52 protein-coding genes (2 of these 52 only partly in view) are annotated in these 56,830 nt (G+C 71.3%); 34 read left to right on the top strand and 18 right to left on the bottom strand.

All coding sequences use genetic code 11. From position 1 onward, the window contains the following. On the bottom strand, nucleotides 1-1,878 hold the 5' portion of the coding sequence (gene tkt, locus AC507J_RS18470; protein WP_496290407.1) for a transketolase. The gene continues 261 nt to the left of window position 1, outside the view; the window shows 1,878 of its 2,139 coding nt (coding positions 1-1,878); its start codon is at nucleotides 1,876-1,878; its stop codon lies off the left edge, out of view. Nucleotides 1,879-2,145: 267 nt separating this feature from the next. Between tkt and AC507J_RS18475 the strand changes: the two genes are divergently transcribed. The 3 genes from AC507J_RS18475 (at nucleotide 2,146) to AC507J_RS18485 (ending at nucleotide 4,871) form a co-directional block, all read left to right on the top strand. Then, nucleotides 2,146-3,102, top strand: a complete 957-nt coding sequence (locus AC507J_RS18475) for a heme o synthase (RefSeq protein WP_496290408.1) — start codon at nucleotides 2,146-2,148, stop codon at nucleotides 3,100-3,102. Between the two features lie 364 nt (nucleotides 3,103-3,466). Beyond that, nucleotides 3,467-3,802 (top strand): hypothetical protein, encoded by a 336-nt coding sequence (locus tag AC507J_RS18480; RefSeq protein ID WP_341716762.1) that lies wholly within the window; start codon nucleotides 3,467-3,469, stop codon nucleotides 3,800-3,802. Nucleotides 3,803-3,923: 121 nt separating this feature from the next. After that, nucleotides 3,924-4,871, top strand: coding sequence for an ATP-grasp domain-containing protein (locus AC507J_RS18485; RefSeq protein ID WP_496290409.1), 948 nt, complete (start codon nucleotides 3,924-3,926; stop codon nucleotides 4,869-4,871). 90 nt (nucleotides 4,872-4,961) lie between these two features. On the opposite strand, the gene AC507J_RS18490 is transcribed toward AC507J_RS18485, so the two are convergent. Continuing rightward, nucleotides 4,962-5,924: a COX15/CtaA family protein gene (locus AC507J_RS18490; RefSeq protein ID WP_496290410.1), complete on the bottom strand. Its 963-nt coding sequence runs from the start codon at nucleotides 5,922-5,924 to the stop codon at nucleotides 4,962-4,964. A gap of 99 nt (nucleotides 5,925-6,023) precedes the next feature. Here AC507J_RS18490 and AC507J_RS18495 point away from each other — a divergent pair, with 99 nt between their 5' ends. The 8 genes from AC507J_RS18495 to AC507J_RS18530 all read left to right on the top strand — a co-directional run bounded on the left by AC507J_RS18495 (nucleotide 6,024) and on the right by AC507J_RS18530 (nucleotide 12,762). Next, nucleotides 6,024-6,809, top strand: a complete 786-nt coding sequence (locus AC507J_RS18495) for a helix-turn-helix transcriptional regulator (RefSeq protein ID WP_496290411.1) — start codon at nucleotides 6,024-6,026, stop codon at nucleotides 6,807-6,809. Further along, on the top strand, nucleotides 6,806-8,236 hold the full coding sequence (sufB, locus tag AC507J_RS18500) for a Fe-S cluster assembly protein SufB (protein WP_496290412.1): 1,431 nt from the start codon (nucleotides 6,806-6,808) through the stop codon (nucleotides 8,234-8,236). Before AC507J_RS18495 ends, sufB begins: the two co-directional genes overlap by 4 nt. Nucleotides 8,237-8,318: 82 nt before the next feature. After that, nucleotides 8,319-9,461, top strand: coding sequence for a Fe-S cluster assembly protein SufD (sufD, locus tag AC507J_RS18505; protein WP_496290413.1), 1,143 nt, complete (start codon nucleotides 8,319-8,321; stop codon nucleotides 9,459-9,461). Continuing rightward, nucleotides 9,461-9,787: a non-heme iron oxygenase ferredoxin subunit gene (locus AC507J_RS18510; RefSeq protein ID WP_496290414.1), complete on the top strand. Its 327-nt coding sequence runs from the start codon at nucleotides 9,461-9,463 to the stop codon at nucleotides 9,785-9,787. The genes sufD and AC507J_RS18510 overlap by 1 nt, the downstream gene beginning before the upstream one ends. After that, nucleotides 9,787-10,560, top strand: a complete 774-nt coding sequence (gene sufC, locus AC507J_RS18515) for a Fe-S cluster assembly ATPase SufC (RefSeq protein ID WP_496290415.1) — start codon at nucleotides 9,787-9,789, stop codon at nucleotides 10,558-10,560. Before AC507J_RS18510 ends, sufC begins: the two co-directional genes overlap by 1 nt. 26 nt (nucleotides 10,561-10,586) lie before the next feature. Beyond that, the gene (locus AC507J_RS18520) at nucleotides 10,587-11,891 is read left to right on the top strand and encodes a cysteine desulfurase (protein WP_496290416.1); all 1,305 of its coding nucleotides are present in this window, start codon (nucleotides 10,587-10,589) and stop codon (nucleotides 11,889-11,891) included. Then, nucleotides 11,891-12,367 (top strand): Fe-S cluster assembly sulfur transfer protein SufU, encoded by a 477-nt coding sequence (gene sufU / locus AC507J_RS18525; protein ID WP_496290417.1) that lies wholly within the window; start codon nucleotides 11,891-11,893, stop codon nucleotides 12,365-12,367. The genes AC507J_RS18520 and sufU overlap by 1 nt, the downstream gene beginning before the upstream one ends. Then, nucleotides 12,364-12,762: a metal-sulfur cluster assembly factor gene (locus AC507J_RS18530; RefSeq protein WP_496290418.1), complete on the top strand. Its 399-nt coding sequence runs from the start codon at nucleotides 12,364-12,366 to the stop codon at nucleotides 12,760-12,762. The genes sufU and AC507J_RS18530 overlap by 4 nt, the downstream gene beginning before the upstream one ends. Before the next feature lie 89 nt (nucleotides 12,763-12,851). On the opposite strand, the gene AC507J_RS18535 is transcribed toward AC507J_RS18530, so the two are convergent. Further along, a complete protein-coding gene (locus AC507J_RS18535; RefSeq protein WP_496290419.1) occupies nucleotides 12,852-14,720 on the bottom strand; it encodes a S8 family peptidase in 1,869 nt (622 codons plus the stop codon). Nucleotides 14,721-15,275: 555 nt separating this feature from the next. Between AC507J_RS18535 and AC507J_RS18540 the strand changes: the two genes are divergently transcribed. From AC507J_RS18540 to AC507J_RS18550, 3 genes are all read left to right on the top strand, one after another. Beyond that, complete coding sequence (locus AC507J_RS18540; RefSeq protein WP_496290420.1) at nucleotides 15,276-16,004, top strand: LysE family transporter; 729 nt, start codon at nucleotides 15,276-15,278, stop codon at nucleotides 16,002-16,004. Between the two features lie 260 nt (nucleotides 16,005-16,264). Next, a complete protein-coding gene (locus AC507J_RS18545; protein ID WP_496290421.1) occupies nucleotides 16,265-19,960 on the top strand; it encodes a reprolysin-like metallopeptidase in 3,696 nt (1,231 codons plus the stop codon). 127 nt (nucleotides 19,961-20,087) lie between these two features. Beyond that, nucleotides 20,088-20,744, top strand: coding sequence for an acVLRF1 family peptidyl-tRNA hydrolase (locus AC507J_RS18550; RefSeq protein WP_496290422.1), 657 nt, complete (start codon nucleotides 20,088-20,090; stop codon nucleotides 20,742-20,744). Between the two features lie 37 nt (nucleotides 20,745-20,781). Here AC507J_RS18550 and AC507J_RS18555 read toward each other — a convergent pair whose 3' ends face one another. The 3 genes from AC507J_RS18555 to AC507J_RS18565 form a co-directional block, all read right to left on the bottom strand. After that, on the bottom strand, nucleotides 20,782-21,810 hold the full coding sequence (locus AC507J_RS18555; RefSeq protein WP_496290423.1) for a hypothetical protein: 1,029 nt from the start codon (nucleotides 21,808-21,810) through the stop codon (nucleotides 20,782-20,784). 73 nt (nucleotides 21,811-21,883) lie between these two features. Beyond that, complete coding sequence (locus AC507J_RS18560) at nucleotides 21,884-22,330, bottom strand: hypothetical protein (RefSeq protein WP_496290424.1); 447 nt, start codon at nucleotides 22,328-22,330, stop codon at nucleotides 21,884-21,886. A gap of 79 nt (nucleotides 22,331-22,409) precedes the next feature. Beyond that, nucleotides 22,410-23,630 carry an NHL domain-containing protein gene (locus AC507J_RS18565; RefSeq protein ID WP_496290425.1) on the bottom strand — a complete coding sequence of 407 codons (1,221 nt, stop codon included), beginning with the start codon at nucleotides 23,628-23,630 and terminating at the stop codon, nucleotides 22,410-22,412. 134 nt (nucleotides 23,631-23,764) lie between these two features. Here AC507J_RS18565 and AC507J_RS18570 point away from each other — a divergent pair, with 134 nt between their 5' ends. Next, the gene (locus tag AC507J_RS18570) at nucleotides 23,765-24,322 is read left to right on the top strand and encodes a hypothetical protein (protein ID WP_496290426.1); all 558 of its coding nucleotides are present in this window, start codon (nucleotides 23,765-23,767) and stop codon (nucleotides 24,320-24,322) included. Nucleotides 24,323-24,357: 35 nt separating this feature from the next. Here AC507J_RS18570 and ypfJ read toward each other — a convergent pair whose 3' ends face one another. After that, complete coding sequence (gene ypfJ / locus AC507J_RS18575) at nucleotides 24,358-25,269, bottom strand: KPN_02809 family neutral zinc metallopeptidase (RefSeq protein ID WP_496290427.1); 912 nt, start codon at nucleotides 25,267-25,269, stop codon at nucleotides 24,358-24,360. Nucleotides 25,270-25,501: 232 nt separating this feature from the next. Between ypfJ and AC507J_RS18580 the strand changes: the two genes are divergently transcribed. Then, entirely contained in the window at nucleotides 25,502-27,106 is a 1,605-nt protein-coding gene (locus AC507J_RS18580) for an ABC-F family ATP-binding cassette domain-containing protein (RefSeq protein WP_496290428.1), read from the top strand. A 67-nt stretch (nucleotides 27,107-27,173) separates the two neighbouring features. On the opposite strand, the gene AC507J_RS18585 is transcribed toward AC507J_RS18580, so the two are convergent. Beyond that, complete coding sequence (locus AC507J_RS18585) at nucleotides 27,174-27,773, bottom strand: cadmium resistance transporter (protein WP_496290429.1); 600 nt, start codon at nucleotides 27,771-27,773, stop codon at nucleotides 27,174-27,176. Between the two features lie 271 nt (nucleotides 27,774-28,044). Between AC507J_RS18585 and AC507J_RS18590 the strand changes: the two genes are divergently transcribed. From AC507J_RS18590 to AC507J_RS18610, 5 genes are all read left to right on the top strand, one after another. Beyond that, on the top strand, nucleotides 28,045-28,272 hold the full coding sequence (locus tag AC507J_RS18590) for a helix-turn-helix domain-containing protein (protein WP_007072022.1): 228 nt from the start codon (nucleotides 28,045-28,047) through the stop codon (nucleotides 28,270-28,272). A gap of 46 nt (nucleotides 28,273-28,318) precedes the next feature. After that, entirely contained in the window at nucleotides 28,319-29,086 is a 768-nt protein-coding gene (locus AC507J_RS18595; RefSeq protein WP_496290430.1) for an enoyl-CoA hydratase/isomerase family protein, read from the top strand. A 219-nt stretch (nucleotides 29,087-29,305) separates the two neighbouring features. Beyond that, the gene (locus AC507J_RS18600; protein ID WP_496290467.1) at nucleotides 29,306-31,282 is read left to right on the top strand and encodes an ABC transporter ATP-binding protein; all 1,977 of its coding nucleotides are present in this window, start codon (nucleotides 29,306-29,308) and stop codon (nucleotides 31,280-31,282) included. A 221-nt stretch (nucleotides 31,283-31,503) separates the two neighbouring features. After that, nucleotides 31,504-32,358: a PadR family transcriptional regulator gene (locus AC507J_RS18605; protein ID WP_496290431.1), complete on the top strand. Its 855-nt coding sequence runs from the start codon at nucleotides 31,504-31,506 to the stop codon at nucleotides 32,356-32,358. 161 nt (nucleotides 32,359-32,519) lie between these two features. Beyond that, complete coding sequence (locus AC507J_RS18610) at nucleotides 32,520-33,725, top strand: FAD-dependent oxidoreductase (RefSeq protein WP_496290432.1); 1,206 nt, start codon at nucleotides 32,520-32,522, stop codon at nucleotides 33,723-33,725. A 22-nt stretch (nucleotides 33,726-33,747) separates the two neighbouring features. Here AC507J_RS18610 and mug read toward each other — a convergent pair whose 3' ends face one another. The 6 genes from mug to AC507J_RS18640 all read right to left on the bottom strand — a co-directional run bounded on the left by mug (nucleotide 33,748) and on the right by AC507J_RS18640 (nucleotide 38,060). Next, complete coding sequence (mug, locus tag AC507J_RS18615; protein WP_496290433.1) at nucleotides 33,748-34,398, bottom strand: G/U mismatch-specific DNA glycosylase; 651 nt, start codon at nucleotides 34,396-34,398, stop codon at nucleotides 33,748-33,750. Further along, the gene (locus AC507J_RS18620; RefSeq protein ID WP_496290434.1) at nucleotides 34,395-35,156 is read right to left on the bottom strand and encodes an SDR family oxidoreductase; all 762 of its coding nucleotides are present in this window, start codon (nucleotides 35,154-35,156) and stop codon (nucleotides 34,395-34,397) included. Before AC507J_RS18620 ends, mug begins: the two co-directional genes overlap by 4 nt. A 99-nt stretch (nucleotides 35,157-35,255) precedes the next feature. Continuing rightward, entirely contained in the window at nucleotides 35,256-35,660 is a 405-nt protein-coding gene (locus AC507J_RS18625) for an SCO6045 C-terminal-like domain-containing protein (protein WP_496290435.1), read from the bottom strand. After that, on the bottom strand, nucleotides 35,657-36,475 hold the full coding sequence (locus AC507J_RS18630) for an MbnB/TglH/ChrH family RiPP precursor modification enzyme (RefSeq protein WP_496290468.1): 819 nt from the start codon (nucleotides 36,473-36,475) through the stop codon (nucleotides 35,657-35,659). The genes AC507J_RS18625 and AC507J_RS18630 overlap by 4 nt, the downstream gene beginning before the upstream one ends. Continuing rightward, nucleotides 36,472-37,395, bottom strand: coding sequence for a TIGR04222 domain-containing membrane protein (locus AC507J_RS18635; protein WP_496290436.1), 924 nt, complete (start codon nucleotides 37,393-37,395; stop codon nucleotides 36,472-36,474). The genes AC507J_RS18630 and AC507J_RS18635 overlap by 4 nt, the downstream gene beginning before the upstream one ends. Nucleotides 37,396-37,487: 92 nt before the next feature. Continuing rightward, nucleotides 37,488-38,060: a TetR/AcrR family transcriptional regulator gene (locus AC507J_RS18640; RefSeq protein WP_496290437.1), complete on the bottom strand. Its 573-nt coding sequence runs from the start codon at nucleotides 38,058-38,060 to the stop codon at nucleotides 37,488-37,490. A 158-nt stretch (nucleotides 38,061-38,218) separates the two neighbouring features. On the opposite strand from AC507J_RS18640, the gene AC507J_RS18645 reads away from it, so the two are divergent. Together AC507J_RS18645 and AC507J_RS18650 are read left to right on the top strand one after the other, a co-directional pair. Beyond that, the gene (locus tag AC507J_RS18645) at nucleotides 38,219-38,863 is read left to right on the top strand and encodes an HAD family hydrolase (protein ID WP_496290438.1); all 645 of its coding nucleotides are present in this window, start codon (nucleotides 38,219-38,221) and stop codon (nucleotides 38,861-38,863) included. 234 nt (nucleotides 38,864-39,097) lie between these two features. After that, nucleotides 39,098-40,033, top strand: a complete 936-nt coding sequence (locus AC507J_RS18650; RefSeq protein WP_496290439.1) for a serine protein kinase RIO — start codon at nucleotides 39,098-39,100, stop codon at nucleotides 40,031-40,033. A 51-nt stretch (nucleotides 40,034-40,084) separates the two neighbouring features. Here the strand turns inward: AC507J_RS18650 and AC507J_RS18655 are convergent, their stop codons facing one another. Continuing rightward, nucleotides 40,085-40,333: a DUF2630 family protein gene (locus AC507J_RS18655; RefSeq protein ID WP_496290440.1), complete on the bottom strand. Its 249-nt coding sequence runs from the start codon at nucleotides 40,331-40,333 to the stop codon at nucleotides 40,085-40,087. Between the two features lie 503 nt (nucleotides 40,334-40,836). Here AC507J_RS18655 and AC507J_RS18660 point away from each other — a divergent pair. The 7 genes from AC507J_RS18660 to AC507J_RS18690 all read left to right on the top strand — a co-directional run bounded on the left by AC507J_RS18660 (nucleotide 40,837) and on the right by AC507J_RS18690 (nucleotide 48,899). Continuing rightward, nucleotides 40,837-42,174, top strand: coding sequence for a cytochrome P450 (locus tag AC507J_RS18660; protein ID WP_496290469.1), 1,338 nt, complete (start codon nucleotides 40,837-40,839; stop codon nucleotides 42,172-42,174). A 38-nt stretch (nucleotides 42,175-42,212) separates the two neighbouring features. Continuing rightward, nucleotides 42,213-43,070 carry a terpene synthase family protein gene (locus tag AC507J_RS18665; protein WP_496290470.1) on the top strand — a complete coding sequence of 286 codons (858 nt, stop codon included), beginning with the start codon at nucleotides 42,213-42,215 and terminating at the stop codon, nucleotides 43,068-43,070. Further along, a complete protein-coding gene (locus AC507J_RS18670; RefSeq protein WP_496290441.1) occupies nucleotides 43,067-44,671 on the top strand; it encodes a prenyltransferase/squalene oxidase repeat-containing protein in 1,605 nt (534 codons plus the stop codon). The genes AC507J_RS18665 and AC507J_RS18670 overlap by 4 nt, the downstream gene beginning before the upstream one ends. 95 nt (nucleotides 44,672-44,766) lie before the next feature. Further along, nucleotides 44,767-47,418, top strand: coding sequence for a nitrate- and nitrite sensing domain-containing protein (locus AC507J_RS18675; protein ID WP_496290442.1), 2,652 nt, complete (start codon nucleotides 44,767-44,769; stop codon nucleotides 47,416-47,418). An 83-nt stretch (nucleotides 47,419-47,501) separates the two neighbouring features. Beyond that, complete coding sequence (locus AC507J_RS18680; protein ID WP_496290443.1) at nucleotides 47,502-47,924, top strand: roadblock/LC7 domain-containing protein; 423 nt, start codon at nucleotides 47,502-47,504, stop codon at nucleotides 47,922-47,924. 5 nt (nucleotides 47,925-47,929) lie between these two features. Then, nucleotides 47,930-48,316, top strand: coding sequence for a DUF742 domain-containing protein (locus tag AC507J_RS18685; protein ID WP_496290444.1), 387 nt, complete (start codon nucleotides 47,930-47,932; stop codon nucleotides 48,314-48,316). Then, the gene (locus AC507J_RS18690; protein ID WP_496290445.1) at nucleotides 48,297-48,899 is read left to right on the top strand and encodes a GTP-binding protein; all 603 of its coding nucleotides are present in this window, start codon (nucleotides 48,297-48,299) and stop codon (nucleotides 48,897-48,899) included. Before AC507J_RS18685 ends, AC507J_RS18690 begins: the two co-directional genes overlap by 20 nt. 149 nt (nucleotides 48,900-49,048) lie before the next feature. Here AC507J_RS18690 and AC507J_RS18695 read toward each other — a convergent pair whose 3' ends face one another. Both AC507J_RS18695 and AC507J_RS18700 read right to left on the bottom strand, forming a co-directional pair. Continuing rightward, nucleotides 49,049-51,904: an aconitate hydratase gene (locus tag AC507J_RS18695; protein ID WP_496290446.1), complete on the bottom strand. Its 2,856-nt coding sequence runs from the start codon at nucleotides 51,902-51,904 to the stop codon at nucleotides 49,049-49,051. A gap of 262 nt (nucleotides 51,905-52,166) precedes the next feature. After that, nucleotides 52,167-52,823 (bottom strand): C39 family peptidase, encoded by a 657-nt coding sequence (locus AC507J_RS18700; protein WP_496290447.1) that lies wholly within the window; start codon nucleotides 52,821-52,823, stop codon nucleotides 52,167-52,169. A 452-nt stretch (nucleotides 52,824-53,275) separates the two neighbouring features. On the opposite strand from AC507J_RS18700, the gene AC507J_RS18705 reads away from it, so the two are divergent. Further along, nucleotides 53,276-54,949, top strand: coding sequence for a right-handed parallel beta-helix repeat-containing protein (locus tag AC507J_RS18705; RefSeq protein WP_496290448.1), 1,674 nt, complete (start codon nucleotides 53,276-53,278; stop codon nucleotides 54,947-54,949). On the opposite strand, the gene AC507J_RS18710 is transcribed toward AC507J_RS18705, so the two are convergent. Beyond that, a complete protein-coding gene (locus tag AC507J_RS18710) occupies nucleotides 54,946-55,137 on the bottom strand; it encodes a hypothetical protein (protein ID WP_496290449.1) in 192 nt (63 codons plus the stop codon). The genes AC507J_RS18705 and AC507J_RS18710 overlap by 4 nt on opposite strands. 19 nt (nucleotides 55,138-55,156) lie before the next feature. On the opposite strand from AC507J_RS18710, the gene AC507J_RS18715 reads away from it, so the two are divergent. The 3 genes from AC507J_RS18715 to AC507J_RS18725 form a co-directional block, all read left to right on the top strand. Beyond that, complete coding sequence (locus tag AC507J_RS18715) at nucleotides 55,157-55,837, top strand: hypothetical protein (RefSeq protein ID WP_496290450.1); 681 nt, start codon at nucleotides 55,157-55,159, stop codon at nucleotides 55,835-55,837. A gap of 37 nt (nucleotides 55,838-55,874) precedes the next feature. Next, on the top strand, nucleotides 55,875-56,264 hold the full coding sequence (locus AC507J_RS18720) for a DUF6841 family protein (protein WP_496290451.1): 390 nt from the start codon (nucleotides 55,875-55,877) through the stop codon (nucleotides 56,262-56,264). Nucleotides 56,265-56,356: 92 nt separating this feature from the next. Beyond that, nucleotides 56,357-56,830 carry the 5' portion of a hypothetical protein gene (locus tag AC507J_RS18725; RefSeq protein ID WP_496290452.1) on the top strand. The gene runs 285 nt beyond the window's last position, so the window shows 474 of its 759 coding nt (coding positions 1-474); the start codon lies at nucleotides 56,357-56,359; its stop codon lies beyond the right edge, outside the window.

Here is a 56,830-nt window from a genome sequence, read left to right on the forward strand (position 1 = left end):
GAAGAACCACTCCTGGCACGGCATCGATACCACCCGGGTGGGCGTGCCCTCGGCCTCCAGCCGCTCCCGGGCGGTCAGGCAGAGCTGCACCTCGGAACCGGTGCCGACGATGATCACCTGGGGCTTGCCGTTGGACGCCTCGGCGAGCACGTAGCCGCCCTTGGCGACCCCGTCGGCCCCGGCCAGCTCGGACCGGTCCAGGGTGGGCAGCGCCTGCCGGCTCAACGCCATCGCGGTCGGCCGGTCGGTGTGCTCAAGCGCCTGCCGCCAGGCCCAGGCCGTCTCGTTGGCGTCGGCGGGGCGGACCACGTCCAGGCCGGGGATGGCCCGCAGCGCGGTGAGGTGCTCGATCGGCTGGTGGGTCGGGCCGTCCTCGCCGAGCCCGATCGAGTCGTGCGTCCAGACGTAGACCACCGGCAGCTTCATCAGCGCGGCCAGCCGCACCGAGGGACGCATGTAGTCGCTGAAGACCAGGAAGGTGCCGCCGTAGGGGCGGGTGCCGCCGTGCAGGGCGATGCCGTTGAGGATCGCGCCCATGGCGTGTTCCCGGATGCCGAAGTGCAGCGTGCGGCCGTACTCGTGGCCGGGGAACTCCTTGGTCGCGTACTGGCTTGGGACGAAGGAGGGCTCGCCCTTCATCGTGGTGTTGTTGCTCTCGGCCAGGTCGGCCGAGCCGCCCCAGAGCTCGGGCAGCACCGGGGCGAGCGCGGCCAGCACCTTGCCGGAGGCGGCCCGGGTGGCGACGCCCTTGGCGTCGGCGGGGAACTCCGGCAGCGCCTCGGTCCACCCCTCGGGCAGTACCCGACCGGCGAGCCGGTCGTAGAGCGCGCGCTGCTGCGGGTTGGCCTTCGCCCAGGCGTCGAAGGCGGTCGTCCACTCCTGCTGCGCGGCCTCACCCCGGCTCAGCGCCGCCCGGGTGTGGCCGAGCACCTCCTCGGTGACCTCGAAGGAACCCGCCGGGTCGAAGCCGAGGATCTCCTTGGTGGCGGCCACCTCGTCGGCGCCCAGCGCCGAACCGTGGATCTTGCCAGTGTTCTGCTTGTTCGGTGCCGGCCAGCCGATGATGGTGCGCAGCGCGATGAACGATGGGCGGCCGGTCTCCGCCTTGGCGGCCAGCAGCGCCTGGTACAGCTCCTCGACGTTCTCGTGGTAGTCGCCCTGGTCGGCGTCGCCGCGCCGCCAGTCGACGGTCTGCACGTGCCAGCCGTACGCCGCGTAGCGGGCCGCCACGTCCTCGCTCATCGCGATCCGGGTGTCGTCCTCGATCGAGATCTCATTGTCGTCGTAGATCAGGCAGAGGTTGCCCAGCTGCTGGTGCCCGGCCAGGGCGCTGGCCTCGTGGCTGATGCCCTCCTCGATGTCGCCGTCCGAGGCGATGCACCAGATGTGGTGGTCGAAGACGGACTCGCCGGGCTCGGCGTCCGGGTCGAAGAGGCCGCGCTCGCGGCGGGCCGCCATGGCCATGCCGACGGCGTTGCCCAGGCCCTGCCCGAGCGGGCCGGTGGTGGTCTCCACACCCGGGGTGTGCCCGTGCTCGGGGTGACCCGGGGTGAGCGAGCCCCACTGTCGCAGCGACTTCAGGTCGTCCAGGCTCAGCGGGTAGCCGGCGAGGAAGAGCTGGATGTAGAGGGTCAGGCTGGAGTGCCCGGCGGAGAGCACGAAGCGGTCCCGGCCGGCCCAGTTCGGGTCGGCCGGATTGTGCCGCATCACCCGGTTGAACAGCAGGTACGCCGCGGGGGCGAGACTCATCGCGGTGCCCGGATGGCCGTTGCCGGATTTCTCCACGGCATCCATGGCCAGTACGCGGACGGTGTCCACGGCACGGCGATCGAGGTCGGACCAGTCAAGTGCGGGGGGCGCAGGTCGTTTGGCAGCCACGGTGGTTAGTGCTCCTCGGCGAGATGGGCGGAACCCTCACTGCTGACCCTATCGAGCGACGCTAAACGTGTGCCCGAGGATCTCAGCATGCTGGTCTGTACGTTTTTCGTCGGCGCGGCGGTTCAGTCGCCGGTGTGACGGTCCGCACCGTTACCGGGTCGCCCGGGCAGCCAAAACGACAGCGCGTAGTGTGTGGGGCGGTGTGCCGGCCCGAGCCGGGTCCGGCCGCCGAAAAACTCCCCTGCCGACGCCGGAAGGTGGCAATCCGTGAGCATGATCACCGAGCGCCCGGTCAGTACCCCTGCCGGACAGTCGCCGGTGCGCTCGGCGGAGGAGACCCCGGTCCGCTCCCGCGACCTGCGGGTGGTGGTGGCGGCGTACGTGACGCTGACCAAGCCCCGGATCGTCGAGCTGCTGCTGGTGACGACGGTGCCGGCGATGATGCTCGCGCACGGTGGGATGCCGTCGCTCTGGCTGGTCGCCGTGGTGCTGGTCGGTGGCTCGCTCGCGGCCGGCGCGGCCAGCGTGCTCAACTGCTACATCGACCGGGACATCGACCAGTTGATGCGGCGGACCAAGCGTCGCCCCCTGCCGGCACACACCGTGACCCCCCGCAACGCCCTGATCTTCGGTCTGGTGCTGGCGGCGGTCTCGCTGGCCCTCATGGCGGTCTTCACCAACCTGCTCGCCGCCGGGCTCACCCTGGCCGCCATCGTCTACTACGACGTGATCTACACGCTCTGGCTCAAGCGCACCACGGCGGCGAACACCTTCTGGGGTGGGGCCTGCGGGGCCGCTCCGGTGCTGATCGGCTGGGCGGCGGTGACCGGGTCGCTGTCGCCGGTGGCCTGGGCGCTCTTCGCGGTGGTCTTCTTCTGGCAGATGCCGCACTTCTACCCGCTGGCGATGAAGTACAAGGACGACTACGCCCGCGCCGGCATCCCGATGCTGCCGGTGGTGGCCTCGGTGCGGCGGGTGAACGCCGAGATCCTGCTCTTCGCCTGGCTGACCGTGCTCACCTCGCTGGCCGTCTGGGCACTGGGCCTGAGCCCGGTCTACGGCGTACCGACCCTGGTGGTCGGCGCGATCTTCCTCGTCGAGGCGCACAAGCTCGCCGGCCGGGCCAGCCGGGGCGAGGCGGTCAAGCCGATGCGGTTGTTCCACTGGTCGACGACGTACCTGACCATCGTCTTCGCCGCCGCCGCCCTCGACGCCCTGCTCTGAGCGGTAAGGAAGGGCCCCCTCTTAACGCCTCGTGTATAGGAAGGGCCCCTTCTTAACAGGAGCAGCCTTCTTAACAGCAGCAGCCCGCTGACCACCGGCCGCAGGTCCCGGCGGTGGAGCCCGATAGATGAGGTGCGATGCGCCTTTGTCGGCACAATTCGCCCTAGCGGGGGATGAGCCCCGGATGAGCCGATCGGCCAGCATGATCCGATTGCTGGCCATCTAGGACGGCGGTTAGGGCGGTTGTGCCCGGAAAAATACGGGCGAAACACCTTCCTGCCTGCTTAAACCAAGGCGTAATCGGTATCACAAAAGGTTCATGGTTCTCGCCCGTTAGGGTGCCGCTCTGCATAGGCTTCGGGTTATGGCAGATGGTTCCGATACGACGCTGACGGCCGATCAGACCGCCTCCGGTCAGGCCCCCAGCGGCGTGGTGGCGGGTATCAAGTCGTTCGCCGCCGAGCACGGCGGGGCGAAGGCGGTCATCGAGTACGTCGGCAAGCGCGGCGCACGGATCGTCCTGGTGGGCTCCGACGGCGCGTGGGGTGACCAGTTCGCGGAGGACACGGTCGTGGCCCGGGAGGCCTGCGCGCAGGCCGGGGTCGCCGTGGAGAACGCCTGGGAACGGGAACTGATGGACCAGATGCGTCCGAGCAACGACCTCTGGCGTTCGATGGCCCGACGCACGATGGCACGCTGACATAACCCGACAGTTCGTCGAAATAGTGATAACTGACCTGTGTCCGATCGGTCGCAGTGGCCCACCCCGGCCGCTGCGGCCGTACTAGTTGGCGGCCACGTCCCGCCGAGGTAGCGATGCCATGAGCGCACCACCGCCCGCCCCGTCCGCACCACCGCATCGCCCGCCGGCCCGGGGGGAACCTCGGGTCGCTCTCGTGACCTGCGCCGACTTCGCCGACCTGGAGCCGGACGACCGGCTGGTCCGTGCGCCGCTGGCCGCCCGCGGCATCTCGGTCACCCCGGCCGTGTGGGACGACCCGACGGTCGACTGGGCCGGGTACGACCTCGTGGTGCTCCGCTCTCCGTGGGACTACGCGCTGCGCCGGGACGAGTTCGTCGCCTGGGCCGAGCGGGTGCCCCGGCTGGTCAACCCGGCCGACGTGGTCCGCTGGAACACCGACAAGCGCTACCTCGACGAACTCTCGGCCGCGGGGGTGCCCACCGTGCCGACCGAGTGGGTCGCACCCGGGCAGCCCTGGCGCCCCGGCACCGGGCACGGCGAGTACGTCGTCAAGCCGACGGTCAGCGCGGGCGCCGCGGACACCGGCCGCTACGACTTCGCCGACCCGGAGCACCGTACGCTGGCCGAGGCGCACGTGCGCCGGCTCACCGAGGCGGGCCGGACGGCCATGCTCCAGCCGTACCTCCGGGCGGTCGACACCGCCGGTGAGACGGCCCTGCTCTTCCTCGCCGGCCCGGACGGGCTCAGGTTCAGCCACGCGATCCGCAAGGGTGCCCTGCTGACCGGCCCCGATCGCGGCCTGGACGGGATGTACCGGCCGGAGACGATCAGCCCGCACACCGCCACCGCCCAGCAGTTGGCGGTGGCCGAGAAGGTGCTTGCGGCCGTGTCCGGTGCGGCGCAGCGGCTGCTCTACGCCCGGGTGGACCTGCTGCCCGGCGACGACGGTGCGCCGGTACTCGTCGAGTTGGAGCTGACCGAGCCGTCGCTGTTCCTCGGCTACGCCGACGGTGCCCCCGACCGGCTGGCCGAGGCGATCGTCACCCACCTGCGCCGAGCCGGCTGAGGGCGCCTGCGCCTTGAGCCGGTTGAGGGCGCCCTGCGCCTGAGTCGGTTGAGGGCGCCCTGCGCCTGAGCCGGCTGAGAGGGCGTCGGCTCAGGCGGGGACCGGAACCTCGACGGGGCTGGGTTCGGACGGTTCGGGAACGGCGGTCGGGCGGCGTTCCCGGGTCGACCAGAGCATGCCCAGGGTGGCCAGCAGCACCAGGCAGGAGCCGACCATGTGCGCGCCGACCAGCAGCGCGGGCAGGTCGGTGAAGTACTGCACGAAGCCGATCACGCCTTGGCCCAGCTCCACCCCGACCAGCACGGTGGCGGCGCGGGCGGCCCGGGTGGCGCCGACGGCGCGGAAGGCGAAGACCAGCGCCACCGAGAGGCCGAGCAGCAGGAAGACCCCGTCGGCGTGGACCTGGGAGATGTTCTCCGGGTCGAGTCCGTTGCGGGCCGCGCCGTGGTCACCGGCGTGCGGTCCGCTGCCGGTCACCCAGGTCCCGACCACCAGGACGGAGGCGCTCACCACGACGGTGAGCCGGGCCAGGGTGCGCAGCGGTGCGGGCACGGTCGGCACCACCGGGCCGTCCGGGTCCTTGATCCGCCGCCAGAGGGCGTACGCCACGGCGATGACCACCATCGAGGCGAGGAAGTGCAGCCCGACCACCCACGGGTTGAGGTCGGTCAGCACGGTGATCCCGCCGATCACGGCCTGGGCCGGGATGCCGAAGAGCACCCCGAGGGCCAGCGGCAGCAGTCCTCGCCGTCGGGGCCGGTGCAGCAGCACCGCCACCACCACGGCGAGCGCGATGGCCCCGACCGCGAAGGTGAGCAGCCGGTTGCCGAACTCGATCACCCCGTGGACGCCCATCTCCGGGGTGGAGACGTACGAGTCGTCGGTGCACCGGGGCCAGGTGGGGCAGCCCAGGCCGGAGGCGGTCAGTCGGACCAGCCCGCCGGTGCCGACGATTGCGACGTTCGCGACGATCGACGCGAACGCGAGCCGACGCAGCAGAGTGGCGGAGACCGGAGACCGGGTAGCGGGCGTCACGGCGCAAATCCTACGCACCGTAGTGATCGAGGCGTGTCGGGATCCGCTCCACCGGTGGTTCGGATCACCCCTACCCCGAGTTTGCGAGGCCCCCGGGAAATACGTAACGTTGGCGTTGTGAAAAACGCGGCGGCGCTGCCTGGGCACCGACCGACGGCCGTTCCGGCCGCCGGTGCGGCCCAGTCCGCCCGGGTGTCGGGGGAGGCCCGTGCCGCGTCGGCGGATGTCTCGACCCGGGACCGGGTCACCCAGTTGCTGCTGGAGCGCCGGGCCGCCACCGCCGCCCAGCTGGGTGCCGCGCTGGGGCTCAGTCCGGCGGCGATCCGCCGGCATCTCGACGCGATGCTCGCCGACGGCGACGTGATCGCCAGCGAGCAGGTGGTCCGCGGGCACCGGGGGCGGGGTCGCCCGGCCAAGGTGTTCCTGCTTACCGACGCCGCCCGCAGCCGCTGTGGCACCCACCATTACGACAACATGGCCACCGCCGCGCTGCGCTGGATCGCCCGTACGGGCGGCGCGCGGGCGGTGGAGGAGTTCGCCGCCGAGCAGGTGGCCGCCCTGGAGGCCCGCTGCCGGGCCGCCCTGGCCGACGCCGGGGACGATCCGATGGCCCGGGCCGAGGCACTCGCCGCGGCGCTGACCGCCGAGGGATACGCTGCCAGTGCGTCCACGATCGCTTCCGGCGGCCAGCTCTGTCAGCACCACTGCCCGGTGGCGCACGTGGCCGCCGAGTTTCCCCAGCTGTGCGAGGCCGAGACCACGGTGATCTCCCGCCTGGTCGGCACGCACGTGCAGCGCCTGGCCACCATCGCGCACGGCGACGGGGTGTGCACCACGCACATTCCCGGCTCGCCGCCTGCCCAGTCCGGTAAGACCGTCACCACTGTGAGGACAGATAGATGACCGAGCAGATCGTCCAGCCCCTGACCCAGGAGGAGCAGCTCGCCGCCCTGGGCAACTACGAGTACGGCTGGGCCGACCCGGACGTCGCCGGTGCCTCCGCCCAGCGTGGCCTCAACGAGGCGGTGGTGCGGGACATCTCGGCCAAGAAGAACGAGCCGGCCTGGATGCTCGACCTGCGCCTGAAGGGCCTGCGGCTGTTCGAGCGCAAGCCGATGCCGGCCTGGGGCGCGGACCTCACCGGGATCAACTTCGACAACATCAAGTACTTCGTGCGCTCCACCGAGAAGCAGGCCGCCAGCTGGGAGGACCTGCCCGAGGACATCAAGAACACCTACGACAAGCTGGGCATCCCGGAGGCGGAGAAGCAGCGGCTGGTCGCCGGGGTCGCGGCGCAGTACGAGTCCGAGGTGGTCTACCACAAGATCCGTGAGGACCTGGAGGAGCAGGGGGTCGTCTTCCTCGACACCGACACCGCCCTCAAGGAGCACGAGGACATCTTCAAGGAGTACTTCGGCACGGTGATCCCGGTCGGCGACAACAAGTTCGCCGCACTGAACACCTCCGTGTGGTCCGGTGGCTCGTTCATCTACGTGCCGAAGGGCGTGCACGTGGAGATCCCGCTGCAGGCGTACTTCCGGATCAACACCGAGAACATGGGCCAGTTCGAGCGGACGCTGATCATCGTCGACGAGGGCGCGTACGTGCACTACGTCGAGGGCTGCACCGCGCCCATCTACTCCTCCGACTCGCTGCACAGCGCGGTGGTGGAGATCGTGGTCAAGAAGAACGCCAGGTGCCGCTACACGACCATCCAGAACTGGTCGAACAACGTCTACAACCTGGTCACCAAGCGTGCCGTGTGTCACGAGGGCGCGACCATGGAGTGGATCGACGGCAACATCGGCTCCAAGGTCACCATGAAGTACCCGGCGGTCTACATGACCGGCGAGCACGCCAAGGGCGAGGTGCTCTCGGTGGCCATGGCCGGCGAGGGCCAGCACCAGGACGCCGGGGCCAAGATGGTACACGCGGCGCCGCACACCAGCAGCACCATTGTGTCGAAGTCGATCGCCCGGGGCGGCGGCCGGACCTCGTACCGGGGCCTGGTGCAGGTGCTGGAGGGCTCGCACAGCAGCGCCAGCACGGTCAAGTGCGACGCCCTGCTGGTCGACACGATCTCCCGCTCCGACACCTACCCGTACGTCGACATCCGCGAGGACGACGTGTCGATGGGGCACGAGGCGACCGTCTCCAAGGTCAGCGAGGACCAGCTCTTCTACCTGATGAGCCGGGGCCTGAGCGAGGACGAGGCGATGGCGATGATCGTGCGCGGGTTCATCGAGCCGATCGCCAAGGAACTGCCGATGGAGTACGCCCTGGAGCTCAACCGCCTGATCGAGCTTCAGATGGAGGGCGCGGTCGGCTGACCGCCCCGCCCGGCGGGCCGGCATGGGCCGGCCCGCCACCGAAGCACCTACACCGTCGTCGCAAGAACAGACCAAGGACGAGATGACTACCCAGGCTTCCGCGCCGCCCAGCACCAAGTCGCAGGCGCTGCGCTCGTACGACGTCGCCGACTTCCCGGCCCTCACCGGCCTGGAGGAGGAGTGGCGCTTCACCCCGCTCAAGCGGCTGCGCGGGCTGGTCGGCGACGATCGCACCGCGGCCGGCACGCTCCGGCACGAATACACCGAGCTGCCCGAGGGCGTTTCCGTTGAGCGGGTCGGCACCGACGACCCGCGGGTGGGGAGCGTGCTCACCCCCGTTGACCGGGTCAGCGCGCTGGCCTACGGCGGCGCCACTGAGGCGCTGCTGGTGCGGGTGGCGCAGGACGCCGTGGTGAGCGGTCCGACCATCCTGCGGGCGGTCGGCGAGGGTAGCCAGGGCCTGGCCTTCGGGCACACCTTCGTCGAGGTGGGCCGGTTCGCCGAGGCGATCCTGGTGCTGGAGCACGTCGGTTCGACGACGCTTGCCGACAACGTCGAGGTGACGGTGGCCGAAGGGGCGAAGCTGACCCTGGTCACGGTGGCCGACTGGGCCGACGACGCGGTGCAGGCGCAGCACCTGAAGGTGCGGCTGGGCCGGGACGCGCGGGTGCTGCACGTCCAGGTCACCCTCGGTGGCGACCTGGTCCGCCAGTACACCAGCGTGGAGTACACCGACCGGGGCGGCGAGGCCGAGCTGTACGGCGTCTACTTCGCCGACTCCGGCCAGCACCTGGAGCACCGCCAGCTGGTCGATCACACCGTGCCGGACTGCCGCAGCCATGTCGGCTACCGGGGCGCGTTGCAGGGCGAGAGCGCCCGTACGGTCTGGGTCGGCGACGTGCTGATCCGCGCCGAGGCGACCGGCACCGACACGTACGAGATCAACCGGAACCTGCTGCTCACCGACGGCGCGCGGGCCGACTCCGTACCGAATCTGGAGATCGAGACCGGCGAGATCGCCGGTGCCGGCCACGCGAGCGCCACCGGCCGCTTCGACGACGAGCAGCTCTTCTACCTGATGGCCCGGGGCATCCCGGAGGCCGAGGCGCGCCGGCTGGTGGTGCGCGGCTTCTTCGCCGAGCTGCTGAACAAGATCCCGGTCGAGGAGCTGCGCGAGCGGCTCGGCGAGACGATCGAGGCCCGGCTGACGAAGGCCGGCGCCTGATGATCCGCATCTGCGCCGTCGAGGACGTGCCGAAGGGCACCGTGATCAGCGCCGACGTCGACGGCACCCAGATCGCCGTCGTGCACGGCGAGGACGACCGGTTCTACGCGGTGTACGACGAGTGCTCGCACGCCGCCGTGGCGCTCTCCGAGGGTGAGGTGGAGGGCTGCACGCTTGAGTGCTGGCTGCACGGCTCCCGCTTCGACCTGCGTACCGGCGAGCCGACCGGGCTGCCCGCCACCGAACCCGTACCCGTCTATCCCGTCGACGTACGCGACGGCGACATCTACGTCAGTCTGACGCCGAGTAATGGAGTGACCCGATAATGAGCACCCTGGAGATCCGTGACCTGCAGGTGTCGGTCAAGCTGCCCGAGGGTGAGCTCAAGCCGATCCTGCACGGTGTCGACCTGACCGTGCGCTCCGGCGAGACGCACGCCATCATGGGCCCGAACGGCTCCGGCAAGTCGACCCTGGCGTACTCGATCGCCGGCCACCCGAAGTACGAGATCACCGGCGGCTCGGTGACGCTTGACGGCGCCGACGTGCTGGAGCTCTCCGTCGACGAGCGGGCCCGCGCCGGCCTCTTCCTGGCCATGCAGTACCCGGTCGAGGTGCCGGGCGTTTCGGTGGCGAACTTCCTGCGTACCGCCAAGACCGCGATCGACGGCGAGGCGCCGAAGCTGCGTACCTGGGGCGGCGAGCTGCGCGGTGCGATGGAGCGCCTGCACATGGACCCGGCCTTCGCCCAGCGCAACGTCAACGAGGGCTTCTCCGGCGGTGAGAAGAAGCGGCACGAGATCGTGCAGCTGGAGCTGCTCAAGCCGAAGATGGCCATCCTCGACGAGACCGACTCCGGTCTCGACGTGGACGCGCTGCGCGTGGTCAGCGAGGGCGTCAACCGGGTCCGCGACACCGGTGACACCGGGCTGCTGCTGATCACCCACTACACCCGGATCCTGCGCTACATCAAGCCGGACTTCGTGCACGTCTTCGTCGCCGGCCGGATCGTCGAGCAGGGCGGCCCGGAGCTGGCCGACAAGCTCGAAGAAGAGGGTTACGAGCGGTACGTGGCCGGGGCCGGTTCGGCGCGGGTCTGAATTCCGAGGAAAGGTCGGTCACGACGATGACCACCATCGCGATCCCGTCAGGGATGCCGCAGTACGACGACGTGCCGCGCTTCGACGTGGCGGCGGTACGCGCCGACTTCCCGATCCTGGACCGGGAGATCAACGGCCATCCGCTGGTCTACCTCGACAGCGCCAACACCTCGCACAAGCCGCGCCAGGTGCTCGACGTGCTGCGCGAGCATTACGAGCGGCACAACGCGAACGTGTCCCGCTCGGTGCACACGCTGGGCACCGAGGCCACCGAGGCGTACGAGGCGGCCCGGGGCAGGATCGCGGCCTTCGTCAACGCGCCGAGCGTGGACGAGGTGGTGTTCACCAAGAACTCCACCGAGGCGATCAACCTGGTGGCGTACGCCTTCTCGAACGCCTCGCTGCGTCCCGACGCCGATCCTCGGTTCCGGCTCGGCCCCGGTGACGAGATCGTCATCTCCGAGATGGAGCACCACTCGAACATCGTCCCGTGGCAGCTGCTGGCCGAGCGGACCGGCGCGACGCTGCGCTGGTTCCCGGTCACCGACGGCGGCCGGCTGGACGAGTCGGGGCTGACGGACCTGGTCAACGAGCGGACGAAGATCGTCTCGTTGGTGCACATGTCGAACATCCTCGGCACGGTCAACGCCACCTCGCGGATCACCGCCCGGGTCCGCGAGGTGGGTGCACTGCTGCTGCTCGACTGCTCGCAGTCGGTGCCGCACATGCCGATCGACGTGGTCGACCTGGACGCCGACTTCATCGTCTTCACCGGGCACAAGATGTGCGGTCCGACCGGCATCGGGGTGCTCTGGGGACGGGCCGAGCTGCTGGCGGCGATGCCCCCGGTGCTCGGCGGCGGCTCGATGATCGAGACGGTGGCGATGGGCGGCTCCACGTTCGCCGCGCCGCCGGCCCGCTTCGAGGCCGGCACCCCGCCGATCGCCGAGGCGGTCGCGCTCGGCGCGGCGGTGGACTACCTCACCGCCCTCGGCATGCCGGCGATCCAGTGGCACGAGAAGCAGCTGACCGCGTACGCCCTGGATGCCCTGGGCAGCGTGCCCGGCCTGCGGATCTTCGGGCCGGAGGTGCCGGTCGGTCGGGGCGGCACCATCTCGTTCGCGCTCGGCGACGTGCACCCGCACGACGTGGGGCAGGTGCTGGACGCCCTCGGCGTGCAGGTCCGGGTGGGTCACCACTGCGCCCGGCCGGTCTGCACCCGGTTCGGGGTGCCGGCGATGACCCGGGCCTCGTTCTACCTCTACACCACCACAGAGGAGATCGACGCCCTGGTGGCGGGCCTGGAACAGGTGCGGAAGGTGTTCGGCTGATGCAACTTGAGTCTCTCTACCAGGAGATCATCCTGGACCACTACAAGCACCCGCACGGTCGCGGGCTGCGCGACGCCGCCGACCCGGCCGACCAGGTGGGCGAGGCGCACCACGTCAACCCGACCTGCGGCGACGAGGTGACCGTCCGGGTCGCCACCGACGGCGACGTCCTGCACGACGTGTCGTACGACGGGTTGGGCTGTTCGATCAGCCAGGCGTCCGCGAGCGTGCTGCACGAGCTGCTGACCGGCCGGGGCGCGGCCGAGGCGTTCGAGGTGCACGCGGCGTTCCTGGCGTTGATGTCCGGCCGTGGCCAGGTCACGCCGGACGAGGAGGTGCTCGGCGACGGGGTGGCGTTCGAGGGAGTCGCCCGCTATCCCGCCCGGGTCAAGTGCGCGCTGTTGCCGTGGATGGCGTTCAAGGACGCCGCGGCACGCGCCGGGGTGGGCGTGAGCCCGACGGAGGTGAAGGCATGACCGAGGAAACCACCACGCCTGAGACGGGCGCCGTGGCGACCGACGGCACGACGTCGCCGGCTGGCGGCGGCAAGGCCGCCGTGGCCGACGTCGAGGAGGCGATGAAGGACGTCGTCGACCCGGAGCTGGGCATCAACGTGGTCGACCTCGGCCTGGTGTACGGCGTGCACGTCGACGACGAGAACGTGGCCACCCTGGACATGACGCTCACCTCGGCGGCGTGTCCGCTCACCGACGTGATCGAGGACCAGGCCCGCCAGGCGCTGACCACCGGCCCCGGCGGCGGACTTGTCAACGACATCCGGATCAACTGGGTCTGGCTGCCGCCGTGGGGTCCCGACAAGATCACTGACGAGGGCCGCGACCAGCTCCGTTCCCTCGGCTTCAACGTCTGATCCCTACCGGACGTGGCGCCCGGAGCACCGGCGATGGCCGGCTCTCCGGGCGCTGTTTCGTCTCCGGTCGGGTTGCTTGCCTGGTCAGCTCAGAGGCTCAACGTCCAGCTGTCGAGGTAGCCGGTGTCGCCGCCGGCGGAGTCCTGGACGCGGAGCTTCCAGGCACCGTCGGCGGCCTTGCCGGACAGGTTCTGGGTGTAGGTCTGGAAGATGTTGTCGGCGCTGCCGCCGGTGCGGTTGTGCAGCACGTACGCGGTGCCGTCCGGGGCGATCAGCGAGACGGTGAGGTCACCGATCCAGGTGTGGTGGATGCGCACGTCGATGGTGCTGGTGGCACTGGCGTTGCCGGCGCAGCCGTGGATCACGATCGTGCTCTCGATGGTGCTGTTGTCGTTGATCGGGTAGTCGGTGGCGTTGGTCTGTGTGCAGCCGGGGGGACCGTTCACGGTGAGGATGAACGACGTGCTCTGGGTGGTCTCCGGTCCGGTGCCGAGCACGGTCAGCGGGTACTGACCCGAAGGGGTGCTGGCGGTGCTGGTCAGGGTCAGCGTGGCGGGGTCGCCGGAGGTGACCGTGGCGGGGCTGAAGTTGGCGGTCACCCCGGTCGGTAGGCCGGTGATGCTCAGCTCGACGCTGTGCGGCGTGCCGACCGTGGTGGTGGTGCCGACCGTGGCGGTGGTCGAGCCGCCGGGGTCGACGGTGCCGGCACCGGGGGTGACGGTGAGGCCGAAGTCCTGGGTGGGCGGCACGATGTTGCCGGTGTAGAGCAGCTTGTTCGGCGAGCCGGTGCCCGGACTGGTCACCACGTTGTTGGTGGCGTCGTTGACCAGCAGATCGCGGATCTGCTGCGGGGTGTAGCCGGGGTTGGCGGCCAGAGCGAGGGCGGCGGCACCGGCGACGTGCGGTGCCGCCATCGAGGTGCCGTCGATGGTGTTGGTGGCGGTGTCGCTGCCGATCCAGGCCGAGGTGATGCGGCTGCCCGGAGCGAAGATGTCCAGGCAGGTGCCGAAGTTGGAGTAGCTGGCCCGGACATCGGCGCTGGTGGTGGCGCCGACGGTGATCGCCTCCGGGGTACTGGCCGGAGTGAAGCTACAGGCGTTGGCGCCGCTGTTGCCGGCGGCGATGGAGTACACCACGCCGTCGGCGATGGAGCGGCTGACCGCGTCGTTTGTGGCCTGGTCGAAGCCGCCGCCCAGGCTCATGTTCGCCACCGCAGGCGCACCCGGCTGATGGTCCGCGGTGACCCAGTCGATACCCGCGATGACCTGCGCGTAGGTGCCGCCACCGCTGTTGTTCAGCACGCGTACCCCGACCAGGGTGACCCCCTTGGCCACGCCGTATGCGGTGCCGCCGACCGTGCCGGCGACGTGGGTGCCGTGGCCGTTGCCGTCGTCGGCGCTGCCGCCGTCGATGGCGTCGAAGCCGGAGATGGCCCGCCCGCCGAAGTCGGCGTGGGAGAACCGGATGCCGGTGTCGATGATGTATGCGGTGACGCCGCTCCCGTCGTTCGGATAGGTGTAGACGTCGTTCAATGGCAGTGCCCGCTGGTCGACGCGGTCCAGACCCCAGGACGGAGTCGGGGACTGGGCGTCGAAGATGGAGACGGTGCGGTTCTGCTGGACGTAGTCGACGGCCGGGTTGGCGGCCAGCCGCTTGGCCGCCCGCTCGGACAGTTGCACCTCGAAGCCGCGCAGCGCGTCGCGGTAGGTGCGGGCGACGGTTCCGCCGTGCCTGTCGGCGAGCGTCTTTGCCGTGGCCCCGACCTGCGCCCGGCTCACCTTGCTCTCCTTCAGCACCACGATGTACGAGTCGGTGACGGCGGTCCGGTCGCCGACGTGCAGGACCTGTCCTGCCGCGGGTTCGGCGCTGGCCGGGGCGGCGAAGGCCACAGTGGTGAGCGCCGCAGTGGCGGTGAGTCCGAGGCGCCCGAGGCGTCGCGGTGGCCGGGAGAAGATCATCTCCCGCCTCCTTTCCATGCTCGGCCACCCGGCTTGTGGCCGGGTAACCGTCGGTCCGGTGATTGACTGACACAGATGCTAGGCGCAAAAGAGATCGATGTAGAGGGATATGATCTACCTTTTTAATCCCGTACTCTGATGGGTTTGCAATCCAGATACGTGGATTTGTTGTTGCCTGGACCGGGTGGCGTTCATGGCGGCGATGGCCGCCGCATGTTGCCCGTTGTTGCGGGTCAGTTTCGAATTCGTGTCGTGGTCGCGACCGATTTCTCCGCCCTCAATGGTGGGGATGGCGGTTTCCGTGGAGCAACCATTCAAAATTGTCGCTGGCAGCGCTTCCTGCGGTGCCCCACCGGCGAGCAACGCAGAACCCCGCGCTGTCCAGCGGAGCCAGGTCGGGTCGGCGGAATATGCGTGGCGGCGGGTGGCGTCACCGTCGCAGGATGACGGCGTGAGTGAGACGTACCCGATGCAGCCGTTCCCTGTCGCCGTGGCCACCGCCGTGCGCCGACAGCAGCCGGCTGCGGGAACGCTCTCGCGGCACCGCGTACGGTCGTGACCGGCGCCCTCCTGGCTGGCCTGATAGCCGGCTACGGTGTCGCCGTCCCGGTCGGTGCGATCGCCGTGCTCATCCTCGGACTCGCCGCGCGCACCTCGTTCCGGGTGGGCGCGTCCGCCGCGCTCGGAGTGGCCACCGCGGACGGGATCTACGCCGGGCTGGCCGCGTTCGGCGGTGCCATCGTCGCTGGCTGGCTGGCCCCGCTGGCTACCCCGTTGCGGCTGGTCGCGGCGGCCGTCCTCTTCGCCCTCGCCGGGCACGGGGCATGGCGGGCCCTGCGGCCCCGCGGCCCAGCCCACCCGAACTCGGGCACCGCGGACCAGCCGGGCGTCGAGGGCCGGGCGGACACCGGGGGCCGGCCGGGCGTCGAGGTCCGGGTGGGCGTCGAGGGTGGGGCGGACGGCCGGGCCGGGCGACGCGGCCTGGAGACGCCGGTACGGGCGTTCGTCGGGGTCCTCGCGCTGACCCTGCTCAACCCGGCCACCGTCGTCTACTTCACGGCGCTGGTGCTCGGCCGGGCGGACCTGGGCGGTTCCGGTACCGCCATCGCGACGCTCTTCACCCTCGGTGTGTTCATCGCCTCGGCCAGTTGGCAACTGCTGATCGCCGCGGGCGGCACGGTGGTCGGCCGGGTGCTCACCAGCGACCGTGGCCGGCTCGTCACCGCCCTGCTGTCGAGCACCATCATCGCGGCACTCGCCATCGCCACCCTCCTCAGTCACTGACGACGTTGACATTGGTCTCCGGTCGACTGCTGCGCAGCAGCCCCCGGTCCACTGTCGGCGATCCACCCGTTAAGAACTCGCGACGGTCCTGTTGCGATTCGCTCACCCGGCGGTCGTGCCAGAGGTTCTTCCGCTGATCGGTGGATGTTCGGCATCGGCCGTCCGCCTAGGGTGCAGTCAGATCCGTAGATCATCCGGGTCCGTCCCGCCGACCCGGGGCGGCGCGGTTCGGTCTCACCCTTCACGATCAGGGAGCTGACTTGAGGATCCCCCGTACCCACCGATCAGGTGGCCGGTCCCGGCGTGGGCGACTGGCCGGAGTCCTGGTTGCCGCGTTGACCGCGGCGATGCTGCCGGTCCTGGCGGCACCGTCGCCGGTCGGCGCCGCACCCTCGGCCGACGGGCCGTGGCGCAAAGTGGACGGCAAGCCCGCCGCGACCAAGTCCGGCCGGGCGGCCGCCATCAAGGCGAAGCGACTGAGCGCCTACACCCTGGACCGGGCCGGTATCAAGGGCGTGCTGGACAAGGCGCCGACGGAGAACCGCCGGGCTTCGCGTCAGGCGAGCCAGGTCGTCTCGTTGCCCGCGCCGGACGGCAGCTTTCAGCGCTTCGAACTGGTGAAGTCGCCGGTGATGGAAGCCGCCCTGGCCGCGAAGCATCCGGAGATCAACACGTACGCGGGCCGGGGCCTGGACGATCCGACCGCGACGATCCGGGCCGACCTGACCCCGCTCGGCTTCCACGCCTCGGTCCGCTCGGCGGACGGCGCCTGGTACATCGACCCCTACTACCAGCGCGACCAGAGCCTGTACGCGAGCTACTTCGCCCGGGACCTGGAGAACCGCAACGGTGACTTCGTCGAGCGGGAGGACGTCGAGTCAGCGGCCCACGCGCTGCACGACGAGATCCACGAGGCGCACGACGAGCCGGTGGTGGGTCCGCTCGTGACGCTGCGCACCTACCGCCTCGCCTTCGTCACCGACCCGTCGTACGCCAGCTACTTCGGCGCGGAGAACGTGACCGCGGCGAAGGTGACGCTGATCAACCGGGTGAACCAGATCTACGAGGATGAGACCGCGATCCGGCTCGTACTGGTAAACGAGACCGACAAGACGAACCTGAACACCCCGGCGCTGGCCACCGAGCCGAACGGCCCGTGCGGTGGCGCGGCCTGCTACACCCCGGCCCAGCTCAGCGGCTGCACCGGTGGCCTGCTGAACCGCAACCGGATCGTGCTCGGTCAGCTCATCGGCGCCGGTAACTACGACGTCGGCCACATCGGTCTGGGCCTCAGCGGTGGCGGCGTCGCCGGCCTCGGCGTGGTCGGCGGCGACGGCAAGGCGCGCGGCTGCACCGGCCTGCCGAACCCGGTCGGGGACTACTTCGCAGTGGACTACGTGGCACACGAGATCGGCCACCAGTTCGCCGGCAACCACACCTTCAACGGCAACCAGTGGAACTGCTCGGGCGGCAACCGCAGCGCGGCCAACTCGTACGAGCCGGGCAGCGGTTCGTCGATCATGGCGTACGCCGGCATCTGCCAGCAGGACAACCTCCAGCCGCACACCGATCCGTACTGGTCGCACCGCACCTACACCGAGATCACGAACTTCGTGACCTCGACCCGGCCGGCGATCAACGAGGTGCAGACGGTGTCGCTTCGCGACTTCGACACCGACGGTGACTCGTTCACCGTCAACTACGGTGGCGCGGACTCGACGCCGATCGTGCGCGGGGTCAACTACACCACCGCCGGGATCAAGGCGGCGATCGAGGCGATTCCGGGTTGGCCGGCGGGTGCCACGGTGACCGTGGCCGCCTTCGGTGGCAGTGGCGCGCTCAACGACACCGGTTTCCAGGTCACCTTCGGTGGTGCCCTGGCCGCCACCAACGTCGCAGCGTTCGCCCTTACCAACGTCACCGGTGTCACCGGTTTTGTCGGCGAGACCGCCAAGGGCGGCGCCGTCGACAACGGCGGCCACCTGGTCGAGCAGACCACCAACCACGCCCCCGTGGTCACCGTGCCGGAGAACGTCACAATTCCGGTGCGTACGCCGTTCGCGCTCACCGGCAGCGCCATCGACGCCGACCGCGACGTGCTCACGTACCTGTGGGAGCAGAACGACCGGGGCGGCACCGCCGGTACCGCGCTGATGAACAACACCAAGACCAACGGCCCACTGTTCCGGGTCTTCGGCGAGCCGGCGTGGGTGTCGCCGGAGGACGCCCTGAAGTACCACTCGCCGGGCCAGAACGCGGTCACCACCAATTCGACCCGGGTATTCCCGGACCTGAAGCAGGTCCTGGCGGGCAACACCAACGCCGCGACCGGCACCTGCCCGGCCGCGCCGGCGCCGCCGGCCAGCGGTAGCGCCTCGAACGTCCCGCCGGAGATCCTGGACTGCTACTCGGAGTTCCTGCCCACCCGGGACTGGGTCGGCGTCAACAACGACCGGACCCTCAACTTCAAGCTCACCGCCCGCGACGGTCGGCTTGGTGGCGGCGGCGTCGGCAGCGCCAACATCGCGTTGACGCTTGCCCCGGACGCCGGGCCGTTCCTGGTCACCTCGCAGGCCAGCGCCGCCGTCCTGGACGGTGCCTCGGCGCAGACCGTGACCTGGGACGTGGCCGGCACCGACGCGGCGCCGGTGAACGTCAGCAACGTGAAGATCACGCTTTCCGTCAACGGTGGCGAGACCTTCCCGTACGTGCTGGCCGAGAGCACCCCGAACACCGGTAGCGCCACGGTGCACCTGCCGAACGTGGCGACCGGGCAGGCTCGGCTCAAGATCGAAGCGGTCGGGAACGTCTTCTTCGCCGTCAACGACGCCGAGTTCACCATCCGGTCCGCTCCCGAGGTGTCCCACGACGCCCCGGCGGGCGGGGCCGGCGTCCAGTACAGCGACGCGCTCTCACCGGCGGTCACGATCACCGCGTCCGACGCCGACGGCACCGGGGCGGCGCTTACCGCGTCCGCCACCGGTCTGCCGGCCGGGCTGGCACTGACCCTGGCGGACACCTCCGGGACGGACACCCGGCCCGGCACCCGGAACTGGACGGTCACCGGCACCACCGCGGCGGCCCCGGGCGACTACCCGGTCACCGTCACCGTCTCCGACGGCACCGGCCTGACCGGCAGCACCTCGTTCACCATCCGGGTCACCCCGGAAGACGCGGCGGTCAGCTGGGCCGGTGACACGCTGGTGAGCACCGCGAAGCGCGGCGACGCCGGCAAGACCCTGCTCCGGGCGGTGCTTCGGGACAGCTCCGTGCCGCCCTCGGCGACTGACACCACCGGTGGTGACCTGCGCAACGCCACGGTGACCTTCACCGCGGGCGGTGCGACGCTCTGCACCGCACCGGTGGAACTACTGCTCGCCACCGCCACCACCACCGGTTCGGCCGCCTGCGAGGCCACCCTGCCGGCGGGCACGCACCCGGTCACCGCGACGGTCGGTGGCCACTACACCGGCAGCACCACCGCCACGGTGCGGGTGGCCGGCTCCGACGGCGGGTTCCTCACCGGTGGTGGGCACCTCAGCGTCGACCGGTCCGCCGGGGCGTACCCGGCCGACCGGAACTCGAAGGTCGAGGTGGAGCTGAACGCGAAGCCGGCCACGGGCAAGAAGGCCGCCTCGGGCAAGGCCGAGATCGAGTTCCGCTCCGGCGGCAAGACCTATCAGGTCAGGGCCACGACCGTCGACGGCCTCGGGGTGACCTCCGCCGGCAAGGCCGCCCAGGTGCGCTACCGGGCCAGCCTGCACGACAGCAAGGGCAAGCTGGTGGCGAGCGGTCTGACGCTTGCGGTAACGGTGACCGACCGGGGTGCCCCCGGCCGCAACGACGGCGTCGGGCTCACCCTCTGGCAGGGCGGTCGGCTGCTCCTCTCGTCCGACTGGACGGGTGCGGGAACCGGCGAGGTGAAGCTGACCGGCGGCAACCTCACCGTGCACTGACCGGCGGCAGCCGCACCGTGCACTGACCGACGAGGAGTACACGCGGCAGGACACCCGGGCGGGTGTCCTGCCGCGTCACCCGTTTCCCGCCCGGCGGCGGTGCCGGCCCGTACCGTACGGTCGTGGCATGAGCAGCAGGCCGGCGGCCGGGGGCGGTCGATGGGTGGAGGTCGAGCCGGCCCGCGTCGCGCGCTGGGTGGCCGGCTTCACCGACCGGCACGGCGCACCCACCGCCACCGTCGAGGGGTACGGCCTGCTGCTGACCGCCCCGGACGGTGCCACCGCCGAGCTGCACACCCCACCGGGCGCGCCGCCCACCTCGGATCTGGCCACCTTCGTGGCCGCCGCGACGACACCGCGCCGGATCGGCCTGCTGCTGGCCCGCAAGGGTGCGGTGGCGGTGGGGGTGGCCGAGGGGGAGCGGCTGCCGGTGCACAAGGTGGACACCCGCCACGTGCAGGGACGTACCGCTGCGGGTGGCTGGTCGCAGCAGCGGTTCGCCCGGCGGCGGGACAACCAGGCCAAGGCGGCGTTGGCCGACGCGGTGGAGCTGGCGGTCCGGCTGCTGCTGCCGCAGGTCGACCGGCTGGACGCGGTGGTGGCCGGCGGGGACCGGCGGGCCGTGGACAGCGTGCTGGCCGACCGTCGGCTCGCGTCGCTGGCCGCGCTGCGCGCCGACCGGCTGCTGGACGTGCCGGAACCCCGACACGCGGTGCTGCTGGCCGCCGTCGCCGCCGCCCGGGCGGTCCGCATCCTGGTACGCGAACCGCAGCCGGACGGTTAGCGGAACCGGCGACCGTCTCGCTCAGTAGAGGTCTCGCTCAGGAGGGGCGCAGCGAGCCGTCGGTGATGTCGGAGGGTTTGGCGCTGCTCACGGCGGGCGTGGCGACCGCCAGTGGGCCGGAGGTGTTGCTCCGGATCGAGGCGGCCCGCGAGGTGGCGATGGTCTCGCAGATGTTCGTGAAGGCGTCGCGGACCTTGCGTTCCTCCTCGAACACGTCGCCGCTGAGCTTGCTCAGCGCGTCGCTGACGTTCACCGCCACCTCCTGGGCGGTCGGCGCGCTCAGGTCGTTGGTCTTGGGCGGATCCGGCGCCAGCCCCTGCGCCATGGTGCTGCCGATGATCAGGACGGCTCCGGCGACGGCCACGCCGCCGGTGGCGATGGTGAGCCCGGTGCCGACGGCGATGCCGACCAGGGTGCCCCAGGTGTAGCTCTTCGGATCCTTGCTGTTGTTCAGCTCCTTGACCGCGGCGATGGACTGGTCGAGCAGCTGCACGACCGCCTTGCGGTAGCGGATGTACATGATCTTGCTGCACTCGAGCTGTTCCCGGGCCACCTTGGCCACCGCCGCCTGGTTGACCGAGACGTTCTGCAACGGCGTCAGGAAATTGTCGATGAAGTTCACCTGGAGGTCGCCCTCCCAGTGGTTCATGTCCGACCGGACATCGTTTATCCGGGAGAGGGCGGCGCTGGCCGGGACGAAGTTCCCCGCGCCGTCCTGGCTGCCCTGGAACGAACTCTCGATGGTGCGCAGACCGTCGATCATCGGGTTGATGGCGTCCGGGTCCGGCATCAGGTGCCGCTCGAACGCGGGCACCACCCACTCGTAGTACTCGTTCCGTACGGTCTGGCGATATCCCTCGATCTCCTCCGGGGGGATCGGCGACATCGGCACCGCGTCGGGGCCGTTCTGCTGCTGCCACTGCACGTCGACGGCCTTGCGCCACGACTCCACGTCGTCGAGGGTCTGCCGGATCAGTTCCTGCTTCAACTGCTCGGCCTTGGTCCGTACGGTGCTCTCGTAGCTGCCGCCCGCGAGGTCGGCCGGGGTGGTCACGGTGTCGGTCATCGGCGGGGTGTCCTTCTGGCTGCCGGATAGGGGTCGGTGGCGCTGCCGGTCAGGGCAGCGGTGCGGATGCCGGTCAGGGCAGCGGCGGCGGGGTACCGGGGTGCTCGTCGTCGCCCTCGGCCGGCGGGTTAGATGCCGGATCGTCCAGGTTGTGGTTCCGCGGGTCGTTGATGTACAGCCGCAGCGCGTCGGAGTTGACCTGGTCGGTGTCGAGGTAGGCCTGAGTCGCGTCCCGGATGCCGTCCCCGGCGAGCTGGATGGTGTCGCCGATCTGCGTGAACATGTGTTGCAGCTCGTTGCGCAGCTGGGCCCAGGCGGCACCCACCGGGCTCGACAACTCGGTGGACCCCGGGTAGACGGGCGTGCTGTCCCGGAACGCGTCGGCGTCGCTGGACGAGCCGGATCCGCGCGCTCCCGCGACCGTACGGGCCGCGTCGTAGTAGACGTCGGCGATCCGGGGCAGGTGCACCTCCGAGACCCGCCAAAGGCGGTAGAGGTCGCCACCAACAACTTCAGCCATCATCCCGTCCCTGTGTCGTTAGCTGTCGATTCCGCCGGCCCCAGCCGACGGAGGCGGTCGTAGCGGGCGGATGCCCGGGTCAGGACCGGCGACGCCGGGTGAGCGCCCAGCCGGCCACCAGGAGGAGCAGCACGCCGGCCCCGGCGGCCAGCAGCCACCAGCGGGTGCCGTCGCCGGTCTCGTCGTCCGATGCCGACGCCGCGCCGCCGTCGTCGTGCACCGCGTACACCCGGTGCTCGCTGGTGGCCAGCAGGTAGACCGTGTCCGAGCCGTCCGTCGCGAGTTGGGGCACCACGGTGCCGACGGTCTGCGCGTCGAGCGTGGCGACGGTACGCAGCACCCCGTCCGGGCCCAGCCGCAGGATCTTCCGCTCGCCCTGATCGTAGAGGTGTACGCCCCGGGCGCTGGCGTTGATCGCGGCGACGTTGTTAAGCGGCGGCTCGGCCGGCGGCCAGGTCGCCGAGGTGGAGAGCGTCCACGGCCCGTCGCCGGTCGCCGCGTCGCCGGGTCTGCTCACGGTGGCGATCTCGCCGTCGCGGAGGCGGTGCAGCACCAGCGCGTCGGCCAGCCACACGTCGCCGTCGGGCCCGACCGAGATGCTGTTCACGGCCGGCAGCGGCAGTTCGGTCGCCGGGCCGCCCGCCGCGGTGAGCTGGCTGGCCCCGTTGCCCGCGACGGTGTCGATGGTGCCGGACGGCGCGATGGCGCGTACCCGCCGGTGGGCCAGATCCCCGAGGTAGAGCGTGCCGTCGGCGGCCACGGCCAGGCCACCGGGCTGGCCGATCGCGGCGCCCGTGGCCGGGCCGCCGTCGCCGGTCGAGCCGGGCCGGCCGGTGCCGGCGACCACCGAGATTCCGCCGTCCGGCGCGAGCGCGAAGATCCGCAGCAGCGTGCTGTCGGCCAGGTAGAGCGTCCCGTCCGGACCGAGCGCCAGGCTGCCGGGGCTGCCCAGGTCCACCTCGGTGCCGCGCGTCCCGGCCGGGATGCCGTCGTCCGGGTTGCCCGCCCGGCCGCTGCCGGCCACCGTGGTGATCGTGCCGTCGGGTGAGACCGCCCGGACGGTACGGTTGCCGGTGTCGCTGATGTACACCGTGCCGTCCGGGGCCACCGCGATCCCGGCGGGGCTGCTCAGCTCGGCCGCTGCGGCGGGCCCGCCGTCACCGGAGTTGCCGGCGGTGCCGACGCCCGCGACCAGCACCGGTGATCCGGTATCCGGCCCGGATCCCGCAGGGGAGAACAGGGTCGCGGTGCCCGCGACGAGGGCGGTGAGCGTCGTGGCGATTCCCCGGATCGTCAACACCGGGCATGTCTACCACACGATATTGCCCGTACGAGCCTGCGGTCCGGAGCCCTTCACCGGATCCGGACGGTGGGTGCATCGCGCTGCAAGCCCTTGCGGACAATGCACCGGAAGCCCTTGAGTGAAGGAGAGTCATGCCCTTCGACAGTCAGCAGCGGACGGCGACGGCCGTCTCACCCGACCACAACATCGAGGCCCGGGTGTCGCCCGACGGCCAGGTGGAGGTGCGGTTCCAGCCCGGCACCTTCGAGACCTACAACGAGAACCAACTCAGCTATCAGCTGTCCCGGTTGGGCATGCTGGCCTGGGTGGCCGCGCAGCGGGCCCGGACCGAGGCGTACCGCGTCGAGCAGGGCCTGACCCAGCAGGAGGTCGTCCAGTTGGGGCAGGAGAAGCCGCGCGATCCCCGGCGCGAGCAGTACGCCGAGGATCTGGCCACGGTGGAGGGTGAGGGGGTCTCCGCCTCGGGGGCGGTCCGGATCCGGACCACCGGTATGGCGGGCTGGTCCGTCCAGCTGGAGAGTGGGTCGCTGCGCCGGCTCGGCGAGCACGGCTTCCTGGCCGAGCTGCACTCGGCGGTACGGGCCCTGTTCGCCGACCGGGAACAGAAGATCATCCTGATCAAGGCCAGATACTTCGACCTCGGCATCCCGCGCCGGTGGCGGGAACTCACCGACCACCTCCTGCGGTAGCGGGCGCCGGCCGGTAGCGGGCGCCCGCCGCCGGGTCAGAGCGCGCCGCTGAACGTGTCGCAGGAGGCCGGGTCGCCGGTGGAGTAGCCCTGGTTGAACCAGCGCTTGCGGTCGGCGGAGGAGCCGTGGGTGAACTCGTCGGGGTTCACCGGCCGGTTCGCCCGCTTGGAGATCGCGTCGTCACCGATCGCCTCGGCGGTGTCGATCGCCTCGGCGATGTCCCGCTCGGTGATGCTGGTGAAGATCTTCTGGCCGCTCTCGTCGGCGGTGCCGGTGGCGTTCTTCGCCCAGGCGCCCGCGTAGCAGTCGGCCTGTAGCTCCAGGCGTACCGACAGCTGGTTGGCGGCGCCCGGGTCGCGCTGCTGCTGGCGGCGGACCTGCTCGTTGGTGCCGAGCAGGTTCTGCACGTGGTGGCCGTACTCGTGGGCCAGCACGTACGGCTGGGCGAACTCGCCGCTGGCACCGAGCTGCTCGGCCAGCACCTGGTAGAACGACAGGTCGATGTAGACAAGCGAGTCGGCCGGGCAGTAGAACGGGCCGACGCCCGAGTCGGCCTGACCGCAGGCGGTGTTGACGGCCTGGCTGAAGAAGACGGTCCGGGTCGGCCGGTACTGCTCGCCGAGGGCCTCGGGCAGGGCGGTGCGCCAGTACGCCTGGATCGAGTTGACGTAGAGGGTGTTGCGGCAGTCCAGCTGCTCCAGCGCGTCCGGTTCCGCGCAGCGCTGTTCCAGGGCGGTGTTGTCGGCCTGCTCCTCGCCGCCGGTCATCACGTTGAGCCCGAGGCCGCCGCCGACGAGGGCCACCAGCACGGCGATGACGATGCCGACGATCCCGCCGCGCCCGCCGCCGCCGATCGGGATCGGAATGCCCAGTCCACCGCCACCACCACCGCCTCGTCGGTCCTGCACCTGGCTGGTGTCGATGCGGGCGTTCTCGTTCAGCTCCATGATGACCCCGATCAGTACGTGGCGCTCGTGGCCGCAACCGCTCCGGATGGCGGATCCGGTACCCGTCGATCTTGATTGGTAATCCCCGGTGGGTGTCAGCCGGACCCCGGTACAATTGCCGGGTGCTGCGCTGCGAAGGCTGAACGCCCCGCGCCGACGGGTCGACCGGGACCCGCCGGCGCTTTCGTGTGCCCTGAGTCAGCCCTTCGGACCCCGAGAGCGAGTACCCGACATGATCACTGCCACCGGCCTGGAGCTGCGCGCCGGCTCCCGGATCCTGCTCTCCGACACCACGCTGCGGGTGCAGCCGGGTGACCGGATCGGCCTGGTCGGCCGCAACGGCGCCGGCAAGACCACCACCCTGAAGGTGCTCGCCGGGGAGGGGCAGCCGTACGCCGGGCAGATCGACCGGCGCAGCGCCGTCGGCTACCTGCCGCAGGACCCGCGTACCGGCGATCTGGACGTGACCGGCCGGGACCGGGTGCTCTCCGCCCGCGGCCTGGACGTGCTGATGGCGCAGATGAAGGAGCTGGAGCAGCGGCTCGCCGACGGCGGCGACGAGAAGCTGGTCCGCCGCTACGGCGCGCTGGAGGACCAGTTCGCCGCGCTCGGCGGGTACGCGGCCGAGGCCGAGGCCGCCCGGATCTGCGCCAACCTGGGGTTGCCCGACCGGGCCCTGGCCCAGACCATCGGCACCCTCTCCGGCGGCCAGCGCCGGCGCATCGAACTGGCCCGGATCCTGTTCCGTGACGCCGGTGAGAACGGCGGCGGCATCCTGCTGCTCGACGAGCCCACGAACCACCTCGACGCCGACTCGATCAACTGGCTGCGCGGCTTCCTCGCCAACCACAAGGGTGGGCTGGTGGTGATCTCCCACGACGGCGACCTGTTGCAGTCGGTGGTCAACAAGGTCTGGTTCCTCGACGCCACCCGGTCCGTGGTCGACATGTACAACCTGGGCTGGAAGGCGTACCTGGAGGCGCGGGAGACCGACGAGCGGCGCCGCCGCCGGGAGCGGGCCAACGCCGAGAAGAAGGCCGGCGCGCTGATGGCCCAAGCCGACAAGATGCGGGCAAAGGCCACCAAGACGGTCGCCGCGCAGAACATGGCCCGCCGCGCCGAGCGGCTGATGTCCGGCCTGGAGGAGGTACGCGTCGCCGACAAGGTGGCCAAGGTGCGCTTCCCCGCACCGGCCCCGTGCGGCAAGACCCCGCTGACCGCGAGCGGCCTGTCGAAGTCGTACGGCTCGTTGGAGATCTTCACCGACGTCAGCGTGGCGGTGGACCGCGGCTCCCGGGTGGCCATCCTCGGCCTCAACGGCGCCGGCAAGACCACCCTGCTGCGGATGCTCGGCGGCCTGCTGAAGCCGGACACCGGCGAGGTGCACCCCGGTCACGGGCTGCGGTTGGGCTACTACGCCCAGGAGCACGAGACGCTTGACGTGGAGCGGACCGTGCTGGACAACATGCGGGCCGCCGCGATCGAGCAGACCGACACCGAGCTGCGCAAGATCCTCGGTGCCTTCCTCTTCTCCGGCGAGGACGTCGACAAACCCGCCGGGGTGCTCTCCGGTGGGGAGAAGACCCGGCTGGCGCTGGCCACCCTGGTCTGCTCCGGCGCCAACGTGCTGCTGCTCGACGAGCCGACAAACAACCTCGACCCGGTCAGCCGGGAACAGGTGCTCGACGCCATCGCCCGGTATCCCGGCGCGATCGTGCTGGTCACCCACGACCCCGGCGCGGTGCTCGCGCTCAAGCCCGACCGCGCCATCCTCCTGCCCGACGGCGACGAGGACGCCTGGAGCGACGACCTCCTCGAACTCGTCGAACTCGCCTGACCGGAAAGGAAGGGCCCCCTTTTAACGCCTGCGGTAGAGGAAGGGCCCCCTCTTAACAGTTGGTGGATCAGCGCGTCAGGTCGAGAAGGGCGCCGACGACGCCGGAGGTGGCCAGGATGACCATGCCGATGGCGATGAAGACCGTCGGCACCAGCCAGCGGCCCGCCCGTTCGACCAGCCGGGTCACCCTCGGGTGCCCGCCGAGCCGGCGGCCGGCCGCGCACCACACCGCGATGAGCACCACGAAGACCAGCACGAAGACGGCGGTGTCGGCCGCGCCGAGCGTACGGAACACCGGCACGTAGACGGCCACGTTGTCGGCGCCGTTGGCCACCGTCACGCCGGCCACACCGAGCGTCCCGGCCACCACCGGTGGTGCCTCCTCGGCGTCGTGTCGCCGCAGCGCGCGTACGCCGAGGGCGATCGGTAGCAGCCCGAGCAGGCCGGTCCACGCGTCCGGCACGACAAGCAGCCCGGCCGCGACCACGGCACTGAGCAGCACCAGGGCGCCGATGCCGAGGTACTGGCCGGCGACGATCTGCCAGCTGCCGGGTCGACCGGTGGTGCGGGCGGTGATGAAGAGCAGCGTCAGGATGACAATGTCGTCGATGTCGGTGGCGATGAAGACTGCGGCAGCCGCGGCAACGGTGCCGATCAGGTCGAGCACGGCAGCAGGTTACCGGGGGTACGCCGGTCGATGCGCCGCGCGGCCGCCCGCCACCGGGGGCGGCGGGCGCTGTCGCGCACCGTGGTTGCTGGGAGCGCTGCCCGGCCCGGCCAAATTGGGGCGGACCGGTCGGCGGGATCACCTATCGGGAACCTGACATTGCATAGCGTGTCGGTTGGCGAATAGTTGATATCTGGCGCATGATCGTTCGAGGCGGTCTAATAGGTGGGACCGTATCCGAACCGCACAGTCTGGGACGTGAGGACACAGTATGGCAGCCACGGGCACAGCCACCAGCACTGAGAAGGGTCGCCGGATCGTCGGAGCCGAGCGCCAGACGCTCGCCAAGGACCTGGTCAAGCGGTACACCGGGGGAGAGAGCATCCGTGCGCTCGCGGCTTCGACCGGCCGCTCCTACGGTTTTATCCACCGGGTGCTCACCGAATCCGGAGTGCAACTACGGCAGCGCGGCGGCGCCCGGCGTCGCAAGAAGGCGTGACGCGCCCGCCAGCGTTGCCCACCACACCCGTGACCCGGGCCGCCCGGTGACCGCCGAGGCGACCGGGGTCCGGCTGGAATGCGACGGGCCGGTAGCCACCGTCACCCTGTGCCGGCCCGACGTGCTCAATGCGCAGACACCGGCGATGTGGCGCGCAATGAGCGACTTTTCCCGCCGCCTGCCCGGAGACGTACGCGTCGTGATCGTCAAGGGCGAGGGGCGGGCCTTCTCCGCCGGCCTGGACCTGTCGGTCGCGGGCGCCACCGGCCCGGGTTCCTTCGCCGAGCTCGCCGCGCTGCCCGAAGCGGAGTGCGCCGACCTGATCGCCGAACTTCAGGGCGGGTTCACCTGGCTGCACCGGCCGGACGTCATCTCGATCGCCGCCGTGCGGGGGCACGCCATCGGCGCCGGTTTTCAGCTGGCGCTCGCCTGTGACCTGCGGGTGCTGGCCCAGGACGCGAAGCTCGCCATGGCCGAGGTGACCCTCGGCCTGGTGCCGGACCTGGCCGGCACCAAGCGCCTGGTGGAGCTGGTCGGCTACGCCCGGGCGCTGGAGATCTGCGCCACCGGCCGGCGGATGGACGCCGCCGAGGCGGACCGCATCGGCCTGGCCACCCTGGTCGTACCGGAAAGTGAGCTGGACGACGCGGTGCGCGATCTCGCTGCGGGGCTGCTCGCCAACAACCGGGACGCCGTCGTGGAGATCAAGGCGCTGCTGGCGGGCGCTTCCGGGCGTACCCATGCCGAGCAGCAGCGGGCCGAGCGGGAGGCGCAGACGCGCCGCCTGCGCGATCTCGCCGGGCGCGGGGAGTAGGGCGGCAGCGACGCGGCCCGGTTCGGCGCCGGAGGCCGGGCGCCGATCGGCGTGACGCAAGAGATCGGCGTGGCGCAAGAGATCGGCGTGGCGCGGGAAGATTTGTAAGGACCGTTCGGGAAGATTTCGGTTACTCGCGAGGTTGTCGTAGCCATCGGGAGAATTGACCCGAGGGCCGGTCCATGGCCTCGTGACCCGGAGGTGACAGTGTCCAACCACATGACCGCCGGCGGCATGGGCGGTTGGAGCATGCTCCGGTCGATGCGCAGCAGCGACGAGGTCTCCAGCTACCGGTTGAAGCGCGGTGTCGGCCGCCGCATCGTGGCGTTCGCCCGGCCCTACCGCCGCGACATCGTCATCTTCCTGATCACGGTGGTCGTCGCCGCGGTGATCGGCGTGGCCACCCCGCTGCTCGCCGGTGACGTCATCGACGCGATCACCCGCGGCGGCCCCGAGGCCGGCGCGCTGGTGATCCGGCTGGCCCTGTTCATCGCCGCGCTCGCGGTCGCCGACGCCCTGCTCTCGCTCGCCCAACGGTGGTATTCGGCGCGCATCGGCGAGGGCATCATCCTCGATCTGCGTACCCGGGTCTACGACCACGTGCAGCGGATGCCGCTGCAGTTCTTCACCCGTACCCAGACCGGTGCGCTTGTCAGCCGGCTCAACAACGACGTGCTGGGCGCCCAGCGGGCGTTCACCTCGACGCTCTCCGGCGTGGTCAGCAACGTGATCCAACTGGTGCTCACCGCCGCGGTGATGCTCACCCTCTCCTGGCAGATCACCGCGCTGTCGCTGGTGCTGCTGCCGGTGTTCATCATCCCGGCCCGGCGGGTGGGCCGGCGGCTGGCCGAGATCACCCGCGAGTCGTACAACCTCGACGCCAAGATGAACGCGACAATGACCGAGCGGTTCGGGGTCGCCGGTGCGTTGCTGGTGAAACTCTTCGGCCGACCGGACGCGGAGGCCGCCCGGTTCGCCGCCCGCGCCGAGCGGGTACGCGACATCGGCATCACCTCCGCGATGTACTCGCGGACGTTCTTCGTGGCGATGCTGCTGGTGGCCTCGTTGGCGCAGGCGCTCACCTATGGGCTGGGCGGCTGGCTGGCGGTGACCGGCGACGTCAGCGCCGGGACCGTGGTCACCCTGGCCCTGCTGCTCACCCGGCTCTACGGTCCGCTCACCGCGTTGAGCAACGTACGGGTCGACGTGATGAGCGCGCTTGTCTCGTTCGACCGGGTCTTCGAGGTGCTCGACCTGGAGCCGGCGATCAAGGAGCGGCCCGACGCGGTGCCGGTGCCCCGGAACGCCGGCACGGTGGAGTTCCGCGACGTCCGCTTCCGCTACCCCAGCGCCGCCGAGATCTCGCTCGCGTCGCTGGAGGAGGTCGCCGCCCTGGACCGTACGGTGAACGAACCGGTGCTCAAGGGCGTCTCCTTCAAGGTCGAGTCGGGGCAGATGGTGGCGCTTGTCGGCCCCTCAGGTGCCGGCAAGTCGACGCTGTCCATGCTGATCTCGCGCATCTACGACGTGACCGACGGCCAGGTGCTTGTCGGCGGGGTGGACGTGCGGGACGCCACCCTGGAGTCGCTGCGCGACGAGATCGGCGTGGTCACCCAGGACTCCCACCTGTTCCACGAGAGCATCGCGGAGAACCTGCGCTACGCCAAGCCGGACGCCACCGACGACGAGTTGTGGGCGGCGCTCGCCGGTGCGCAGGTCGCCGACCTGGTCCGGTCGCTGCCCGACGGGCTGGAGACCGCCGTCGGCGAGCGCGGCTACCGCTTCTCCGGCGGCGAGAAACAGCGCATCGCCATCGCCCGGCTGCTGCTCAAGGCGCCGTCGATCGTCATCCTCGACGAGGCGACCGCGCACCTCGACTCGGAGAGTGAGGCGGCGGTGCAGCGGGCGCTGGCGGTGGCGCTGACCGGGCGTACCGCACTGGTGATCGCGCACCGGTTGTCCACCGTCCGGGACGCCGACCAGATCCTCGTCCTCGACGAGGGGCGGATCGTCGAGCGGGGCCGCCACGAGGAACTGGTCGCCGTCGGCGGCCTCTACGCCGAGCTGTACCGCACCCAGTTCGCGGTGGCCGACTCGCCGTCGCCGTACGCCGACGCGACCATGCCGGAACCGGTGATCATCCCGACCCGCGAGTACGTCGCCGACGAGGCGCTGCCGCCCGCCGCCGCCAACTGAGGCTGCTGCCCGCCGCCGTTAGCTGAGGCTGCTGCCCGCTGCCGTTAGCTGAGGCTGCTGCCCGCCGCCGTTAGCTGAGGCTGCCGCCCGCCGATCGTGTTGAGCCCGAGGTCGTCAACATCGGCGGCGCCGCCTGCCGCGACCCGGTCGAGCGGGCCGCCACGAGTTGTTCGCACGCCGTATACTCGTTCGCGAGTAATCGGAGGCGAGGATGGTGTCGGGTGGCCAGGCGACGCAAGGTCAACAATCTGATGGCGCTGGCCGTGCTCTCCGTGCTGGCGCATCGCCCGATGCACCCCTACGAGATCGCCACAGCGCTGCGCGGCTGGGGCAAGGATCAGGACATGCCGATCAAGTGGGGCTCGCTCTACACGGTGGTCGGCAACCTGGACCGGCACGGTTTCATCGCGGCGGTGCAGAGCGTGCGCGCCGGCCGTCGCCCGGAACGCACGGTGTACCGGATCACCGACGCCGGTCGGGCCGAGCTGGTCGACTGGGCTCGTGAGCTGCTCGCCACCCCGATGGCCGAGTACCCACGGTTCCGCGCCGGGCTGTCGGTCCTGGCCGCGCTGCACCCGGACGAGGCCGTCGAGTTGCTGCGGCAGCGGCTGGAGCAGGTGGACGGCAACGTCGCCGCGGCCCGTGCCGCGCTGGCCGAGCACGCCCGCGACGTGCCCCGGCTCTTCCTCATCGAGTCCGAGTACGACCTGGCGCTGCGCGAGGCCGAGGCGACCTGGATCCGCACCGTCCTCGCCGAGTTCGACTCGGGTACCTTCCCCGGCCTCGACCAGTGGCGGGCATTCCACGACACCGGCGAACTCCCGGCCGAACTGGCCGCCCTCGCGGACCGCACCAGCACCGCGGAGGCGGCCGATCCGCAGCCGGTCAGCGCGTCGGGACTGACGGCCCGCCCGCAGCCGGCCAGCGCACCGGAAGAGAGCAGCGCGCCGGCGAGGAGCAGCACACCGGAAGAGAGCAGCACGCCGGAAGAGAGCAGCGCGCCGGAAGAGAGCAGCGCGCCGGCGAGGAGCAGCACACCGGAAAGGAGCGGCGGCAGCGGCGAACCATCCGAATGACGACCCGGCCCCGGCGCGGTGGGCCAACACCACGCCGGGGCCACTTCCTCAGCACCGCACCTGGGCAGGCGCTCGGCACGAGGCGGCAACCAACGAGCATAGCCGGGTTCCCTCCCAGGGCGGTTCGTCATGCATTGAACTGATTCCCTGGGAGGGAAGCAATGACCGACGTACGCACAGCGATCATCATCGGTGGGGGCATCGCCGGCCCGGTCGCGGCGCTCGCGCTGCACCGGGCGGGCATCGCGGCGACCGTGTACGAGGCGTATCCGAGCATCGCCGACGGCATCGGCGGCACGCTGGCGCTGGCGCCCAACGGGGTGGCGGCCCTGCGGATCGTGGGCGCCGACCAACCGGTGACCGAGATCGCCACGCCGATCGACCGTACCGTGCTGGCGATCGGCGCCAACCGCATCGCGCTACCCGCCCTGACCGATGTCCCGCCGCTGCGGGTGGTGCACCGCAACGCCCTGCACCGGGTCCTGCACCAGCGGGCGGTCGCCGAGGGCGTCTCCATCGCGTACGGCAAGCGGTTGGTCGCCGCGCGGCAGACCGGCGGCGGGGTGACCGCTGAGTTCAGCGACGGCAGCACGGCCCACGCCGACATCCTCATCGGTGCCGACGGGGTGCACTCCACCGTGCGCGCGCTGATCGACCCGGACGCGCCGGGGCCGCGCTACACCGGCGTGCTCGGGATCGAGTCGGTCGCGCAGCACGCGGTCGAGGTGGCCCCGGGCACGATGACCTTCAGCTTCGGTCGGCGCGGCTACTACCTGTACTGGCCGGAGCCGGGCGGCGGCACCCGGTGGGGCGCCAACCTGCCGCAGGACCGGCCGATGAGCCTGGCCGAGGCGAGGACGGTACGCCCCGACGAATGGCTGCACCGGCTGCGGGCCGTCTACGGCGACGACGATCCCGGGGCCGCGCTGATCCGGACCAGCGATCCGGACGAGTTGCGGGTCTCCGGATCGCTGCACATCATGCCCCCGGTGCCGCGCTGGCACCGGGGCCGGATGGTGCTGGTCGGCGACGCGGTGCACGCACCGTCCAACAGCTCCGGGCAGGGCGCGTCGCTGGCCGTGGAGAGCGCCGTGCAACTCGCCCGCTGCCTGCGCGACCTGCCGGACGTACCGGCGGCCTTCGCCGCGTACGAGCGGCTGCGCCGGAGCCGGGTGGAGGGCGTCGCCGCCCGCGCGGCCCGGATCAACCAGGCCAAGGCACCGGGACCGATCGGACGGGTGGTCATGCCGGTGATGATGCGGATGCTGATGAAGATCGCGATGCGCCCGGAGAAGATGCTCGGCCCCGAGCAGCGCTACACGATCGACTGGGCGACGTCGGCCGCGACGGAGCGACCACCCGCCTGACCCGGTCGCGACGGATCGACCGTCACTCCCGCAGGGTCGCCTCGCGCAGCTCGGCGAAGGCTGCGCCGAGGCTCTGCGGCGTGTAGTGCGCGTTCAGGCCGCTGGGGTTGGGCAACACCCAGAGCCGGGCGTCGGCCAGCAACTCCGGCTGCGGGCCGAAGGCCGCCTTCGGCCGGGCGAACCCGATCCGGTACGCGGTCACCCCGACCACCGCCACCCAGCGCGGCCGGTACCGGGCCACCTTGGCGGTAAGCGCCTGCGCACCGGTGACCAGTTCGGCGGCGGTCAGCTCGTCGGCGCGGGCGCTGGCCCGGGCGACCAGGTTGGTGATGCCGAGCCCGAGCGCGGGCAACTCGTCCTGCTCGCTGGGGTGCAGCACGCGTGCGGTGAACCCGCCCCGGTGCAGGGCCGGCCAGAACCGGTTGCCGGGGCGGGCGAAGTGCCAGCCGGTGGCGGCCGACCAGAGGCCCGGGTTGATCCCGACGAAGAGCACGTCCAGCCCGGTGGCGATGACGTCGGGCAGGGTCCGGTCAGCAGCTGCGGCCAGCTCCTCGCGGCTGGGGCGGGGGTTTGGCCGGCGGGGCGTGGCGGGGTTGCCGGGCCGGGGGTTCGGCCGGTGGGGCGTACCGGGGCGGCTGCCCCGCCGGTCGCCGCCGCCCGGGCCGGTCGTCACAGGCCGCGCAGCGCGCCGCCGTCGACCGGGATGGTCACCCCGGTGAGGTAGCTCGCCGCAGGGGAGAGGACGAAGGCTGCCACCCGTCCGAACTCGGCCGGATCGCCGATGCGGCGCAGCGGGATGCCCGTCTCCGCCTCGGCCTGAGCCCGTGCGGGGTCGCCGCTGGCCGCGAAGAGTTCCCGGTTGCGGTCGGTCATGATCCGTCCCGGTAGCAGCCCGACCACCCGTACGCCACGGGGGCCGTACTCGTCGGCGACGTCCTTCGCGACGCCTGCCAGGCCGGGACGCAGCCCGTTGGAGATGCCCAGCCCGGGCACCGGGCTGCGCGTCGAGGTGGAGAGCACAAGTGCGATCGCGCCGCCGTCGGGCAGCGCGGTGGCCACCGTGCGGACCGCGCGTACGCTGCCCAGGAAGACGGTCTCGAAGGACCGCCGCCACTGTTCGTCGTCGACCGAGGCGGCGCTGCCCGGCGGTGGCCCGCCCACCGAGACCAGCGCGCCGTCGAGCCGGCCGAAATGGCGTCGGGCGGCGGCGACCAGCAGTTCCGGTGTGGCCGGGTCGGCCAGGTCGGCGGTGAGGCCGATCGCCCGTTCCGGCCCGCCGAGACCGGCCACGGCGGCGGCAACCGCGTCGTCCCGCCGGGCGGAGAGGACCACCCGGGCCCCGTCGGCCACCAGGCACTTCGCGGTGGCGTAACCGAGGCCGCGGGAGGCGCCGGTGAGTACGTACACCCGGTCGGTCAGTCCGAGATCCATGCCATCGATCTTGCCGCACCGGTTCCGTCGCGGCATCCTCGCACCTTGGCGGCTGACCGGCGGTCTTGTTAAGAAGGGGCCCTTGCTCTACCGCAGGCGTTAAAAGGGGGCCCTTCCTTGCCACCAGCGGCGGCGGCGTGGCGGGTTCGTACCGTCGTAGCGGAGGTCCGCCTCCCGGGCGGCCAGTTCCCGGGCGCCCAGCGGCGGTAGCGTGCCGCGGTCGCGCAGCGTGCGGGCCAGGTCCCAGCCGTCGCGCAGCCCGCCACGGGTGGGCCGGTCCGCCGCCCACTCGGCGAAGGTCGCGGACCAGCGGGGCCCGAGGCCGGCGGCGAGTAGCGGCCAGTGCCGGGCTACCTCGCTGGCGCGTTTGCGCAGCAGGGCGGCGCGGGCAGCGGCGAGCGGGGCGGGCGCGAAACCTGGTGGGGGTGGTGCGCCGGTCACCAACGCCGCCACCAGCTGGGCCTGCCGCTCGGCCAGTCCGTCGGGCGCGTCGGCGGCGGTCATGTCACCACCGGGAAGCCGGCGGCGTGGGCCACGGCGTCCAACTCGGCGCGCAGGTCGGCGGCGGGCGGGTAGTGCCCGTCCCGCTCCAGCAGCACCGCCGGAGGCTGGTGCCGGGAGCAGAGTTCGGCGAGCAGGTCCAGCACCTGCTGCGGGACCTGATCGGTGTGCGTGTCGTGGTAGAAGCCGTCGCGTTCGGCACCCCCGGCGACGTGCAGGTACGCGATCCGCTCCAACGGCAGGGCGGCCAGCAGCGCGAGCGGGTCGGTGCCCCGGTTGCGGGCGTTGGCGTGCACGTTGGCGATGTCGAGCAGCAGCAGCGCGCCGGTGCGGTCCAGGATCTCGCCGAGGAACGCGGCCTCGTCGAGTTCGTCGTCCGGCCAGTCGAAGAGCGCCGCGATCGGCTCAAGCGCGATCGGTACCGGCAGCTCCGCCTGCGCCCGCGCGACGTTGGCGCAGATCACGTCGACGGCCTCCCGGGTGCGCGGCAGCGGCAGCAGGTGTCCCGCCTCCAGGCCACCGGCGCGGACGAAGGCGATGTGCTCGCTGACCAGCGGGGCCGCGACGAGTTCGGCGACGGCCGCCAGGTGGGCCACCCGGGCCGGTTCGACCGGCTCCGCGCCACCGAGGGAGAGCCGCACGCCGTGCGGTACGACGGCCACGCCGCGCTCCCGCAGCTCGGTCAGCCCGTCCGGCGGCGGACCGGCCGCCGGCACCGCTTCGGCGATCACCTCGACGAAGCGCAGCCCGGGCAGCTCGGCGATGAACCCGGCGATCTCCGGCCGCCAGCCGATGCCCACCCCGTCCAGGCCGGTCAGCCGCCGCATCCGCCACCCCCGCAGCCGCCACCTCCGCCACCGCCACAGCCACCACCTCCGCCATCGCCACCGCTGCTTCCGCAGCCACCGGTGGTGCCGCCGGAGGAGCCTCCGGCGTCCTTCGCCCGGAGCTGGATGTCGGCCTGCTCGGCGAAGGCGGGATCCATCGTCCAGAACGACGCGGTGCCGTAGAGCGCCATCGCGGTGGCCACCCCGGTGGCACCGTAGACGGCGTACGCCGGGTTCGACGCCGGGGCCAGGTGGCGGTGGCGGGTGCGCAGCGTGCGGAGTGCGGTGTTGGCGGCCGAGGTCCGCCAGGGCACCCGGACGAGCAGCACCGTGGTGAGCACCGCGAGCCCGCAGACGACGAGCACCAGGTACCCGACCGGGCGGCCGTTGGCCAGCCCCGCGCCGATCCGGACGATGCCGAGCAGCAGCAACGCGCCCAGCAGCAGCGGGCCGATTCGCAGAGCCGCCCGCCGGGTCGGGCCGACCAGCAGGCCGTGCCGGTCCAGCCCGTCGCGCAGCTCGGTCAGGGCGCGCTCGACCCACTCGGTACGCCGCAGGTCGCGGCCGTGGACGCCCTGCGCCGCCGCGTAGTGGATGGCCCGGTCGAGCTGGCTGGCGGCGGGCGGAAGCGGCCCGTCGACGGTCAGCCGGCGGTCCGCGCCCACCCCGATCACGCCCTGGCTGCGCAGGGTCCCGAGCGAGGTCCAGACCGCGAGCTCCGCCCGGCCGTTGAGGTAGGCGACCTGCTGCGGGTTGAGCTGGTCGGGCGGGGGTGCCGCCCGGCCCGCCAGCAGGGCCCGGCGGTGGATCAGTACGCCGGCCGTGAGCACCACGGCCACCGTCAGGTAGAACGTGAGGAAGATGCTGCTGGGGATGCCCCAGGTGTCGAAGTCTGCCGCGAGCCCCGTCATGGCCTGCTCCTGTCGCGCGGAGGGGAAACGCGGCTTCATTGTGGAGCGCGGACGCCACGGAAGCTCGTCCCGGTGGCCCAGTTATCGCGCCGTTACCTCCGTCGCACGGCCTCCTCGACCAGATCGAGCACCGGGCCCAGGTCGCCGGCCGGGCGGCCCATGGCCAGGTGCAGCACCAGGCCGTCGTAGGCGAGTTCGAGGAAGCGGGCCAGCACGTCGATCGGTACGTCCTCGCGCAGCACCCCGGCCTCGCGCTGGCGGGCCAGCCGATCCCGGGTCGCCTCGGCGATGGCCGCCGAGCGTTCGGCCCAGCGCTTGGCGAAGGCCGGGTCGGTACGCAGCCGCCGCGACACCTCCAGTTGGCTGCCGAGCCAGCCGGTGGTGTCCGGGGAGACCGCCCGGGCGAGCAGGTCGCGCATCACCTGGACCAGACCGTTGCGGGCGACGGTCTCCACCATCACCGCCGCGTCGTCCTCGGCCACCGCCAGGAAGAGCGAGTCCTTGTCCCGGAAGTGGTGGAAGATCGCCCCCCGGGACAATCCGGTCGCCTCCTCCAGGCGCCGTACGGTGGCGCCCTCGTAACCGTGCCGGGCGAAGCAGGCCCGGGCGGCGGCGAGGATTTCCTGCCGGCGGGCGTCGAGCTGGTCCTGACTTACTCTGGGCACGTCACGATCGTCTCAGCTCACCCGGGGTGACGCAAACCGTACGTACGGCTTGGAAATGTGGGCGGGTCGGGACTCCTCGGCCGCCCGGTGACGGATCGAACCGAACGCGTAACACCCGGACCTGTCGGGCGGGTACCCGATTCCCGTAAGGTGCCCGAGTGCCGCTGCTCCTGCTGGATCTGGACAACACCCTGCTCGACCGGGCCGGGCCGTTCCGTACCTGGGCAGTGCGCTTCCTCGACAGCATCGGCGCACCGCCGGACGACATCGACTGGTTGCTCTCGATCGACGCCGACGGGCTGACCGACCGCTGGGACGTCGCGGACGCCATCCGGGACCGGTACCGGCTCCGGATCCCCTCCATCGACCTGGTCGAGGAGCTGCACGACGGGGTGGCCGAGTTCACCCGGCTGGACCCGCTGGTCGCCTGCGCGTTGCGGATCGCCGACGACGCCGGTTGGATGCCGGTGGTGGTGACCAACGGCGCGGTGCGCCAGCAGGACACCAAGATCCGTCGCACCGGGTTGGACCGGTACGTCGCCGACTGGGTGATCTCCGAGGAGGCCGGGGTCAGTAAGCCAAATCCCCGAATCTTCGCCCTGGCGGCCCAGCGGGCCCGGATGCCGCTGCGCGGCGCCTGGGTGATCGGCGACGGGCCGGAGGCCGACATCGGCGGCGCGACCGCGGTCGGCCTGCCAAGCATCTGGCTGCACCGGGGTCGGCCGTGGACCGACGCCCGGTTCGCACCCACCGCGACGGTGGACACGGTGATCGCCGCTATCGCCACGATCATGGGCGCCTGACCGGGCGACCGCGCCGCACCACAACCGGAGCGGGGCCGGCGGCGGGGAAGCGTCGGCGCAGGTCGGGGTGCCGCAAAACCGGTTGACCCGGGTTCCCGAGCACGACGAGCATGGTCCGCACGCACCGTGCGTTCCGGGCGTGCGCCCGGTCGGGGAGAGGGGGTCGGTCATGGCCGTCTTCGCAGGTCAACTCCTGCCTTCAACCACCTTCTCGACCAAGGGACGACCAGCGCGATGCGCGATCAAGATTCTCCGGCGTGGGAACGCCGGGGCCGCGGCCGACGCCGCTTCGACGACGACGAACCACACTTCCTGAAGCGGGGGCGGCCGGCCGACGCCGCTGCGGCGCACCCCGACGACGAACCCGACCCTGATCCGGGCCCGGCCTGGTCCTCCTGGGACGACGCCGTGCACGGCCCGCAGCCGCATCCGGACTGGCTGGTCACCGAGCTGGCCGCGCGGGACACCGAACTCGGGGTGCTCAAGACCGGCAAGGAAGCGGACGTGCACCTGGTCCGCCGGGCCGTCCCCGATACGGACCGGTCCTGCCTGCTTGCGGCGAAGCGCTACCGCGATCCCCGGCACCGGCTCTTCCATCGTGATGCCGGCTACCTGGAGGGGCGGCGGGTCCGCCGGTCCCGGGAGATGCGGGCGATGACCGGCCGGACCGCGTTCGGCCGGCAGATGATCGCCGGCCAGTGGGCGGCGGCGGAGTTCGGTGCGTTGGCCCGGCTCTGGGAGATCGGCGAGCGGTACGGCACGATCAGCGTCCCGTATCCGGTGCAGTTGCGGGGCACCGAGCTGATGCTGGAGTTCCTCGGCGATCCCGACGAGGGACACGCCGCGCCCCGACTGGCCGAACTGCGGCCGGATCCGGACGAGCTACGCGGGCTCTGGGGGCAGCTGGTCGACGCCCTGGTGGTGCTGGCCCGGGCGGGCTACGCGCACGGTGACCTGTCGCCGTACAACCTGCTGGTGCCCGCCGGACGACTGGTGCTGATCGACCTGCCGCAGGTGGTCGACGTGGTGGCGAACCCGCAGGGGCGCGACTTCCTGGCCCGGGACGTCCGGATCGTGGCCAACTGGTTCACAGCTCGCGGCCTGCCGCCGAGCCTCGCGGACCCGACCGCGCTGACCGAGCTGCTCTCTCGGGAGGCGGGCCTGCGCTGATGGCGGGCTCCGGGCGGGGGTGAACCCGGCCCGGAGCCCGCTCGGGCGTACTCACTGGAGGTAGCGCTCGACCTCCGGCACCGGTCGAGCGCCCTGCGCGTCGGGATCGCCGTGGGCCTGGCGGGCGGCGCGGCGGCGACGCAGCAGGTCCCAGCACTGATCCAGGGATTCCTCCAGCTCGCGCAACCGGGTACGGGCCTCGTCGTCGGTGCCGGACTCGTTGGCCTGGGCCGTCGCACGCAGCTGGTGTTCCTCGTCGACCAGATCAGAGATCCGGCTCAGGATGGTCTTGTCGTCCATGCCTCTGAGCCTGGCACAGCGAGGCAGGGCGCGCCCGGAATCCTCGCGGCGAACCTGTCCGGGCTGCCTGGGCGCTGCCTGGTGGGGCCGCCCGGGCGCTTCGCCGACCGGTCTCGCCACCGGCGAATGGCGAAGATCACCAACGCCGTACAGCCTGTCGTGCCGGCTGCGGGGCGGTACCCGGTGGGCCGGCTCACCGCCCACCGGCCGGCCTCCGGCACTCGGCGCTTGACCAGGAGAAACACGGCATTGGCCGGTGATTCCGGCCGGCTGTGGCGGGCCTGGTGTGGTGCGGATGGGTTAACTGAGTAGGTCAGCTCCGTTGTCGACAGTGGGAATGTCGACCATGAAGATTTCTCGCCACGCGACTAGTTTGGACTGCCATCGCAATGTCATGCTCATTGCGACCATAGCAATTCAAAGAGTGAGGTCCCCTACCCCTGGGACCCCGGTAGGTGGGAGTCGGCCACGACATGTCCGTCCAAACCAGACGAGTGGGATCGATACCTCTGCGACATGTGGTGCCGAGTCTGCTGCGCGAGCCGGCGCGGGCCCTGGTCGGGTTCGGTGAGCGAAGCGGCGGCGACGTTGTCCGGCTGAACCTCGGCTCGTTCCGCCCCTACCTCATCACCCACCCCGAGCATCTCCAGCGCGTGCTCCGCGAGAAGTCGAACAACTACGTCCGGGCCGGCGACGGTCTACAGTGGCGCCCGCTGAAGCGGTTGTTCGGCGACGGCATCCTCAGCGACGGCGAGCACTGGACGAACAGCCGGCACATCCTCCAGCCGCTGTTCACGGCCCGACGCATCGACGGGCTGGTCGACCGCCTCGCCGTGGCGATCGAGGAGGCCATCGACGAGTTGGAGGAGCCGGCGCGGACCGGCCAGCCGGTGGACATGGGCAACGTGCAGGCCCAGATCGTCTGCTCCGCGATCATGCGGGTCTTCTTCGCCAACAAGATCACTGTGCCGGACGCGATGCGGATCATGGAGGCGCAGGACGCCATCGCCTGGTCGGTGATGCCCCGGATCATCGTGCCGTGGGCGCCGACCGCCGCACCGATGCCCGGCGACCGGGCGTTCCGGCGCGCCGTACAGCTCATCGACGACCTGCTGTTGCCGACGATCCGGGCGGCGCGCGACACCGCCCACGACGGCGCCGACGACATCATCTCCACGCTGTGGCGCGGGCGCACCGAGGACGGCGGCCGGCTGGACGAGCGCCAGGTCCGCAACGACACGGTGGCGATGGTCGCCACCACCACCGAAACCACGATCAGCGTGCTCACCTGGCTCTGGCCGCACCTCGACCGGGATCCGGCGATCGCCGCCCGGTTGTACGAGGAACTCGACCGCGTGGTCGGCGACCAGCCGGTACGCCACCAGCACCTGCGCGAGCTGCGCTACACCCGGCAGGTGCTCGACGAACTGCTGCGGCTCTACCCGATCGGCTGGCTCTTTCCCCGGATGGCGGTCGAAGAGGACGTCATCGGCGGGGTTCGCATCCCGGCGGGCGCCACCCTGGTGGTCAGCCCGCTGATCACCCAGCGGATGTCGATGTTCTGGGACCGGCCCGAGGTCTTCGACCCCGACCGGTTCAGCCCGGAGCTGGTCCGCACCCGCCCCCGGTACGCGCACTTCCCGTTCGGTGGTGGCCCGCACCAGTGCCTCGGGATGCACCTGTTCTACCTGGAGGCGACGCTGATCGTGGCCACCCTGCTGAGCCGGTTCCGGTTCCGGCTACGTCGACCGAGCGTTCCGGGCATCAAGGTGGCGGCTGCGTTGCGCCCACTCGAACGGGTCGAGGCGACCCTGCACCGGGCGCCGGGTGCCGCCGCGTGACCGCCCGGACCGAGACGCCGGACGCCGGCGTCGATCAGATGCTGGTGGCCGCCGAGCAGGGGCGCATCTGCGCCCTAGCCGCCCAGGGGCAGCGTGACCTGGCAAAGGTCGCCGCGTCCCACCCGGACCTGTTCCCTGCCAAGCCGTTCGACGCGGCGCTCTTCGGCAACGTGGCGATGGCCATCGCGTTCGGTGCCCCCTGGTGCGATCCGGCTCAGCTGCGGATCACCAACCGCGCGGTGCTCTGGGGGTTCGCCGTCGACTGGCTGGTCGACCACGAGGCGCGATCGCGTGCCGAGATCGACCGCCTGACCGCTCGCTGCCTCGCCGTGGCCGACGGTGCGCCGCCGGAGAGCGACGACGCCCTCGGCGAGTTCCTCGCCGAGTTGCGCGACGAACTCGCCGCCGTGCCGGCCTTCGCCGTACACCGGGACCGCTGGCGGGAAGAGATTCGCAAGGTGCTCGCCGCGATGGCCCGGGAGTGGGACTGGAAGCAGCACAGCGACAAGTTGCCCGACTTCCCGCAGTACCTGGAGAACGCCGCCAACCTGGCCTGCACCGTGGTCAACGTGGTGCACTGGATCCACACCGACGATCCCGCGACGCTGGCGCAGCTGGATGCCCTGCTGGCCGCGAGTGATCAGGTGCAACGGATCCTCCGGCTCGTCAACGACCTCGGCACGTACGAGCGCGATCTGCGCTGGGGCGACCTGAACGCCCTGTTGCTGGTGCCCCGGGCCGACGTCGAGCAGCGGATCGCCGAGCTGGTGGCCGAGGCCCGTACGATGCTGGCGCCACTGCGGGACAGCTGTCCGGTGCAGGCGGACTACCTGGCCCGGCAGATCGGTTTCAGCAGCGGCTTCTACCGCTCCACCGATTTCTGGGGCGTGTCGTGACTGCGGCGGCGGTCACCACGCAGACGGGGGAGGGTTCGGCACCGGGCGGCACCGGTGAACTGCTCGCGGTCCTGGCGCGGGAACCGGCCGGGCAGGTGAGCAACTCGGTCTACGAGACCGGGCGGCTCGTCGCCGATGCCCCGTGGCTCGGCGGGCACGCGCAGCGGCTGGCGTACCTGCTCGCGCGGCAGGGCGCCGACGGCAGTTGGGGGCCGCCCGGCGGGTACGCGTTGGTGCCGACGGCGAGCGCGGTGGAGGCCCTGCTCGCCGAGTTGGTCCGGGTCGGTCCGGCGGCGACGGGTCGCCCCGACCTCAAGGCCGCCGCCGTTGGTGGCCTGGCCGCGCTGGCCCGGCGGCTCGCCGACGGCACCGCCATGCCGGACACTCCGGCCGTCGACCTGATCGTGCCGGCGTTGACCGACCGGATCGGCGCGCATCTGGAGCGGCTCGACGGCGGATTCGGCCCGGTGCTGCCCACTGTGGACCGGCGTCGGGTCGACGCGGTAAACGCCCTGCTCGCCACGGACCGCCCGGTGCCCAGCAAGCTCTGGCACGCCTACGAGGTGCTCGGGTCCGCGGCTGCCCGCCGCGCCGATGTCGCCCTGATCGACGGTGCGGTGGGTGCCTCACCGGCCGCCACCGCGGCCTGGCTCGGCCACCGGCGGACCCCGGACCGCGCGGCGCGGGCGTACCTCGACGCCGTGGTGGCCCGGCACGGCGGTCCGGTGCCGTGCTGCACCCCGATCACCACCTTCGAGCGGTCCTGGGCCCTGGCCACGCTCGTCCGAGCTGGTCTGCCGGTCACCCCGCCGCCGGGTCTGGTGGTGGAGTTGGCCGCGGCACTGGGGCCGAACGGCGCGGCGACCGGGCCCGGGCTGCCGACCGACGCCGACACCACCTCGGCCACCCTTTACGCCCTCGCCCGGCTGGGGCATCCGGTGGATCCGGTGAGCCTGCTCCGCTACGACCTGGGCAGCCACTTCTGCACCTGGCAGGGGGAGGACGGGCAGTCGGTCACGACCAACGCACACGTGCTGGAGGCGCTCGGCTGGCACGCCCGGCACACCCGGGACGGGGCTGAACGCTACGGTGCCCGGGTGTCGAGGCTCGCCGGTTGGCTGCGCGACAGCCAGCAGCCGGACGGACGGTGGACCGACAGGTGGCACGCCTCGCCCTACTACGCCACCTGTTGCGCGGCGCTGGCGCTGGCGGATCATGCCCCGGCCGAGGTGGCCGCCGTGCCCGTCGACCGGGCGGCGGACTGGGTGTTGGCCACGCAGCGCGACGACGGCGGCTGGGGGCGCTGGTCGACCACAGTGGAGGAGACGGCGTACGCCGTGCACGTGTTGCTCGGCACGGGCCGGCCGCTCCGGCCGCAGATGCGGGTGGCGGTCGGTCGGGCGCTGGAACCGTTGCACGCCGAACCGGCCGAACACCCACCACTGTGGCACGACAAGGATCTCTACGCACCGTTACTGATCGTCCGGGCGGCGGTGCTCGCGGCACGGCATCTGGTGTGCGCGATGACCGATTCGACCCGCGATGGTGGAGCGATCCCACGCCAACAGGGGGCCGACCAGGGCATGATCACGACCGCTTGAGTTGCTGCGGAGACGCTGTTAGCGTGCGCCGGGGCCGGTGCGCGTGACGCACCGCTGACTGACAGATCAACTCGTTCAGGGCCAGGGACGGTGTAATGGGTTCCCGCAGTTCGAATCTGCGTACCAAGGTCGTGGCTCTGCTGGCATCGCTGGTGGCGCTCTGGAGCTTCACCGCCTGGGTCACCGTCCGAGAGGGAGTCAACCTGATCGGCGTGCAGGCGCTCGACGTGCGGGTGTTCGACCCCACCGAGCCGCTGCTGCTCCAGCTCCAGCTGGAACGGCGTAGCTCGCTGGTCTACCTTGGCCGACCGAACGAGGCCGTGCGTGGCGAGCTGGCGCAGCTGCGGCAGCGTACCGACCAGTTGGCCGCGGAGTTCTCCGAGTCGGTCGACAACTGGCAGGTGAGCCTGCTCGGCAGCAGCGACCTGCATGAACAGATCGCGCTGCTTCAGCGCGGCCTGGACGCGCTGAAGGACACCCGGACCGCCGTCGACGAGCGCAACATCGGCCGCAGCGAGGCCGGTACGGCGTTCACTGAGCTGATCGAGTCGATCTACCAGGTCTACGACGAGCTCGGCAACCTCGACGACGACGAGGTCGCCGAGAACACCGCCCAGCTGATCCGGCTCAACCGGGCCCGGGAGCTGCTGTCCCAGGGGGACGCCATGCTCGCCGGTGTGCTGGCCGCCGGCCGGATCACCGCTACCGAGCGGGCGGAGTTCACCCGGGTGGTGGGCGCTCGTCAGTTCGTCGCCGAACAGGCGGCCGTCCGGCTGCCCGACGCCGACCAGCAGCGCTACGCGCAGATGATCGCGGGTCCGAACTTCCAGCGCCTGGCCGCGCTGGAGAACCAGATCATGGCGGAGTCGGACTCCTCCCGGCCGCCCTTCAACGGCCAGGACTGGGCCGAGGCCACGGGTCCGGCGCTGATCGAGATCGGCGACGTGGTGCTGGCCGGTGGCGACGAGGTCGTGAAGAGCGCCACGCCGGTCGCGATCGGGGTCATCGTCCGGCTGGTGCTCGCCGCCGGTCTCGGCCTGCTCGCGGTCATCGCCTCGGTGGTCGTCTCGATCACCACCGCGCGGGCCCTGGTCCAGCAGTTGCAGCGGCTGCGCGACGCCGCCTTCCAACTCGCCAACGAGCGACTGCCGGACGTGGTGGATCGGCTCGGTCGCGGCGAACAGGTGGACGTCGCCAAGGAGGCGCCGCCGCTCCAGTTCGGTGACGACGAGATCGGCCAGGTGGGTAAGGCCTTCAACGTCGTGCAGGAGACCGCCGTACGGACCGCGGTGGAGCAGGCCGAGCTGCGTCGGGCCGTCCGCGACGTGTTCCTCAGCCTGGCCCGGCGTACCCAGGCCCTGGTGCACCGCCAGCTCACCCTGCTGGACGCGATGGAGCGGCGGGAACACGACGCGGAGGAACTGGAGGACCTGTTCCGCGTCGACCACCTGGCCACCCGGATGCGGCGCAACGCCGAGAACCTGATCGTGCTCTCCGGCTCGACCCCGGGCCGGGCCTGGCGGCGCAGCGTGCCGATGGTGGACGTGATCCGTGGCGCGGTCGGCGAGGTCGAGGACTACACCCGCGTCCAGGTGCTTCCGATCAGCGGCGTGTCACTGGCCGGGCGGGCGGTCGGTGACGTCATCCACCTGCTCGCCGAGCTGATCGAGAACGGGCTCTCCTTCTCTCCGCCGCACACCACCGTGGAGGTGCGCGGGCAACTGGTCGCCAACGGTTTCGCCATCGAGATCGAGGACCGCGGCCTGGGCATGACCGATGAGGACCTCGCCGCGGCCAACCACCGCATCGTGGACCGCAGCGAGCTGAACCTCGCCGACGCCTCCCGGCTGGGCCTGTACGTGGTGAGCCGGCTGACCGACCGGCACGGGGTGCGGGTACGGCTCAAGGAGTCCGCGTACGGCGGCACCACCGCCGTGGTGTTGATCCCCGGCGATCTGATCATCACGGAGGGCACCGAGTCGGATGCTCCGGCGGGTGCGCGGACCGAGACGGCGGCCGCCGGCCCGGCCCCGGCCGGTCGGGTCGAACGATCCGGTGCGCCGGTGGCTCTCGCCGCACCGGCGGGTCCGCCCGCACCCCGCCCGGCCGAGGCCGACGCCGGGTCGCAGGACGCGGCCGAGCGTGGCAGGGAGATGCCGGTCGAGATCCACCTCGCCGACGGCGTCGACGGCTCCGGGCTACCGACCCGGTCCCGGCGCCGACCGGGTCACTCCGCGCTGGACGGACCGACCATCCCGATCGGGCTGCCGGTCACCTCGACGCCGAGTGTCGAGAGCGCGCCGCGCCCGCCGCACCGACTTGGTGAGATCGGCGGTCCGGCCGGCGCGGCGCCCACGACCGATGCCCCGCCGTCGAGCCTCGGGGCGGCCACGACCGGTGCTCCGCCGTCGAACAGCGCGGCGACCGGTGCTCCGCCGTCGGGTGCCGAGGCGGCAGCGACCGAGCCGGGCGGTGCCGCGGGGATGTCGGCGGAGCCGGACCGCACCGAGTCGGGTCTGCCGGTCCGGATCCGCCAGGCCAGCCTGGCACCGGCGCTGCGCGCCGAGCCGGACGCCCCGGAGGAGAGCGAGGACGTGATCCGCGAACCCGAGCAGGTGCGGCGCATGATGAGTTCGTACCAGACGGGCACCCGGCGCGGACGCTCCGACGCCGCCCGGTTGCTCGGCGGTGGCGGTAGGTCGGCTGACGAGGACGAGTCCGACGGCGCCGGCCAACAGGCGACCTGACCGGTCAGCTGCGGCGATCCGCACGACCGCTGGTCAGGCCCAGATGAGCACGGCGATGAGCCGGGGGAGAAGAGGACGACGAAGTGGCGCAGAAGACGGCTTCGAGTGCCGACCTGACGTGGTTGCTGGACGATCTGGTCGGCCGGGTCAAGCAGGCCGAGCACGCGGTCGCGCTGTCCGCCGATGGCCTGCTGATGGCCTCCTCGCAGGGGCTCAGCCGCGACGACGGCGAGCACCTGGCGGCGATGGCGGCCGGCATCCAGAGCCTGGCCCGGGGCGCGGGCAAGCGGTTCGGCGGCGGGCAGGTGCAGCAGACAATCATCGAGATGCAGTCGTCCTTCCTGTTCGTCACAGCCGCCGGTCGCAACGCCTGCCTCGCGGTGCTGGCGACCGAGGACGCCGACGTGGGGTTGATCGCGTACGAGATGGCCATGCTGGTGACCCGGGTCGGCAAGTACGTCGCGTCGCCGTCCCGATCAGCCGAGCAGACAAACGGGGAGAAGTAGCACGTATGACGGTGCAGGGAGAATCTGCCGAACATCAGTGGGTTGACGACCATGCTGGGCCGGTGGTCCGTCCGTACGCGGTGACCGGCGGCCGGGCCCGTCCGGTCACCGGCACGTTCGACCTGATCTCCCTGGTGATGGCGACCCGTAAGGACGTTTCTCCGGAGATCGGTCTCGGCCCGGAGCATCTGGCGATCGTCGGACTGTGCCAGCGGATGCAGTCCGTCGCCGAGATCGCGGCACACCTGGACCTGCCGGTGGGCACCGTGCGGGTCCTGCTCGGTGACCTGGTGGCGCGCAACCTGGTACGGATCCGGGAGCCGCAGAGCACCCTGGGCGTTCCCGACCACAGCATCTTCGAGGCGGTTATCAATGGACTACGGGCACTCTGAGCGGCCGGCGGGCGCGGTCGCACTGCCCACGGCGATCAAGATTCTGGTCGCGGGCGGCTTCGGGGTGGGTAAGACCACAATGGTCGGTGCGGTAAGCGAGACGCGTCCGTTGCGCACCGAGGAGGTGCTCACCGAGTCGGGCGTCGGCATCGACGACCTCTCCGGCGTCGAGGCGAAGCAGACCACAACCGTGGCGATGGACTTCGGCCGGATCACCATCAGCGACGATCTGGTGCTGTACCTGTTCGGGACCCCCGGGCAGGACCGGTTCTGGTTCGTCTGGGACGAGCTGGCGCTCGGCGCGATCGGTGCCGTGGTCCTGGCGGACACCCGTCGGCTGGCCGACTGTTTTCCCTCCATCGACTATTTCGAGGGACGGGGCACTCCGTTCCTGGTCGCGGTGAACTGCTTCGAGGGTGCCCGCAAGTACCGGCTCGACGAGGTGCAGGCCGCGCTGAATCTCGACCCCGAGGTGCCGGTGCTGCTCTGCGACGCCCGGAACCGGGAGTCGGCCAAGGAGGTGCTCATCACCCTGGTCGAGCACGCCATGAAGATCCGGGACGCCCGCCGCCGGGCCGACTGAGGCCCGCCGGTCCGCCCGTCGGACCGAGTGCGCCCGCCGGTTCGCTCGCTCGGCGACGACCCGCCGGCCACGCCGGCCGTACGGGCCCGCGACGACGAGGGGCTCCTTCCCGCACCGGCGCGGGAAGGAGCCCCTTCGGCTCGGGTACGTCAGCTGGCGATCATGCGTCGCAGCACGTACTGCAGGATGCCGCCGTGCCGGTAGTAGTCCGCCTCACCGGGGGTGTCGATGCGGACCACCGCGTCGAACTCCACCCCACCGTCGGTGGTGACCTTCACCGTACGCGGAGTCGAGCCGTCGTTGAGCTCGGTGACCCCGGTGACGGTGAACGTCTCGGTGCCGGTCAGCCCCAGCGAATCGGCGGTCTCGCCGGCCGGGAACTGCAACGGCAGCACGCCCATGCCGATCAGGTTGGAGCGGTGGATCCGCTCGTACGACTCGGCGATGACCGCCTTGACCCCCAGCAGCATGGTGCCCTTGGCCGCCCAGTCCCGCGACGAACCGGAGCCGTACTCCTTGCCGGCCAGGATGACCAGCGGGATGTCGGCCTCCTGGTAGGCCATCGCGGCGTCGTAGATCGAGGTCTGCTCGCCGGTGAGGTGGTTGACGGTGAAGCCGCCCTCCACGCCTGGGACCAGTTGATTGCGCAGCCGGATGTTGGCGAACGTACCGCGGATCATGACCTCGTGGTTGCCCCGGCGCGAGCCGTACGAGTTGAACTCGTGTCGCGGCACGCCGTGCCCGGCGAGGTACTCACCGGCCGGGGAGTCGGCCTTGATGGAGCCGGCCGGGGAGATGTGGTCGGTGGTCACCGAGTCGCCCAGCTTGGCGAGCACCCGGGCACCGGCGATGTCGGCCACCGGCGCCGGCTGCTGCGCCATGCCCTCGAAGTACGGGGGCTTGCGGACGTAGGTGGACTCGCCGTCCCAGGCAAAGGTGTCGCCGGTCGGCGTCGGCAGCGACTGCCAGCGCTCGTCTCCGGCGAAGACGTCCGAGTACGCGGCGCTGAAGCCGGTGGCGCCGATCGCCGAGGCGATGACGTCCTGGATCTCGGCGGTGCTCGGCCAGATGTCCCGCAGGAAGACGGGCTGACCCGCGCTGTCCTCGCCGATCGGCTCGTTGGCCAGGTCGATGTCCATCGTGCCGGCGAGGGCGTACGCGACCACAAGCGGCGGCGACGCCAGGTAGTTCATCTTCACGTCCGGGTTGATCCGGCCCTCGAAGTTGCGGTTGCCGGAGAGCACCGACACGACGGCGAGGTCGGCCTCGTTCACCGCGGCCGAGATCTCCTCGGGCAGCGGGCCGGAGTTGCCGATGCAGGTGGTGCAGCCGTAGCCGACCAGGTGGAAGCCGAGCTTCTCCAGGTAGGGCGTCAGGCCGGCCCGCTCGTAGTAGTCCATGACGACCTTCGAACCCGGCGCGAGGGTGGTCTTCACCCACGGCTTGCGGTTCAGGCCCTTGTCCACCGCGTTGCGGGCGAGCAGCGCCGCACCGATCATCACCTGCGGGTTCGAGGTGTTGGTGCAGGAGGTGATGGCGGCGATCACCACCGCGCCGTGGTCCAGCTCGTACTCGTTGCCGTCTTCGCCGGTGACCCGGATCGGGTTGCTGGCCCGCCCGCCGGCACCGACCGCCGCGGTCACCAGGTCACGCGGGGCGTCGGCCGGGTCGCTCACGTCGTTGGCCGGCGGGTCGCTTGCCGGGAACGACTCGGCGCTGGCCTCGTCGGCCGGGCCGACGGTGCCGAACGGCTTCTCCTGCTGCGGTACGCCGGGCTTGCGCCCCGGGTCGCCACCGGTCTCGTCGGCGGCCACGTAGTCGGTGAGCGCGGCCCGGAACAGGGTCTTGGCGTTGCCCAGCGGCACCCGGTCCTGCGGGCGCTTCGGCCCGGCGAGGGAGGGCTCGATGGTGCTCAGGTCGAGCTCCAGGTGCTCCGAGTACTCCGGCTCGGCAGCCGGGTCGTGCCAGAGCCCCTGCTCCTTGGCGTACGCCTCGACCAGCGCGACCTGCTGTGGGTCGCGGCCGGTCAGCTCCAGGTAGCGGACGGTCTCGGCGTCGATCGGGAAGATCGCCACCGTGGAGCCGTACTCCGGGGACATGTTGCCGATGGTGGCCCGGTTGGCCAGCGGGACCGCGCTCACGCCGGGGCCGTAGAACTCCACGAACTTGCCGACCACACCGTGCTTGCGCAGCATCTCGGTGATGGTGAGCACCAGGTCGGTGGCGGTGGTGCCGGCCGGCATCTCACCGGCGAGCTTGAAGCCCACCACCCGCGGGATCAGCATGCTTACCGGCTGGCCCAGCATGGCCGCCTCGGCCTCGATGCCACCGACGCCCCAGCCCAGCACGCCCAGGCCGTTGACCATCGTGGTGTGCGAGTCGGTGCCGACGACGGTGTCCGGGTACGCCTGGCCGCCGCGCTCCATGATCGTACGGGCCAGGTACTCGATGTTGACCTGGTGCACGATGCCGGTGCCGGGCGGGACGACCTTGAACTCGTTGAAGGCGCTCTGGCCCCAGCGCAGGAACTGGTAGCGCTCCTTGTTGCGCGCGTACTCCAGCTCGACGTTGCGCTCGAAGGCGTCCTCCCGGCCGAACAGGTCGGCGATCACGGAGTGGTCGATTACCAGCTCGGCGGGGGCGAGCGGGTTCACCTTGGTCGGGTCGCCGCCGAGGTCCCGGACGGCCTCCCGCATGGTGGCCAGGTCGACCACGCACGGTACGCCGGTGAAGTCCTGCATCAGCACCCGGGCCGGGGTGAACTGGATCTCGACGTTGGGGTCCGCGGTCGGGTCCCAGGCGCCGAGCTGGCGGATGTGCTCGGCGGTGATGTTCGCGCCGTCCTCGGTCCGCAGCAGGTTTTCCAGCAGAATCTTCAGGCTGTAGGGGAGCCGTTCGTGGCCCTCCACCTTGCTGATCTTGAAAATCTCGTAGCTCGCGTCTCCGACGCGCAGCTGGGTCTTCGCACCGAAGGTGTCGAGGCTCGCCACGTCGTACTCCTTCACACCAGCGACCGTGAGTAGTCCTGAGCAGTCTGTCGCACCGGCCGGAGCGCCGCCGAGCTTAGGCAACACTTACCGCCGATTCTCGCTGTCAACAAAACCGTACGTCCGTCTTGCTATTAGGTCAACCCGATGCCATCGTGTGGACGGGAGGTGCAGCCATGATCCATCACGTCCAGCTCGCCTGCCCGCGCGGCTCCGGGGATGTCTCGGGACGACGAAGGGCCGACCCCGGGTGGGGTCGGCCCTTTCATATCTGGCGGGGTCAGCTGGTGGCGCTGTAGCCGCGGGTGGCGATCCAGTTGGCGAGGTTGTCGATGCTGATCTGGTAGCTGGCGGTGTTGGGGTCGGCGGAGTCGGCGATGGTGACGGTGTCGCCTCCGTCGCGGTAGCCGACGACGCTGATGTAGTGCCCGCCCTCGAAGGAGTGGGTGCGCCCGTCGGTGTCGGTGGCGCTGCCGGCGATGTTGGCGACCACGGCGCGGCCGTCGTCGACGGTGCGGACGATGTCCTCGCGCAGCTTGTCGGTCTGCTTGCGGTCGGCCTTGGTGCCGGGGATCTCGACCGACTTGTAGACGTCCTTACCGGTCTCCTTGTTCAGGATGGGCGTGATGTCGTTGATGGAGTTGGTGCCGGCTTCGGTGGTGCCCATGCGCTTGGCCATGTCGTGCTGGTCGATGTTCTTGCCCTGCACGCTCAGGGCGTTACGGGCGGCGGCGGGGCCGCAGTAGTAGAAGGTGTCCTGGGCCTCGTAGCGCACGTCGAGCTGGCGTTCGCCGCCGGGCTTGCGGTCGGCCTGCACCGACGCGGCGGTCACGCCGGGGGTGGCCTGGGCGGCGATGGCGGGTGCGGCGATGCCTCCGGCGGTGGCGGCGGCAGCGGCGATGGTCAGGGCGGTCTTGCGCAGGATGGTGGTACGCATGGTGGTCTCACCTTCCGTTCGGGGGTGCGCAGCAGGAATCAACCCGGTTGTTCGGGGCTCGCCGTGCTGCGGGGGAAAGAGGAACGCCCGGCGGGGGTGCTGCTCGGGCGTCCGGGGGGATGTAACGATCCGGGTCGGCGCCACATTCCAGCGGGCTCGCGATCCCGGGAGGTGCTGTGCGGCGCGGGGGAGCGCCTGCGGTCAGCCATGTACAACGCCCCGGGCCCGGGCATGATTCCGCCGCCGGGGTGACCCGGCCCACCCGGCAAATCGCCTGATAGCCGACATCCGACCTCCCGGCCGCGGCCAGGCGGCGAGGTCGGGTAGGTCCTGGCGCGTAAGCGCGTCATTGGGCGTTTCGTGCCGCAATGCTGGCTATGGGGGCTGTTTCCGGGCGCAGGAAGGGGGAAGGCGGGCGAGGTCGGAGCAACTGACTCGGGGGAGGACGTCGGATGTGGCAGCACGCCAGGCTCGCCGCCAGCCGTGAGCGCCCGTCCCCGGTCGCGGGTGCGCCGCTCTGGTGCAACGCGCGGGATTACGGCCTGCGGGGTGACGGGGTGGCCAACGACCAGCCCGCCTTGTCGGCGCTGGTGAACCAACTTGGCGAGGGGTACGCCGCCGACGGGCGGGCCCGGGTCATCTACTGCCCGCCGGGGATCTACTCGATCCGGGACGCGGGCACCGTCTGGCGCAGCGGGGTCTCCCTGCTCGGCGCGGGATCGGGCGCGACCCGGTTCCTGTTGAGCAACGAGGGCAATCGGGCCGACCCCACGCCGCTGGCCTTCTGGACCACGTTGCAGCACGGCGCCGACCGCGACCGGCACATCGCCGACTGCACCTTCGCCGACTTCGAGATCGACGGCTCGGGCGTGGCCATGGCGGAGTACAACTACCTCGCCAAGGGGCTGGGCCTCCAGTACGTGGTCCGCGGAGTATTCCGCAATCTCTACATCCACCACACCGGTGCCACCGGCCTGGGCTGTGACTTCCTCCAGGACTGCCTGATCGACGGGGTGGTCGTGGTCGGCTGTGGCCGGCTGGACAACGGCGAGCAGATGGGTGGCGCGGGCATCGGCATCGGCATCGGTGGTTGGGGAGCGGTGGAACGCTGCACCATCACCAACTGCACCACGCTCGGCAACGGCACCAACGGGATCTTCCTGGAGTTGCAGAAGTCGTACTGGGAGTCGCCCCGGGGCTACCGCATCATCGGTTGCCACAGCCAGGCCAACCGGTTCGGCATCTCCGACTGGGGCGCCGACGGCCTGGTCGTCTCCGCCTGCACGCTCACCGGCAACCTGGAGGCCGGCTTCGACATCTCCGGCAACGGCACCGCGGGCGTGGCCGGCCGGGGCGGCATCCTCACCGACTGCGTGATCGACCGCAACGTCCGGGACGGGATCAGCGTGGGCAACACGCCCGGCTCGTACACCATCCGGGGCAACCGGATCAGCGGCAACGGCGGGCACGGCTACCACCAGCACAACCTGGGCGACGGCTACCAGGCCCCGGCGTCGGAGATCGTCATCGACGCCAACGACTTCTGGGACAACGGCCTGGACGCGATCCGGATCGACCGGCCGATGATCGACGCGATCGTGGTCGACAACCGGATCCGCAACAACGGCCGGCAGTGCGATCCGGCGGCCACCGGGTCCGGCGACTCGGTCTGGTACGCCCGGCGCTCCATGTCGGACCGGACCGCCTCGTGGCGGACCGACGGGCACCGGGGAAAGACGCTGCGGGTGGGCTCCCGGGTCGCGGTGGTGGTCGGTAACACCGACACCGACCTGGCCCTGGCCGACCTGCGGCCGGACGCGAACATCGCGTGGAACGAGGACGTCCCGCCGCCCGGTGCGAAATACGAGCTACCCGCCGCGGCACCGATCCGGGCCGGCATCGCCGTCAACGCGCACCTGGAGTCGGCGACGATCCGCGGCAACCGGATCTGGGACAACCGTCCGGAACCGACCCAGAGCTACGGCATCTGGGTCACCGAGCGGGGCAGCTGCGTCTCCTGCCGGGTGGAGGAGAACGACCTCGCCGGCAACGCCGAGGGCGCGCTGCGGCTGGACCGCCGGCCGGAGGGCGGCCGTTGGCACCGCAACCACACCGAAGTGGACTAAGAAGAACCACCCTCGGCCGGGGTGGTCGAGGTCGACTCCGCGTGCCGGTCGCGCAGCCGGGCCCGGATCTCCTCCGGGGTGTACGCGCGCCGCCGCCGCTCGGCCCGCGCGATCACCACGCCGGACGCCGCGACACCGGCCAGTCCGGCCAGCCCGAGAACCTTCCACCACCGCACCCGTTGCCGCATGCGCATAGGGTAGTCCCTCATGAGCATCAGCCTGGACGAGGCGGTGGAGCTGACCCGTACCGGCGACGTGTGGGTCTTCCGGGGTCGCAGCGTGCCCGATCGGGCAATCCAGTGGACCACAAACAGCCCGGTCAACCACGTGGGCATGGCCGTGGTGCTGGACGACATGCCGCCGCTGATGTGGCACGCCGAGCTGGGCAGGTCGCTGCCGGATCTGTGGACCGGCACCCACCAGCGCGGTGTGCAGCTGCACGACCTGCGGGACGCGGTCTGCGTCTGGGCCAACCGGTACGGCCAGCGGGCCTGGTTGCGTCAGCTCGACCCGCCGGCGGACCCGGAGATGGAACGCGCGGTGTTGCAGACCATCGCCCGGCTGGACGGCACTCCGTTCCCGTCCACCGCCCAGCTGGCCTGGCGGTGGCTGCGCGGGCGGGTGCCGAGCCCACGGTTGCCGCTGCGGCAGAAGAACCGGGCCGGCGTCGGTGCCCGGCCGCCTGCCGAGGCGGTGGCCGACCGGGCCCTGGAGACCGCGTACTGCGCCGAGGTCGTGGCGGTCACCTATGAGGCGATGGGGCTGCTGCCCGCCGGCCGGCGACCGAACTGGTACGACCCGGGGCGCTTCTGGAGCGGTGACGACCTCGGCCTGGCCGGCGCGGCCCGGCTGGGCAGCGAGATCGAGGTGCGGATTCCGCCCCGCTGAGGTTTGGCCGTCGGGGCGGGTGGCAATTGCTTGCGGCGTGACTGCCTCCACCGACCTCGACACGTTGACCGACTTCTTCGACCGGTACGGCGTGGCTCTGACCGCCGGTGACCTCCCCGCGATCGCCGGCTGTTACGCCCTGCCGGGGCTGGTGGTCGCCGACACCTACAGCTTCTCGTTCACCTCACCTGCGGCGGTGGCGCTCTCCTTCGTGGGTGCCGCGCCGGAGTACGCCGAGCGGGAGCTGGTCGCCGCGCATGCCGACATCGAGCGGGTGGACCAGGTTTCCGCCCTGCTCACCATGGTCGCCGTCCGTTGGGAGTTCCTGGACAGCCAGGGCCGGTCGGTGCCCGGCGAGCGGTACCGCTACCTGCTGCGCAGCACCGACGACGGACCGCTCATCTGCACCGTGCTCCGGACGGGCTGAGCCACCCACCCTGTCTCTCCGGCCGTGGTCGCGAGTTGTCCCGGAGATCCGACCGTCCACTAGGCTGCGCGTCGGTGACGACAGGGGGACCTATGTCCGAGCGGCCGGCCGACGACCAGACCGGTGAAGTGACCGACGGCAAGACCCACCGCTGGGCGTTGCCCAGGATGATCGCCTCGGCACCCTGGGTGGTGCTCCTGGTGGGCGTTGCGGTGTTGGCGGTGCTGCTTGTGGTTGCGACGCTGTCGTTCCGTGGGCCGGAGCGGCCGGCGGCGTGGGCGCCCGGTCCGCCGATGGTTCTCCCGGCTCCGCCGGAGGCCACCGGCTCCGTCGATCCGTCGGCGGCGGCAGTGCCGACGGGTACCGCCGGGGTGACGGGCAGTCCTTCGGCCGTACCGACCGCGTCGACCAGCTCGGTGCCGGCGTCGCCGTCGGCCCGGACGTCCGCCGGTGCCGGGTCACCCACGCCGGACGCCGGTCGCCCCCCGGCCGCCACTACTCCCGCACCGGCCCCGTCGGCCACCGGCTCGGGCATCCTGACCGCCAGCTATCGGCTACAGAGTGCC

This window comes from Micromonospora sp. PRAS1 (assembly GCF_059553435.1).

Coding starts and splice junctions, on each gene's coding strand:
- AC507J_RS18480 (WP_341716762.1), top strand. CDS start 3,467: ATGGCAGATGGTTCCGATACGACGCTGACGGCCGATCAGACCGCCTCC.
- AC507J_RS18485 (WP_496290409.1), top strand. CDS start 3,924: ATGAGCGCACCACCGCCCGCCCCGTCCGCACCACCGCATCGCCCGCCG.
- sufB (WP_496290412.1), top strand. CDS start 6,806: ATGACCGAGCAGATCGTCCAGCCCCTGACCCAGGAGGAGCAGCTCGCC.
- sufD (WP_496290413.1), top strand. CDS start 8,319: ATGACTACCCAGGCTTCCGCGCCGCCCAGCACCAAGTCGCAGGCGCTG.
- AC507J_RS18510 (WP_496290414.1), top strand. CDS start 9,461: ATGATCCGCATCTGCGCCGTCGAGGACGTGCCGAAGGGCACCGTGATC.
- sufC (WP_496290415.1), top strand. CDS start 9,787: ATGAGCACCCTGGAGATCCGTGACCTGCAGGTGTCGGTCAAGCTGCCC.
- AC507J_RS18520 (WP_496290416.1), top strand. CDS start 10,587: ATGACCACCATCGCGATCCCGTCAGGGATGCCGCAGTACGACGACGTG.
- sufU (WP_496290417.1), top strand. CDS start 11,891: ATGCAACTTGAGTCTCTCTACCAGGAGATCATCCTGGACCACTACAAG.
- AC507J_RS18530 (WP_496290418.1), top strand. CDS start 12,364: ATGACCGAGGAAACCACCACGCCTGAGACGGGCGCCGTGGCGACCGAC.
- AC507J_RS18535 (WP_496290419.1), bottom strand. CDS start 14,720: ATGATCTTCTCCCGGCCACCGCGACGCCTCGGGCGCCTCGGACTCACC.
- AC507J_RS18550 (WP_496290422.1), top strand. CDS start 20,088: ATGAGCAGCAGGCCGGCGGCCGGGGGCGGTCGATGGGTGGAGGTCGAG.
- AC507J_RS18555 (WP_496290423.1), bottom strand. CDS start 21,810: ATGACCGACACCGTGACCACCCCGGCCGACCTCGCGGGCGGCAGCTAC.
- AC507J_RS18560 (WP_496290424.1), bottom strand. CDS start 22,330: ATGGCTGAAGTTGTTGGTGGCGACCTCTACCGCCTTTGGCGGGTCTCG.
- AC507J_RS18570 (WP_496290426.1), top strand. CDS start 23,765: ATGCCCTTCGACAGTCAGCAGCGGACGGCGACGGCCGTCTCACCCGAC.
- ypfJ (WP_496290427.1), bottom strand. CDS start 25,269: ATGGAGCTGAACGAGAACGCCCGCATCGACACCAGCCAGGTGCAGGAC.
- AC507J_RS18580 (WP_496290428.1), top strand. CDS start 25,502: ATGATCACTGCCACCGGCCTGGAGCTGCGCGCCGGCTCCCGGATCCTG.
- AC507J_RS18590 (WP_007072022.1), top strand. CDS start 28,045: ATGGCAGCCACGGGCACAGCCACCAGCACTGAGAAGGGTCGCCGGATC.
- AC507J_RS18600 (WP_496290467.1), top strand. CDS start 29,306: ATGACCGCCGGCGGCATGGGCGGTTGGAGCATGCTCCGGTCGATGCGC.
- AC507J_RS18610 (WP_496290432.1), top strand. CDS start 32,520: ATGACCGACGTACGCACAGCGATCATCATCGGTGGGGGCATCGCCGGC.
- AC507J_RS18620 (WP_496290434.1), bottom strand. CDS start 35,156: ATGGATCTCGGACTGACCGACCGGGTGTACGTACTCACCGGCGCCTCC.
- AC507J_RS18625 (WP_496290435.1), bottom strand. CDS start 35,660: ATGACCGCCGCCGACGCGCCCGACGGACTGGCCGAGCGGCAGGCCCAG.
- AC507J_RS18635 (WP_496290436.1), bottom strand. CDS start 37,395: ATGACGGGGCTCGCGGCAGACTTCGACACCTGGGGCATCCCCAGCAGC.
- AC507J_RS18650 (WP_496290439.1), top strand. CDS start 39,098: ATGCGCGATCAAGATTCTCCGGCGTGGGAACGCCGGGGCCGCGGCCGA.
- AC507J_RS18655 (WP_496290440.1), bottom strand. CDS start 40,333: ATGGACGACAAGACCATCCTGAGCCGGATCTCTGATCTGGTCGACGAG.
- AC507J_RS18665 (WP_496290470.1), top strand. CDS start 42,213: ATGCTGGTGGCCGCCGAGCAGGGGCGCATCTGCGCCCTAGCCGCCCAG.
- AC507J_RS18675 (WP_496290442.1), top strand. CDS start 44,767: ATGGGTTCCCGCAGTTCGAATCTGCGTACCAAGGTCGTGGCTCTGCTG.
- AC507J_RS18685 (WP_496290444.1), top strand. CDS start 47,930: ATGACGGTGCAGGGAGAATCTGCCGAACATCAGTGGGTTGACGACCAT.
- AC507J_RS18690 (WP_496290445.1), top strand. CDS start 48,297: ATGGACTACGGGCACTCTGAGCGGCCGGCGGGCGCGGTCGCACTGCCC.
- AC507J_RS18700 (WP_496290447.1), bottom strand. CDS start 52,823: ATGCGTACCACCATCCTGCGCAAGACCGCCCTGACCATCGCCGCTGCC.
- AC507J_RS18705 (WP_496290448.1), top strand. CDS start 53,276: ATGTGGCAGCACGCCAGGCTCGCCGCCAGCCGTGAGCGCCCGTCCCCG.
- AC507J_RS18710 (WP_496290449.1), bottom strand. CDS start 55,137: ATGCGGCAACGGGTGCGGTGGTGGAAGGTTCTCGGGCTGGCCGGACTG.
- AC507J_RS18715 (WP_496290450.1), top strand. CDS start 55,157: ATGAGCATCAGCCTGGACGAGGCGGTGGAGCTGACCCGTACCGGCGAC.